This is a genomic window from Marinobacter sediminum, assembly GCF_016820575.1.
Taxonomy (GTDB): Bacteria; Pseudomonadota; Gammaproteobacteria; order Pseudomonadales; family Oleiphilaceae; genus Marinobacter; species Marinobacter sediminum.
This window is the reverse complement of sequence record NZ_JAEMQH010000002.1, coordinates 736,017-793,687: the sequence shown is the minus strand read 5'-3', so window position 1 is coordinate 793,687 and position 57,671 is coordinate 736,017. Positions and strand designations below refer to the sequence as shown.

The 57,671-nt window shown below is 51.4% G+C and carries 49 protein-coding genes (2 of these 49 cut by a window edge); 19 read left to right on the top strand and 30 right to left on the bottom strand.

Annotated features, from left to right (window positions below; all coding sequences use genetic code 11):
• The 7 genes from FGO67_RS10495 to FGO67_RS10465 all read left to right on the top strand — a co-directional run.
• Nucleotides 1–1,339: the final stretch of a non-ribosomal peptide synthetase gene (locus tag FGO67_RS10495; protein WP_203300646.1), read on the top strand. It extends 3,170 nt beyond the left edge of the window; 1,339 of the gene's 4,509 nt are visible here — the last part of the coding sequence; its start codon lies off the left edge, out of view; it ends in the stop codon at nucleotides 1,337–1,339.
• A 21-nt stretch (nucleotides 1,340–1,360) separates the two neighbouring features.
• The gene (locus tag FGO67_RS10490; RefSeq protein WP_203300645.1) at nucleotides 1,361–2,104 is read left to right on the top strand and encodes an alpha/beta hydrolase family protein; all 744 of its coding nucleotides are present in this window, start codon (nucleotides 1,361–1,363) and stop codon (nucleotides 2,102–2,104) included.
• Complete coding sequence (locus FGO67_RS10485) at nucleotides 2,101–2,949, top strand: alpha/beta hydrolase family protein (RefSeq protein ID WP_203300644.1); 849 nt, start codon at nucleotides 2,101–2,103, stop codon at nucleotides 2,947–2,949. The genes FGO67_RS10490 and FGO67_RS10485 overlap by 4 nt, the downstream gene beginning before the upstream one ends.
• Nucleotides 2,946–4,817 carry a CocE/NonD family hydrolase gene (locus FGO67_RS10480; protein WP_203300643.1) on the top strand — a complete coding sequence of 624 codons (1,872 nt, stop codon included), beginning with the start codon at nucleotides 2,946–2,948 and terminating at the stop codon, nucleotides 4,815–4,817. Before FGO67_RS10485 ends, FGO67_RS10480 begins: the two co-directional genes overlap by 4 nt.
• Nucleotides 4,786–5,607: a methyltransferase, TIGR04325 family gene (locus tag FGO67_RS10475; protein ID WP_203300642.1), complete on the top strand. Its 822-nt coding sequence runs from the start codon at nucleotides 4,786–4,788 to the stop codon at nucleotides 5,605–5,607. Before FGO67_RS10480 ends, FGO67_RS10475 begins: the two co-directional genes overlap by 32 nt.
• 110 nt (nucleotides 5,608–5,717) lie before the next feature.
• Nucleotides 5,718–6,659, top strand: coding sequence for a hypothetical protein (locus FGO67_RS10470; protein WP_203300641.1), 942 nt, complete (start codon nucleotides 5,718–5,720; stop codon nucleotides 6,657–6,659).
• 193 nt (nucleotides 6,660–6,852) lie between these two features.
• Nucleotides 6,853–8,400: a golvesin C-terminal-like domain-containing protein gene (locus FGO67_RS10465; RefSeq protein ID WP_203300640.1), complete on the top strand. Its 1,548-nt coding sequence runs from the start codon at nucleotides 6,853–6,855 to the stop codon at nucleotides 8,398–8,400.
• A 55-nt stretch (nucleotides 8,401–8,455) separates the two neighbouring features.
• Here the strand turns inward: FGO67_RS10465 and FGO67_RS10460 are convergent, their stop codons facing one another.
• The gene (locus FGO67_RS10460; RefSeq protein WP_203300639.1) at nucleotides 8,456–9,652 is read right to left on the bottom strand and encodes a DegT/DnrJ/EryC1/StrS family aminotransferase; all 1,197 of its coding nucleotides are present in this window, start codon (nucleotides 9,650–9,652) and stop codon (nucleotides 8,456–8,458) included.
• The gene (locus FGO67_RS10455) at nucleotides 9,631–10,770 is read right to left on the bottom strand and encodes a glycosyltransferase family 2 protein (RefSeq protein ID WP_203300638.1); all 1,140 of its coding nucleotides are present in this window, start codon (nucleotides 10,768–10,770) and stop codon (nucleotides 9,631–9,633) included. Before FGO67_RS10455 ends, FGO67_RS10460 begins: the two co-directional genes overlap by 22 nt.
• A gap of 351 nt (nucleotides 10,771–11,121) precedes the next feature.
• Here FGO67_RS10455 and FGO67_RS10450 point away from each other — a divergent pair, with 351 nt between their 5' ends.
• From FGO67_RS10450 to FGO67_RS10430, 5 genes are all read left to right on the top strand, one after another.
• Nucleotides 11,122–11,919, top strand: a complete 798-nt coding sequence (locus FGO67_RS10450; protein ID WP_238942329.1) for a polysaccharide deacetylase family protein — start codon at nucleotides 11,122–11,124, stop codon at nucleotides 11,917–11,919.
• On the top strand, nucleotides 11,916–13,028 hold the full coding sequence (locus FGO67_RS10445) for a glycosyltransferase (protein WP_203300636.1): 1,113 nt from the start codon (nucleotides 11,916–11,918) through the stop codon (nucleotides 13,026–13,028). Before FGO67_RS10450 ends, FGO67_RS10445 begins: the two co-directional genes overlap by 4 nt.
• A 114-nt stretch (nucleotides 13,029–13,142) precedes the next feature.
• Complete coding sequence (locus FGO67_RS10440; protein ID WP_203300635.1) at nucleotides 13,143–14,345, top strand: polysaccharide pyruvyl transferase family protein; 1,203 nt, start codon at nucleotides 13,143–13,145, stop codon at nucleotides 14,343–14,345.
• A 353-nt stretch (nucleotides 14,346–14,698) separates the two neighbouring features.
• Nucleotides 14,699–15,502, top strand: coding sequence for a glycosyltransferase (locus FGO67_RS10435; RefSeq protein WP_203300634.1), 804 nt, complete (start codon nucleotides 14,699–14,701; stop codon nucleotides 15,500–15,502).
• Nucleotides 15,499–16,956, top strand: a complete 1,458-nt coding sequence (locus FGO67_RS10430) for a lipopolysaccharide biosynthesis protein (RefSeq protein ID WP_203300633.1) — start codon at nucleotides 15,499–15,501, stop codon at nucleotides 16,954–16,956. Before FGO67_RS10435 ends, FGO67_RS10430 begins: the two co-directional genes overlap by 4 nt.
• Nucleotides 16,957–17,301: 345 nt before the next feature.
• Here the strand turns inward: FGO67_RS10430 and FGO67_RS10425 are convergent, their stop codons facing one another.
• The 7 genes from FGO67_RS10425 to FGO67_RS17375 all read right to left on the bottom strand — a co-directional run bounded on the left by FGO67_RS10425 (nucleotide 17,302) and on the right by FGO67_RS17375 (nucleotide 26,066).
• Nucleotides 17,302–18,162: a hypothetical protein gene (locus FGO67_RS10425; RefSeq protein ID WP_203300632.1), complete on the bottom strand. Its 861-nt coding sequence runs from the start codon at nucleotides 18,160–18,162 to the stop codon at nucleotides 17,302–17,304.
• A 27-nt stretch (nucleotides 18,163–18,189) separates the two neighbouring features.
• The gene (locus FGO67_RS10420) at nucleotides 18,190–19,689 is read right to left on the bottom strand and encodes a hypothetical protein (protein ID WP_203300631.1); all 1,500 of its coding nucleotides are present in this window, start codon (nucleotides 19,687–19,689) and stop codon (nucleotides 18,190–18,192) included.
• Between the two features lie 185 nt (nucleotides 19,690–19,874).
• Nucleotides 19,875–21,656: an asparagine synthetase B family protein gene (locus FGO67_RS10415; RefSeq protein WP_203300630.1), complete on the bottom strand. Its 1,782-nt coding sequence runs from the start codon at nucleotides 21,654–21,656 to the stop codon at nucleotides 19,875–19,877.
• A 26-nt stretch (nucleotides 21,657–21,682) separates the two neighbouring features.
• Nucleotides 21,683–22,969 (bottom strand): phenylacetate--CoA ligase family protein, encoded by a 1,287-nt coding sequence (locus FGO67_RS10410; protein ID WP_203300629.1) that lies wholly within the window; start codon nucleotides 22,967–22,969, stop codon nucleotides 21,683–21,685.
• Nucleotides 22,938–24,230, bottom strand: coding sequence for a glycosyltransferase family 4 protein (locus FGO67_RS10405; RefSeq protein WP_203300628.1), 1,293 nt, complete (start codon nucleotides 24,228–24,230; stop codon nucleotides 22,938–22,940). The genes FGO67_RS10410 and FGO67_RS10405 overlap by 32 nt, the downstream gene beginning before the upstream one ends.
• Nucleotides 24,227–25,516 (bottom strand): O-antigen ligase family protein, encoded by a 1,290-nt coding sequence (locus FGO67_RS17275; RefSeq protein ID WP_203300627.1) that lies wholly within the window; start codon nucleotides 25,514–25,516, stop codon nucleotides 24,227–24,229. Before FGO67_RS17275 ends, FGO67_RS10405 begins: the two co-directional genes overlap by 4 nt.
• On the bottom strand, nucleotides 25,509–26,066 hold the full coding sequence (locus tag FGO67_RS17375; RefSeq protein WP_420844507.1) for an arsenate reductase/protein-tyrosine-phosphatase family protein: 558 nt from the start codon (nucleotides 26,064–26,066) through the stop codon (nucleotides 25,509–25,511). The genes FGO67_RS17275 and FGO67_RS17375 overlap by 8 nt, the downstream gene beginning before the upstream one ends.
• Nucleotides 26,067–26,257: 191 nt before the next feature.
• Between FGO67_RS17375 and FGO67_RS10390 the strand changes: the two genes are divergently transcribed.
• On the top strand, nucleotides 26,258–27,445 hold the full coding sequence (locus FGO67_RS10390) for a carboxylate--amine ligase (RefSeq protein WP_203300625.1): 1,188 nt from the start codon (nucleotides 26,258–26,260) through the stop codon (nucleotides 27,443–27,445).
• Nucleotides 27,446–27,481: 36 nt separating this feature from the next.
• On the opposite strand, the gene FGO67_RS10385 is transcribed toward FGO67_RS10390, so the two are convergent.
• The 16 genes from FGO67_RS10385 to FGO67_RS10310 all read right to left on the bottom strand — a co-directional run bounded on the left by FGO67_RS10385 (nucleotide 27,482) and on the right by FGO67_RS10310 (nucleotide 48,057).
• A complete protein-coding gene (locus FGO67_RS10385; protein ID WP_203300624.1) occupies nucleotides 27,482–28,339 on the bottom strand; it encodes a polysaccharide deacetylase family protein in 858 nt (285 codons plus the stop codon).
• Nucleotides 28,340–28,546: 207 nt separating this feature from the next.
• Nucleotides 28,547–29,674 (bottom strand): glycosyltransferase, encoded by a 1,128-nt coding sequence (locus tag FGO67_RS10380; protein ID WP_203300623.1) that lies wholly within the window; start codon nucleotides 29,672–29,674, stop codon nucleotides 28,547–28,549.
• Nucleotides 29,674–30,987: a FemAB family XrtA/PEP-CTERM system-associated protein gene (locus FGO67_RS10375; RefSeq protein WP_203300622.1), complete on the bottom strand. Its 1,314-nt coding sequence runs from the start codon at nucleotides 30,985–30,987 to the stop codon at nucleotides 29,674–29,676. The genes FGO67_RS10380 and FGO67_RS10375 overlap by 1 nt, the downstream gene beginning before the upstream one ends.
• Nucleotides 30,988–31,008: 21 nt before the next feature.
• Nucleotides 31,009–31,878 carry an XrtA system polysaccharide deacetylase gene (locus FGO67_RS10370; RefSeq protein ID WP_203300621.1) on the bottom strand — a complete coding sequence of 290 codons (870 nt, stop codon included), beginning with the start codon at nucleotides 31,876–31,878 and terminating at the stop codon, nucleotides 31,009–31,011.
• 38 nt (nucleotides 31,879–31,916) lie between these two features.
• Complete coding sequence (locus FGO67_RS10365) at nucleotides 31,917–33,206, bottom strand: outer membrane beta-barrel protein (RefSeq protein WP_203300620.1); 1,290 nt, start codon at nucleotides 33,204–33,206, stop codon at nucleotides 31,917–31,919.
• Nucleotides 33,199–34,098, bottom strand: coding sequence for a P-loop NTPase family protein (locus FGO67_RS10360; RefSeq protein WP_238942328.1), 900 nt, complete (start codon nucleotides 34,096–34,098; stop codon nucleotides 33,199–33,201). Before FGO67_RS10360 ends, FGO67_RS10365 begins: the two co-directional genes overlap by 8 nt.
• A complete protein-coding gene (locus FGO67_RS10355; protein WP_203300619.1) occupies nucleotides 34,095–35,624 on the bottom strand; it encodes an XrtA system polysaccharide chain length determinant in 1,530 nt (509 codons plus the stop codon). Before FGO67_RS10355 ends, FGO67_RS10360 begins: the two co-directional genes overlap by 4 nt.
• Before the next feature lie 51 nt (nucleotides 35,625–35,675).
• Nucleotides 35,676–36,317: an XrtA/PEP-CTERM system exopolysaccharide export protein gene (locus FGO67_RS10350; RefSeq protein ID WP_203300618.1), complete on the bottom strand. Its 642-nt coding sequence runs from the start codon at nucleotides 36,315–36,317 to the stop codon at nucleotides 35,676–35,678.
• 62 nt (nucleotides 36,318–36,379) lie between these two features.
• Entirely contained in the window at nucleotides 36,380–37,792 is a 1,413-nt protein-coding gene (locus FGO67_RS10345; RefSeq protein ID WP_203300617.1) for a TIGR03013 family XrtA/PEP-CTERM system glycosyltransferase, read from the bottom strand.
• Between the two features lie 164 nt (nucleotides 37,793–37,956).
• Nucleotides 37,957–39,441, bottom strand: a complete 1,485-nt coding sequence (gene prpD / locus FGO67_RS10340) for a 2-methylcitrate dehydratase (RefSeq protein ID WP_203300616.1) — start codon at nucleotides 39,439–39,441, stop codon at nucleotides 37,957–37,959.
• Between the two features lie 789 nt (nucleotides 39,442–40,230).
• Nucleotides 40,231–41,409, bottom strand: coding sequence for a 2-methylaconitate cis-trans isomerase PrpF (gene prpF / locus FGO67_RS10335; RefSeq protein ID WP_203300615.1), 1,179 nt, complete (start codon nucleotides 41,407–41,409; stop codon nucleotides 40,231–40,233).
• Complete coding sequence (acnD, locus tag FGO67_RS10330; protein ID WP_203300614.1) at nucleotides 41,406–44,003, bottom strand: Fe/S-dependent 2-methylisocitrate dehydratase AcnD; 2,598 nt, start codon at nucleotides 44,001–44,003, stop codon at nucleotides 41,406–41,408. Before acnD ends, prpF begins: the two co-directional genes overlap by 4 nt.
• Before the next feature lie 83 nt (nucleotides 44,004–44,086).
• Nucleotides 44,087–45,217, bottom strand: coding sequence for a bifunctional 2-methylcitrate synthase/citrate synthase (prpC, locus tag FGO67_RS10325; RefSeq protein ID WP_203300613.1), 1,131 nt, complete (start codon nucleotides 45,215–45,217; stop codon nucleotides 44,087–44,089).
• Nucleotides 45,218–45,262: 45 nt separating this feature from the next.
• A complete protein-coding gene (prpB, locus tag FGO67_RS10320; protein WP_041338224.1) occupies nucleotides 45,263–46,150 on the bottom strand; it encodes a methylisocitrate lyase in 888 nt (295 codons plus the stop codon).
• Between the two features lie 42 nt (nucleotides 46,151–46,192).
• The gene (locus FGO67_RS10315; protein ID WP_203300612.1) at nucleotides 46,193–46,873 is read right to left on the bottom strand and encodes a GntR family transcriptional regulator; all 681 of its coding nucleotides are present in this window, start codon (nucleotides 46,871–46,873) and stop codon (nucleotides 46,193–46,195) included.
• A gap of 119 nt (nucleotides 46,874–46,992) precedes the next feature.
• Nucleotides 46,993–48,057, bottom strand: coding sequence for a ShlB/FhaC/HecB family hemolysin secretion/activation protein (locus FGO67_RS10310; RefSeq protein WP_203300611.1), 1,065 nt, complete (start codon nucleotides 48,055–48,057; stop codon nucleotides 46,993–46,995).
• A 415-nt stretch (nucleotides 48,058–48,472) separates the two neighbouring features.
• Here FGO67_RS10310 and galU point away from each other — a divergent pair, with 415 nt between their 5' ends.
• Nucleotides 48,473–49,309, top strand: a complete 837-nt coding sequence (galU, locus tag FGO67_RS10305; protein ID WP_203300610.1) for a UTP--glucose-1-phosphate uridylyltransferase GalU — start codon at nucleotides 48,473–48,475, stop codon at nucleotides 49,307–49,309.
• A 15-nt stretch (nucleotides 49,310–49,324) separates the two neighbouring features.
• Here the strand turns inward: galU and FGO67_RS10300 are convergent, their stop codons facing one another.
• Nucleotides 49,325–49,738: an XRE family transcriptional regulator gene (locus tag FGO67_RS10300; protein WP_203300609.1), complete on the bottom strand. Its 414-nt coding sequence runs from the start codon at nucleotides 49,736–49,738 to the stop codon at nucleotides 49,325–49,327.
• A gap of 159 nt (nucleotides 49,739–49,897) precedes the next feature.
• Here FGO67_RS10300 and FGO67_RS10295 point away from each other — a divergent pair, with 159 nt between their 5' ends.
• Nucleotides 49,898–50,761, top strand: a complete 864-nt coding sequence (locus FGO67_RS10295) for a RibD family protein (protein ID WP_203300608.1) — start codon at nucleotides 49,898–49,900, stop codon at nucleotides 50,759–50,761.
• Here FGO67_RS10295 and FGO67_RS10290 read toward each other — a convergent pair.
• The 4 genes from FGO67_RS10290 to FGO67_RS10275 are packed head-to-tail and all read right to left on the bottom strand — an operon-like array spanning nucleotide 50,718 to nucleotide 55,053.
• Nucleotides 50,718–51,662, bottom strand: a complete 945-nt coding sequence (locus tag FGO67_RS10290; RefSeq protein ID WP_238942327.1) for a lysylphosphatidylglycerol synthase transmembrane domain-containing protein — start codon at nucleotides 51,660–51,662, stop codon at nucleotides 50,718–50,720. The genes FGO67_RS10295 and FGO67_RS10290 overlap by 44 nt on opposite strands.
• Before the next feature lie 29 nt (nucleotides 51,663–51,691).
• Nucleotides 51,692–53,632, bottom strand: a complete 1,941-nt coding sequence (locus FGO67_RS10285) for a glycosyltransferase family 4 protein (protein WP_203300606.1) — start codon at nucleotides 53,630–53,632, stop codon at nucleotides 51,692–51,694.
• Nucleotides 53,619–54,017 carry a 6-pyruvoyl trahydropterin synthase family protein gene (locus FGO67_RS10280; RefSeq protein WP_203300605.1) on the bottom strand — a complete coding sequence of 133 codons (399 nt, stop codon included), beginning with the start codon at nucleotides 54,015–54,017 and terminating at the stop codon, nucleotides 53,619–53,621. Before FGO67_RS10280 ends, FGO67_RS10285 begins: the two co-directional genes overlap by 14 nt.
• Nucleotides 54,018–54,051: 34 nt before the next feature.
• Nucleotides 54,052–55,053 (bottom strand): zinc-dependent alcohol dehydrogenase, encoded by a 1,002-nt coding sequence (locus tag FGO67_RS10275; RefSeq protein ID WP_338039554.1) that lies wholly within the window; start codon nucleotides 55,051–55,053, stop codon nucleotides 54,052–54,054.
• A gap of 144 nt (nucleotides 55,054–55,197) precedes the next feature.
• Here FGO67_RS10275 and FGO67_RS10270 point away from each other — a divergent pair, with 144 nt between their 5' ends.
• From FGO67_RS10270 to FGO67_RS10255, 4 genes are all read left to right on the top strand, one after another.
• Nucleotides 55,198–55,941, top strand: a complete 744-nt coding sequence (locus tag FGO67_RS10270) for a CDP-alcohol phosphatidyltransferase family protein (protein ID WP_203300604.1) — start codon at nucleotides 55,198–55,200, stop codon at nucleotides 55,939–55,941.
• 55 nt (nucleotides 55,942–55,996) lie between these two features.
• Nucleotides 55,997–56,551, top strand: coding sequence for a YceI family protein (locus FGO67_RS10265; protein WP_238942326.1), 555 nt, complete (start codon nucleotides 55,997–55,999; stop codon nucleotides 56,549–56,551).
• A gap of 8 nt (nucleotides 56,552–56,559) precedes the next feature.
• On the top strand, nucleotides 56,560–57,021 hold the full coding sequence (locus FGO67_RS10260) for a hypothetical protein (RefSeq protein ID WP_203300602.1): 462 nt from the start codon (nucleotides 56,560–56,562) through the stop codon (nucleotides 57,019–57,021).
• A gap of 141 nt (nucleotides 57,022–57,162) precedes the next feature.
• Nucleotides 57,163–57,671, top strand: partial view of a DMT family transporter gene (locus FGO67_RS10255; protein WP_203300601.1) — the 5' portion only. 442 nt of this gene lie beyond the right edge of the window; the window shows 509 of its 951 coding nt (coding positions 1–509); the start codon lies at nucleotides 57,163–57,165; the stop codon falls past the right edge of the window.

Genomic DNA, 57,671 nt, shown 5'->3' with positions numbered 1-57,671 from the left:
TGCGGCCCAACGTCGGTTGAGTAATGAACAGAATCGTTTAATACTCAGGCAACTCTCGTACCCGGATAATGTCAGCAACAACCTGCCCGCATCCTGGATGTTTGAAGGCGACCTGAACATCGATACTTTTTCCAGAAGCCTGGAGAAAGTCATGGAGCGGCAAACCGCCCTCAGGACGATCATTACGCGGCGCGATGGTGTGTTTCAGCAAGCGACGCTCCCCATCAAGCAAACCCCCGTTCTGGACGTTATTGACCTGACCAGCAGTGAGGACTCGAAAGAGGCGGCATTAAGCCGGGCCAAGGAGCTCGCCTTTAAGCCCTTCAAAGTACTCGATCGGCCGCTGTTCCGCTCTACCCTTTATGTGCTCGATGAATCCAGTTATTACTATGTCTTCGTGCCGCACCAGTTGATTTTCGACGGCTGGTCTTTCGACATCTTTCTGAAAGAACTCGAAGATACCTATCTGGCTCTCAGCGGCACTGAACGTGAGGCCCCCAGCAGGCTCGCATTCCAGTTCAAGGACTATGCCGAGTGGTCAATTGCAAAAGGAACATCTACTGAAGATGTCGACTACCATAAGGCCAGGCTGGCCGATTTGCTAAAACAGGATTCCTCCCCGGGCGAGAAAGAGTCAGAAGTCAGCAATTGTGAGAGAGAGACCCTGTGTTTCTCAGAAACAAACCTGGAATCTATTGTCCAAAGCGCCGGCGAGCTGAACCTCAAGCTGCACGAAATGCTTTTCTGCCTGTTTGCCGAAGCCGCGACAACCTCCTGGAAAACTGACAGCGTTGTCCTGGGAGTTCCAAGTGCAGGACGGCACCGGGCTGATGTCATCAATTTGATTGGTAGTTTCGTCACCACCATTCCTTGCGTGGTGCAGACACCGCCAACTGGCCCCAGAGAACGGGTGACCAGCATGGCGCGCCAGCTTCGAGAGACGTTGGCCCACCAGCAGGTTACCTACGCGGACATCGTCAAAAATTCGCCTGCCGAACAGACCATGTTTCCCCGTTTTATCCAGGCGAGTTTTGCATTCCAGGACGTTCGCAACAGACCAACAACCATTGCAGATTTAACGGTAGAGCAAATCGATGTCCCCAGGCTCCATACCGAGTCCCCGATCGAATTCTGGATTCGGATTCAGCCAGGCGGCTTCATGGCTGTTTTCGATTACGACGGGACACCGGAAGGCCGAGAGATAGTAAAGCGATTGAAGGATAATTTTTCGCAACTGGTGCTGGACGTGGAAAACCTGGTAACGGAAATGCCGATTCAGGCAGAGGTGCCGGACGACTCTTTCGGAAAGAAGCCTTTCTGGAGAAAGCTTTTTGGCTGAATACAAGGACGTCACTTAGAAATGATCGAACCTTTTTTCTTCGATAACGACCAGCTTTTCGGCTGTTATTTTGCGTCGAGTGATGCCGATTCAGACACCGTGGTCGTTGTATGCCCGCCGCTTTTCGATGAGTATCGGCGAACCTACCGCGCCCTGTCGGAATTGTCGGTCGCCATTGCCGAAAGCGGGGTTCATGCCTTCCGCTTTGATTACTACGGTACCGCCGAATCCCAAGGCCTGCTTCAGCAGGCGACAATAGGCCAATGGCTTTCAGATATTGAGAAAGCGATGGATGAGGCCAAGGCAGTTTCAGGTGCAAGCAAAGTGGTTTTGCTGGGTGTCAGATTTGGGGGCACGCTAGCGGCTCAGGTTCGCGACGACAGCGTGAAGACCTATCTCTTATGGGACCCAGTTACTTCCGGCGCTCACTACCAGAGCTGGCTCGACCAAGTAGACGACATTCTCTTTCAGCGTCACAGGAGCGCCGCACAAGACAACAACGTTCCCTTTGAAAATATCGAGTACAAAAATTTTGATCTCCCTGCCGCCCTCGTATCCGGAATGCGGGAACTCAGCATTCCCGCAAGCATTCTGAACGATCCTGACCAATGCTTCACCGTGTCGTCGGATCCGGATTTTTGCGAAACATCCAAGCTGAGCAACTGTGCATACACTGGCCTGACGTATGACTGGCCCTATTACCACGATGGGGTCATCACGCACAAACCTGTACTCAAGGCTCTGCTGGATCGGTTACTTGTATGATTAAGGAAAGAATCTTCACCTACGGGGAACATCAGCACGGACTGGGAATACTTTCAGAGCCCGCAGACACAAGCAGCAGCCCGATTATCGTGATGTTGAACGCCGGGCTCTCTCACCGAGCGGAACCTTACAGGTTGAACGTGCTGCTCGGTCGAAAACTGGCAGAACTTGGGTACATTGGGCTGAGGGTCGATCTGTCGGGTAAAGGAGACTCTCCGGCCCGGGAAAACATGACCAACCGCGAGTCCGTTGCGCTCGATTGGTCATTCATCAAGGCCGCATTGGAAAAGCTTTACGGAGCCAGGCCCATCCTGATTTTTGGGCTTTGCTCAGGCGCAGACAACGGCATCAAAATTTGCGCGGATGACCCGTCAGTGAAAGGGCTCATACTTTTAGACCCTGTATCTCGACAAGATTCTGGATTCACCAAACGAGATCTATACCGAAAACTTACGAATCCCCGTAAGTGGCTGAAAATGCATAACATTTTAAGTCGAAGGCTGGCCAAAAGAGGGGCGCGGGACGACATCGACAGCAGTTCGACCATTAAACTGAGGGATGAGCCTAACGCATCCGATATGGACCTGTGCTTCAACGGACTGATGAAGAAAAATGGTCGCGTACTGGCAGTCTTCACAAGCCAGGCGCTCTACCACTACAACAGTCAGGGTCAGTTTGCGGTGGCAATGGGCATTCCGGGCCTCGACCAAATTGTCGAGGAGGTTTTCTGGCCAAATGCCAAGCACGTCTACCCTATTGAATGGCACCGCAATCAACTCATGGAGACGGTGGAGTCCTGGGCAAAATCGAATCTCTCTCATTTTCTGAGTCTGGATGCGAAATGAGACGGCCCTACGCGATCGGCATGTTCACGCTGCTCTTTATTACCCTCGCTATTGCGAGCGAACTGGATGAAATCGAAACCTTGCTGGGAGATCTGAATCTCAGGCTTGTCGAAGGCATTCAACGAAGTAGCAATATCATGGTCCCCATGCGCGATGGCGTCCGACTTGCCACGAACCTTTACCTGCCGGTGGATGAGAACGAGCGCTATCCTGTCATTTATATTCGAACCACCTACGGCGGATTCCAGTTCCACCGAATCAAGCACTTCGTAAATCACGGTTACGCCGTGATTGTTCAGCATGTTCGTGGTCGGTTTGCCTCAGAGGGCCGGTACGAAAGCCCCTATTGGACAGCGGGCAGGGACGGCTATGACACGATTGACTGGGTCGTTTCGCAACCCTGGTCGAACGGTAAGGTGGGAACGTTTGGCTGTTCCTATCTCGGTGAGAGCCAGATCATACTCGCGGCAGAAAACCACCCCAATCATATTGCGATGATCGCCTCAGGCGCAGGCGGCGCAATCGGTAAGGCCAAGGAACGCTATGGCTATTTCGGGGTTTTTGAAAATGGTGTCTTGAACCTGGCGTCATCACTGGGATGGTTCACGGCCGAGGGCGCCAAGGATGCCAAGATAACCCAGAGGCCCAATGATTATGAGAACCGAGTGCGAACTCATATCGGTCACCTGCCCGTTTCAGAAGTTGCGAAAAAAATAGTGCCCTACGACACCGGATTCGATGACCTCATCAGTCGCCCCCTGACTGATCCGTGGTGGGACCAGCAGGGCTACATTCATCCAAAGGATCAGTTTTCAGTTGCCACTTTGCATATCAACGACTGGTTTGATCAGACTGCCCACAACACGTTCAAGCTTGCAGAACACATGGCGGAAAACGCCATCCATCCACGGGCTAAGTCCCAACATGTGCTGATCGCACCGGGACTCCACTGCACGGCAGGCAAATTAGATAGCGGACCAGTTAAGATCGGTGAGTTGGAATTCACCTACACCAACAAAAATTTTAGCAGGCTGTACATTGACTGGTTTGATTACTGGCTAAAGGATAAAGACAAGGATTTGCCGCCTCGATACGAGTATTTTTTAATTCACTCCGAGCAGTGGCACGCCTCTGGCGATTGGCCTCCCCCAACAACACAACAGCGACGTTTTTACCTGTTACCCAATCAGCATCTTGGTGATCAGAGCGAAGCTAATAGATCTAACGCCGCGCATGACGTGCCTTCCGATCAATTCGTTTATGACCCACTCAATCCAGTACCAACGGCTGGTGGCCCGATTTGTTGCACCTATCGTCAGGAGGACCGACCGGGGCCTCTCGACCAAACCGCACTGAAATCCCGCCAGGATGTACTGGTCTATACCAGTAACCCACTTGACCAGGATCTGGATGTCGTCGGTAACGCCAGGGTTGTTTTGTTTGTCTCAACGAGTGCGAAGGACACTGACTTTACCGTCAAGATGGTGGATCAATACCCAGACGGTAAGGCTTACAACCTACAGGATGGTGTCGTTCGATTGCGTTATAGAAATGGGATTGCGAGACCGAGCGACGTCGAACCGGGCCGAATCTACCGGATCGAACTGGAAATGAGGCCCATCGCCTACCGCTTTAAACAAGGCCATAAAGTTGAGTTACATATCTCAAGCAGCAATTTCCCCCGCCTGGCACGAAACCTCAATACAGGTAACCACGAGTACAACGACAGCACCGTTGTTATAGCCACGAACCAGGTATACCTGGATGAAGACAGCTCGTCTTACGTTGAGCTCCCTGTGATGACTTCACATCAAGCCTCTTCAAAAGGGAAGCAAAGTGAATCAAGCCCTCAAAAAAAGAATCATTAACAGCCTCGAACTTCTGCCCTACGGTCATGATCTTTACCTTCATTTGGCTCGAAAGCGACTGGGCATTACCTACCGGGGCATCTTTGATTCCTTCGATCAGGCCCAGGCCTCAGCGGCACGCCAGCTACCCAACCAATACGACGTCATCAACGAAAACAAGGGAGACCATCTGGAACAGGAACTTCCAGCCATCGACAAACGAATGCTGGACATCGACTACCCATTGCTGTTTTGGTTATCTCAGCTGATGAAACCATCGCAAACAATTTGGGAGCTGGGGGGAAGCCTCGGGCAGAGTTTTTACAGCTTCGAGCATTATTTTCGGTATCCGGACGACCTGAAGTGGGTGATTGAGGAATTGCCTGCCGCAGTAAAGGGAGGGGAGAAAATCGCTGCCCAAAGGGGCGAACAACGCCTGGCGTTCGTGGAAAGTGACCCAGCAAGTCAGCCCAGCGAAGCGGATATTTTCCTCACAGCAGGAACACTCCAGTACATGGAGCCCAATGTAACCGACATGCTTGATAACTTTAGCGGCTTACCGACGCATGTCTTGATCCACAACCTTCCAGCCCACCCGAGCGAAAGTTTTTGGACCCTGCAGTACCTCGAAGTGTGTGAAGTGCCCTACAAAATTCACTCGATAAGCGCTTTAATCGCCGCCATGAAGGAAAAGGGCTACGAGCTGATAGATCAGTGGAAGAACCCCCGCCAGATCGATATCCCCTATCACCCCGACAAAAAGGTTGAAGGTTATTGTGGCTTCTATTTCCGAAACAGTTCATGTTGCTGAACGACAATTCCAACTTCGTAGTTGGTCGCTGGCAATTACTCTTTTCGTGCCCGTTGACCAAACCAACCATGGAACCTATGTTTTCTTGACCGGCCAAGGAGAGGCGCAGCATGGACAAGCTCAAGCAACCAGAACCGAACTTAGAGCCCCAGCCTAACCCGAGCTACAGAATCTGGGTGGAGGACGCAGGGGACTTCTCGCTGGATAAGATTTCGCTGTTACGGCATAACTATCACGAACATCCGCTGCTTCAAATTGACCAGCTGGAAAAGCTTGCCCAAAAATTGTTACCGCTCAATCAGTGCCGGTTCATATCTCCAGGGGCAACCCAACAATCGGAATTTATTCATAAGCCTAAGAGTCCTGACGGGCGCGATCTTGCAGAGGTTTTCGAACGAATATCGGAACCCGGCTCCTGGATCGCGCTTTACAATGCGGAAACTGACCCGAAGTATGCTCAGTTGGTCCAAGAAGCGCTTGCAACCGTCGAGGGTTTGATCAGCAAGGAACAGCCCGGAATTTTCAGTCCGCAGGCCTTTATCTTCATCTCAGCCCCGCCCTCAGTCACCCCCTTCCACATAGATCGCGAAAACAATTTCTGGCTGCAGATCCGTGGTCAAAAGATCATGAACGTTTGGGATCGTAACGACAGAGACATACTGCCAGCCCCGACCGTGGAGAATTTCATTATCGACAAGTCGCTGAACACCGTGACATTGCGTGACGAATTTATGTCCAAGAAGTTCGAGTGGGACTTGGGAGCAAGCGAAGGCGTTTATTTCCCCAGTACATCGCCTCATTCGACTCGCACAACCGAAGCGTGGGTGTCGCCTGAGAACGGGGTGTCTATATCTATTGGGGTAGTTTTTTATACAGAAACAACCCGAAAGCATGCCTATATTCACTCTCTGAACCGGTTTTTACGAAGGATGAAGCTCGATCCGAAATTTCCCGGGGAGTCCAAATTCGATGACATCAAATTTACCCTAGGGAAAGTTTTGGTAGGCTTTAAAAAACGGTTCCGGAGCTATACACCCCCCACCGGTTTTTGATTATTTGAGCTCTCTTTCCATATCCAGCTGACAAGCCTAAGCAGCGACGGACTGCGTGAAAATACTTTTTGCTTATCAAAACTTCGTTTATAAAAGCATAAAAACTAATCCCCGTTATTTATTTATCACCTCCGTGTGCCATGCTTCAGGGAGCCATCGAGAATTTTCCATTTAGCCTCCTGAGGGTGCTCCCATGGTCAGGAATAACAGAATTTTACTTCTGTCTATCTCGAGCTCATTTTTTGCCGGTTGCGCGTCTCAATCTCCACTGATTGTCGACGACCTTCGCCCCCCTGCCGCCGGAGATCCGTCCGAGCACATCATTGATCGGGAAGACACCGGTTTTTACACGGACGGCGACTGGCGTATTTCAAGTTCAATTCCCGGCTATCAGGGCTCTGACTACCTTATTGTCCCAGCGGGAAGTGGCGCCAATGTGGCCACATGGAACCTGAACATCATTCGAACCTTCGATGTTTACGCCAAGTGGTCTTCGACGCCGCGGCGCGGCTCCAACGTCAAGTTCGTGGTTCACCACCTCGATAACGCCGGCAATCTGGTGACCGAAACGGTAACCATTAACCAGAGGGAAAATGGCGGCGAATGGTTCAAACTTGGAACCTATCGCATGTCCACGCTCACCGGAAGGGTGACCGTAAGTGACGACGCTGACGGTTACGTGGTTGCCGACGCCGTTTTGTTCCGTGAACGGGGTATTTCCGTCGGCGGAGAACAGGCTGAGACGACTGATGATACCGATGGCGACGGGTTGCCTGACGAGTGGGAAGTTACCTATGGCCTCAATCCAGACTCCGCTGACGATGCGAGTCTGGATCTGGATGGTGACGGTTTAACCAATTCCGATGAATTTCTGGCACTTACTGACCCGTCGATTTCGGATACGGACAGCGATGGTATCGACGATGGCTATGAGGTCGCTAACGGCCTCAATCCAACCATCGACGATGCGTCGGGCGATGCGGATAACGACGGTTACACAAACCTGGAAGAGTTCGTTTCTGGAACCAGTGCCAGCGACAGCACCAGCCAACCCACCACCCAATCAGTCCTTGTTACCTGGGATCCTCCCACCCAAAGAACCGATGGCAGCACTTTGACCTCAAATGAGATTGCCCAATACGAGCTGACCTATCAGATGGTGGCCATCGGCGAGGAACAGGTGGTCGACAATGAATCGAGCGCTTTCGTGACATCTGGAGGCGGAAGAACTTCAACCGGTTATGGAGGGTTCATTGGAAGCGACTACTTCATTATGGAGCCGGGTTCCGGCGAGGTGACTGCGAGCTGGCAGGTGACTGGACTGATGCCCGGAACCACCTATGAGCTATTTGGCCACTGGGTGTCGTCTGGCCTAAGGGCGTCCAACGCTACCTATGAATACATCTACACCGATGCCAACGGTAATCAAACCACGGATGCCGCGGTGGTTGATCAACGCAGCAACGGCGGAACCTGGCAAAAACTGGGAACTTTCTCAGCCGGCGACGCACAGGCGGTCGTGCGGATAGATAACGATGCCGATGGTTACGTTGTCGCCGACGCAATCCGGGTGAACGCTCAGGGTTCCGGCGAACAAACCGAGATCATCGAAAATGATGGCTCAAACCGGTATATGGTGAGAGACCTTGATGAGGGCGAATGGCAATTCAAAATAAGAGCTATTGATAACGAAGGTATTGCCGGCGAATACTCCGACGTCAAGACCAGTGTTGTTCAATAGGACGTACCCGAGTGTGAGGGAACCGAAGGGCCCGTGCTTCTATGACACGAGGCCCTTATTCCCGGCTCAATCCAATCAAAATGCGAACAATGAGGGTAATATCATCCGTGGTCACGTCCTCGTGACACGGCAAGGTGAGTAACCTTTCAGCAAAACTTCGGGCATTCGGGTAGTCCGAGGTCCCACTGATACCCCGGATTCCGTCAATCTTAGGAAGAATTCGACGATACAATCCACTGGCACCCACCCCTGCCCGGTTCAGTTTGCGCTCAGCAAGATCGCGGTGATGTCTGCTAGGCGCCAAAAGACCGAAACGGTTTCTCGCAACCCGTTGGAGCTCTCTGGAGATAGGCTCCGTGTCTAAAAAACACCAACCGTTTTTCTGCAACGGGTCTAATTGCTCTAGGTAGTCACGATGCATGGCCGAACGTTGATGAAAGTGATCAATGCCCAGGTGCAACAGTCTCTCGGGCAATGCCAATCTCACTACCTCGTCAAGCGTTTTGAACCTGGTCTCTCCAATATTCAGCCCCGGCAGCTTCTCCGTCAGAAAATAGGGAAAACGCCGCAGCAAAAAGTTGAACACCAGTCGTTTAACCTTCCACCTGAAACCAAGTTTCATCTCGATCAGTGGAAACCGATTGATAATGGGTTTGGCGCCTGAGAGAAGGTCTTTTCTGACCAACAACGCACCGCCCCCCATCAGGTTAACCGGTTTGCCACGGCCAAAACTCAGCACAATAAGATCTGCCCAGCGCTGATGCTCGCTGGCTGGGGGAAAGCATTGCGCCGAATCCTCAATCAAGGCAACACCGTTGCTTTGGCAGAGTTCAGACAACAGCTCCAGGCGCTCAGGCACACCAAGCAAACCCACCCCGACGATTGCCACAGTCGCGCCAGAGAACGCTTCTTTAACTTTCTCCAAATCCATGTGTGGTGAATCAGGAACCAAGTCGACCAATACAGGTTTTGCTTTCTGGGCTAGGACAGCAGCAACGAGATCCGGGCAGCCGTAGGCGGGAAGAATGACTTCGGGAGTATAGGCTAGCTGCCTTTCTCCAATTGCCACTGCGACGGCCAAAGCCAACGCGGTCGTCCCAGAGACGCAGAACTCGGTGTGATAGTTTTCGTCCCAATCGAAGGTAGAGGGCGCCTCACCGTTAGGGGGAATTCGGGGAACCCGGCTGCCAACCGGTCTGAGTTTCGCCAGCCCCCTCAGACCCTGAGATCTCAGCGCTTTGATGGCGTCCATACAGTCATCCGCTTGCCTGCAAGGTAATTCAAGGTTGCATGGGCGATAGCGAGGTTCACCTGAACAAAAAAGAAAGGAATTTTTACCCAACTCCGCCTTCGTGTTTTCGGCAGTAGCCAGGCTGCCAGTACCAAGCCATAAACGCCAATCTGGCATAGCAATACAAACTGATATATCGCTCCTTTGCCCACCAATAGCAGCGAACTTAAAAAGAGTGACAACTGAAACCAAGGCACCGCCCATCGCATGAGTTTGTGGCCAAAAACCTGGAAAGAAAACAAACCGAATTTAAAAGGATTGAGAATTTCGATGTGCCGACCTAAAGCAGTCAGCCCCCGTATGACCGTCCTAATCTTTCTCTGGTACTCCTTCGACGGGTCACTCACATCGTGATAGATGCCAAGCACATCCGGTGCGGTAACGGCTATCAAACCCTTACGGGCGCAATTGAGTGCTGTGTTGAAATCGCTGGGCGAGCAGATATCCCAATGGCTTTCACACACTTCTTTACGCGCAGCGAAGAAAGAGCCACTCAGGCCGACGATGCCGCCTCGTTCAGACTCCAGGCTACGCAACCACATTTCATACCGAACGTAGGCGCCCTCGCCCACAATGTTTCCATCCCGACTTATGAACCGATCCTCGCTGGAAACCGCGCCCACGGATGGGTCCCGGAAGTATCGGACAAGCTTGCGAAGCGCATCGCCTGGAATCGATGTGGCGACGTCCGAAAATACCAGAATTCTCCCGGAGGCTTTGGCTATTGCCTGATATTGAGCGTGCTCTTTACCCTTTCTTTCCTCCGCTCGGGCAAGGATCACGTTGTCGCCCTGATAATCTCTTACGATGGTGTCCGTATCGTCCGTTGAACAATCAGACGCCACGAGTATTTCCAGATCGGGATAGTCAATCGCGAGGCAGTTCTGGATTTTCTCCCGAATTCGCAACTCCTCATTATGAGCGGTCACAATCAGGGACACCCTCGGGAGAGAACAGTCGGATTCTATTTCAATCGGAGTGGGTACTTTTCGCTTAGGAACGAGCAGGAGCAGGATTGGATATAAAAAATAACTGAATCCGACGCCAATCAACGACAACCAGAACAGGAAAACCAGCATAGTTCTCAATCCTTGTGAACCGGTAGTAATGACAAGCCCGCCATCTGCTGCCAGAATCTATATTAAAGACTATACAGGGACGATAAAGCCAAAACTACTAGCGGCTTTCAGGGAGGCATGGTCTTGGCGCACCTAAGATCGGTATTGAAGTACTGTGCCCTCACGGCGCTTGCAGTCTATGGCTGGCTAAGGATCAAGTTTACCTCCACGCCAACACTGATCATTCTGACCTACCACCGGATCCTTCCTGCGCAACACTCTGGCCGTCAGTGTGAACAACCCGGAATGATTACATCCCCAGAAGCCTTACGCCGCCATATTCGGCTAATGAAGTCATTGGGAGCCGTGCCCATGCACCTGGATGACTGGCTGGCCAAGCGCTCAAGTCACGATAAACTACCCAAACTTGTTGTGGCCCTGACCTTCGACGATGGTTGGCAAGATAACTATGAATACGGCTTCCCGATCCTTCGCTCGGAAAGCGTACCAGCTACCGTTTTTTTGGTGACCGGATTACTCGACACCCATCAGGTGTTCTGGCCCGAGCAGGTCTTGAAGCTACTAACGAACACTCCTATCGATACCTCCCGGCCAGAGTTCCATTGGTTAAAGCCATACCTCCCGCCCAAGTCATCTCCAAATTCGCCGCTGACCCTGACCGAGGCCGACTCCGTCATTGATCGACTTAAAGAGTTGGACGACAAAACGATCCTAGCCCATCTCTCAGGTATCCCTGAGTTGGTCGCTGCTGGAATTTCCAGTGGACAATCTCGCTACATCCTGAGCAATGCAGAGCTTGAGGAGATGGCACACAGTGAGCTCGTTCGCTTCGGAGCCCACACTCAGCATCATTTTCGACTGAACCGAATTGAACTTGGCTCAACTCTCCGTGATGAAATCGTCGGCTGCCTGCAGGACTTGCGAAAATTTGGCGGCACGGCGGTACCTATCTTCTGCTACCCGAACGGCGACATTACCCCGGAAGGTCAACACCTGGTCAAAAGTCATTATCAGGCTGCGTGTACAACGAAGACCGGGTGGAACCCCAGCGATCGGGATGCCTTCGACCTACACCGTTTCAATCTTCATGATGGCAATAGCAACTCGGCTTGGAGGCTTTTCGCAACCTTGGGGCGGGGTATTTTATGAATACCCCAACGAAAGTTACCGTTGTCACTCATGTTGTTTCCGGCGACCTTTGGGCTGGAGCCGAAGTACAGGTGTACAGTCTATGCCGGGCTCTGGTGGATTCCCCTCACCTACAGCTAACCGCCGTCGTCTTCAACGAGGGAGTGCTTAGCCAAAACCTGAGAGAGCTTGGGGTTGAGGTCGAGGTTGCGGACGAAGCACGGCATGGCGCCTTGAAAATGGTAAAAATCATTCGCGACCATTGCCGCCGTCACAACACAACCGTTCTGCATACCCACGGTTTCAAGGAAAATATTCTCGGAATCCTAGGCAAGGACCTTGCCGGTGTCCCCTATTCCGTTCGAACCGTCCACGGCAACCCCGAAGTAGAAATCTCTTTTAAGTCGCCTCACAAATGGCTGGTCAGGCAACTAGACTTGTTATTAGGGCGGCTCCGGCAACAAACGATCGTTGCTGTGTCATCCCAGCTTGAAACAACACTTGGTAGGGTCTTTCCAGGCAAGGTTCGAAAAATTTTCAACTTTGTTGACGTTGATGGTATTCGCGAGCAATGGCCCAAGCGCCCATCAACGGGAGGAGAACATTTTCGCATTGGAATCGTTGGCCGCCTGATGCCAGTAAAAAGAATTGATCTGTTCATCCGAACGATCGCTTTGCTCAATGAGCAAGGTTTTAAATGCGTTGGGGTTGTCATTGGCTCTGGCCCGATGGAACAGCGAATGCGAGCACTGGCTCTAAACCTTGGAATCACCGGCAGGATCGAATTTAAGGGCTTCATTAACCCGGCCTTTGGCGAGCTTCGAACACTCGACGCACTGCTGATGACCTCCGACCACGAAGGCCTACCGATGACTTTGTTAGAAGCATTGGCAATGGAAATCCCGGTAATTGCCCACCGGGTAGGCGGGATACCAGAAGTTCTGGCCGACGGCGAGTGCGGCTGGTTGGTTGATGAACAGAGCCCCGAGGCCTACGCGAAAACCACGGCTCAGGCCCTGAGATCCCGAATAGAGCTTGGAAAAAAGACGGAAAAAGGTCTGCTCCATGCACTTACGACCTTTGGTCTGTGCGCGAATACTAAAAAGTACGAGGAGCTGTATATCCAATAAGCCGATAATAGGCGATGTCTCCGCGACATCGATTCGGATTCGATTCTGATCTTGTCGGGCGCTTCATAAGTGACATGGATCGTTAACTGACTTATGACTTACAGAGTGTGCAAAATGCCAAAAATTCTCATGCTGTCGGACATTACGGGGCTCGGGCCAGAGTATCATGTCGGCGACGAAGCCATGGCAGAGGTAGCGATCGAACGCCTCAGCAGACTGATTGGAAAGGAAAACCTTGTCCTCGGTTGCGCCGCCCCGACAGCCATCCCCGAGACATACGGGATAAGGGCTTTTCCGTTCTACCATGTGACAGACGAAAATTTTCGCAGGATGCGATGGAGAAACCCTTTGTCTTACTGGAAGGCCATCCTCATGAACATTGTCCAGGTACTGAGGTGCGACAAGGTGTTGATCTGTGGCGGTGGCAACATGACCAGCGTCTGGCCCCATGTCCTAGAATCCCGTCTTCGCCTCCTTCGCGTTGCCAATTTCTTCCGAAAGGACGTTTACCTTGTTAGCCAAACTATAGGTCCCTACGAACCTCATCACCGAAAAACCGTTGATCAGGTCCTTCGCCGGGCAGCGTGGATTGGCGTCAGGGACGTAAATTTTTCACACACCCAAGTTAGCTCTCCAGTCCATTTTGCCCTCGACGACGCTTGCTACCTGGAGCGTCGACACAGCAGCTATAGCCGATCGATCAGTCAACAAAGTGGCGCTTTCGCCTGCGTTTCCATGCGCAAGTTTGGTGACATGGACAACGATGATGTTTTGAGAGTGGCATCCACTATCGAGAAAACAATTCGGAACCACGATCTTAACACTGTGTTCATCCCGCACCATGCTCCAAGAGGCACAGAGGGGGATATCAAACTAGCGCACAATATCGAGCATCTCTGGCAAGATCACGGTTTCTGCCTGGTGGACCCAATTCCACTCGCCTCGGAGTTAAAAGCACTCACCGCAGACTCCCAGTTCGTAATCTCCATGCGCTACCACCAACTTGTCTTTGCTCTGTCAATTGGAATCCCAGCGGTTGGCATTTATGTTGATGAATACACTCAGGCGAAACTAACTGGATCGTTTGAAGCCCTGGGGCTCAAACCAAGGGTTGTTTCGATTCATGAGGTGGAAACCCACCTAGAGGGTTTGGTTACGGAAGCTTGTGCGTCCAAGGACGAGTTCCTTGCTGCCGCACTCCGAATTCAGCAAGACGCCAGAGAAGATAGCGAACGCCCCTACAAGATGCTGTCAGGCCTCACTAAACCAGGTGCCAATATTCCCCTCAACCAACGCAACGAGGCAAAAACCTCATGAGCGGTATGTTGGTTCTATTTCACTGTGAATCCAATCCAGGGTTTGCCGCCTCAAGTCACGAGCATACTTTTCTAAGCGTCGCGAAGTCTTTAACTAAGGACATTTCAGACATACATTTCGCGTACTCCAGGCTAGACGGAGGAATGACACCAAGTCTCCCTAGTGAGCTTAAGAACGTTCTTCAGTTAAATACAACCTGGACGCATCAAAACAAAATTGACGAAATCGAAGCCTACGTAAGACGGCACAAGATCACCCGACTGCTTGGGTTCGACCAGCCCGTATCCCAACCTATGTACCGTGCATTGAGGCTAGGCGGCATAAAAACCTTTGTGTCCTACTGGGGGGCCCCAATGAGTTCACCAAACAGCGGCGTGAAGCTATTGCTAAAAAAGCTGGAAGTTTCTTTTAGAAAGCATGGACCAGACCATTTCATTTTCCAGTCTGAGGGAATGCGCAATACCGCAGTGACTGGACGCGGTATCCCGAAATCCAGGACCTCCGTTGTAAAAACCGGCATTGACACCGAACAGTTCGCTCCAGACCCGAATAAACGATTCTACGCGCATGATAGCTTTGACATTCCTCGAGACCGAAGGATCATCGTCTTCTCTGGTCACATGGAGAGAAGAAAGGGTGTACACGTAATCCTTCAGGCCGCCAGTTCTCTTATTCATCGGATAAAACGACGGGATGTCCATTTTCTTATACTCGGTAACCGCGCCGGCGAGCTAGAGAGCTTTTCAGAGTACCTGAACGACGACGCGGTGAGCGCCCATGTCACCTTCGGTGGTTATAGAAGTGACGTCGCTGATCTATTGAAAAGTTGCTCTATCGGAATGATTGCCTCGACAGAATGGGATTCGTTTCCCATGTCTTCCTTGGAGATGGCCTCTTCTGCATTGCCACTACTTGTTTCAGACCTGCCCGGCCTCAATGAGGCCGTGACTCCACTGACAGGCATGAAATTTCCGGTAGGCGACCACGAGGCTGCCGCTGACGCAGTCGACAAATTTCTGAGTGCCCCCCACAAGCTTCTTGAATATGGACAAAACGGACGGCAGCGTGTTTTGAAAGAGTATTGCCAAGAATCACAAGCACGCGGAATTTTAAGCGTATTTCGCACACTTGAGCAAAATTTGGAGAAAGTATCGTGAGCCAGGCCCGACAAATGGTCTCTCACTCTACAATTTATGCAGTGGGTAATGTCTCCCGGCAACTCGTTGGGTTCCTGATGCTACCCATATACACCAACTACCTGTCCCCATCAGATTATGGTGTTATCGGACTGCTCGTATTTCTCGTCAGCCTATTCGAAATCCTCCTTGGCGGGCATATGTTCCAGGCTATCCCTAAGTTCTATCATGAACAAGACAACATCCAACAGAAAAATTCGGTAATAAACACCGCGTTTTTGGTGACTTCAGTCTTTAGTGGCTCGGCATGCCTGGTTATGGCTGGCTTCTCTACGCCTCTTTCAAATATCGTGTTTGGTAATGCCGACTACAGCATTTACGTAACAATATTTTCGGCTTTGATACTTACCCATGCTTTAGAGCAATACAGCCTTACTTATATAAGAATCATAAAAAAACCGTGGACATTTTTTAATTTCAATATGGCCAAGCTGGCTTTACAACTTTCTTTGAACGTAATCACCATAGTTGTTTTGGAGTGGGGATTGATGGGGCTCGCTCTGAGCAGCCTTGTTTCCTCCGTAACAATAGCACTAATACTAATGTTCTATACCCTCTATCACACGGGAATACATACGAACAAATTTTTAGCCATCAAAATCCTAAAATTCAGCTGGCCTCTATGGCTCTCAGGGATGATTGGTCTTTATATCGGCTCATCTAATCGCTATTTTATTCGAATTTTTTCTTCGCTGGATGAGGTTGGGCTATTCGAATTGGCGGCGAAATTTGGAGCCATTGTCGGGGTTCTGGTTTGGAGCCCATTCGCCCAATACTGGCAGACAGAGCGGTATTCGATTGCAAAAAATGATAATCCGTACCCGGCGTACTCTCTTGCCTTTCGTATGATTACCGCATTGCTTCTCATTTCGGGAGTCTGGGTCAGTGCGTTTTCTCCAATCCTGATCGAGCTGATGTCTGCGCCCGAATTCCATTCGGCTATTAATGCGGTACCCTTTCTAATATTAGCCAGCGTATTTCAATGTTTAACAATCTTTAACAACTTCAGTTTTTTGATAACGAACAAGACGCTTGAGTTGACGAAAAATAATATTTTTACAGCGGCTATAATAACCTTTTTTTATGCGACGTTAATTCCAAAATTTGGCTTTGTTGGTGCGGCTGCTGGATTAGCGCTAGGATCCTTAGCTCAATACTGTTATGCGCTCCACACCGGAAAGAAATTTTATCCCCTCAGAATCAATCAGACAGGATTAATCACTGCGTGTTTGGTTTTTTCAAGCTATGCCGCAATCGATTACATTTTTATTCCCCAGAATATCTGTGGGCTAACTATATTTGCCAAAACCGTGTCAGCGTCTATCTTATCCTTCGTTATCGCAATAATTTTATTCCGTAAGGAGGAACTTCTGGAATCAAAGTGTTATCTGACGGCTTTCATGAAAAGGCATTAACAAAAATCTAAAACAAAAACAATAAGCTGATGATCTAATGCTCCTCGATAAAATCGCTCTTGGTTTAAAGATACTCGACCTGCTGATTCCAAGAGGTAGATCATTACTGTAGCTCTATGCAATTTGATAATAATCAAGATTTAGAAAATTGATGGTCTCCGGAGGAATACTCCATAGAATATTTTCGGTCAGGAAATACGACTGAACGCAAAAATAAAAATTCCATGAAACGAAATTTAGAGGTTTAAACCAAAAAAATTCAGTTCCATGGAATAGTCAGCCCCCCACTGGAAAAACGCCTAAAGAGCTAACCAAAAGCCTTAGCCTGATTCCATCTCAAGGGAGTCAATTATCGATTTTTATATTGGAGGGTGGCTTTGGCCGAGCACTCGTTCCCGCAGCTCCTCCGCTTGGCTGTGATGTATAAACTGTAAAATCATCGACGTAGATATCAGTGGCTTGTGAAAAGCCAGAGTTGGACCAGCCCAGTATATAGCCACCGTTAATGCTGCCTCCGTTATCTCTTTCCCAAAATGGCCACTCCAGGGAGTGAAATAACTCATCATTGATCCAAATTTCTGCTAACCCATCATTTGAACGACCATCGCTTCCGCTTTTGTAGTGAATCATTACTTTAGTCCATTGACCAAGCTGAATTGCAAAATTACTTCCGGAGCCAATGAAGTTGGGCGTGTCTGAGTCACTTACTGGCCAATTGTTTGACCCGTCGGGGTTTTGAGTGGTAGACAGATAACGACGCATCAACGACGCCCCGCCGCCTTGGACCGCCGATTCTATCGTTAACATCTGTTTGGGGGCAGCATTGTAATTAAACTGAAAAAATTTATTATTCGAAGAGCTTGACTGTGACCTGTGGTTGTAATTACTAGGGTACAGAATCCAGTATTCAACCCATATTTCGGAAAAAGCCCTATCAAATCGGAAACCAAGCTCTCGCCAAGAATCCTCACCATTAGCATCTGGACCAAATACGAATTTTGCTGAATAGGTACCTGAGTGCGAAAAGGAAGATGATATAGAAACATTTGACGGACTCCAGCGAAGACTGCCGGCGCCCGTGGAAGATTCTGTAGAGAAATCCCCAGATTCAAAGCCATCTTTAAACCATGACTCCAAAGCGCTTACATCCGCGGCAGAGCATAGTCCGACGCTCAAGAGCGCCAGAAAAGCAATTGATTTTTTCATTTTGGCCACCTATGCACGGTTGACAGTTTAGGTTCTACTCAATTCCTCGCTAACGTCCGTTTCGACGGCAAAATCCGTCTTTAGCTTCTGATTTGCCCAAGGAAAAAGGAAATTTTCCCAAGCAAATGTTTTTGATCGATCTTTAAAAAAATGCTTGCTCCTCAGAAAATCAATCAACCTTTGTCGAACAATTCCTCGCCATAAATCAACAAAAAAACGAACTATGGAGAGCGTATAAATTCTAAGAGGTGGTAAATAGTTCATTGAAAGAAATTTTTGGTACTCATTCCTTAACTGGCGTGTGATCGGCAACAAAATCAACTCATCGACAGTGGTAGCGCTTTTCCGCTGGCCAAAGCATTCTCTTGGGATTCCTGCAGCTTCGGCAATCCTGCGAGGTACAGGTCTATCGTACTCTCCTCCGAGCGCCCAGGGAGCCATCATTTTGTTATTACTAATTCGTTTGATAGATTCAATCTGCCTGATTCCCCAAAACGGCACCGGACAGTGTATTACCCCTTTCAATAGCCGATGCTCACAAAACCCAAGCCCTGTCGAGTCCTTCCGTTTTAAATAATTTCCGTCGGATGCCTCCCCCCTAGACCAAACCATGTCTCCGTTAAAGCCAGTGAACATTGCAGAGGGTCCGTTAGGGTAATCAAAGACCGAAAAATTCATGTCTTGTAAACTGCCATTTGCAGCCCAATACCAAAGCTCATCACGAAAACGAGTACGGTTGTTAGTAAACTCCTTGCACTCCAGCCCCAAATACTTACAAATTTCAAGCCCGGAGTCTTCTCGGGGCAAGAGACTTCTTGCCGACTTTATCGTAAATGCAGTCTTTGATCCCGCGGCTTTAGCTAAGACAGAAGCTACAGGACTGTCGTATCCACGGGAAATAGTGCTGAAAATTTTTACAGGATATTCTCTAGATGAATCTGCTGCGTTAGCGCCAATAGCTATAGCTGTATCGTATAAAAATGCAGAATATTCATCGAAGTTTTCGAAAGGAGAGATCTCTGTCGGCTTCACTTCTATATTTATACCTTCTTTTGTTACTCGAACATTCTCAAAATAGTGAACATGGAGCCGTCCGTGATCTACCGGAAATTCACTCTTGTATTCGTTCCCATTGACGATACTCTCAACTAACTTGGCATACTTATCTTCTGAGCAAAGAAGATTGATGTCCGCTACGCTAAGCAGGCAAGGCAAAGAATTAGAGAGGGTAATAATGCGATCTTTTTGATGGCACCAAATTCGATCGACCGTCGAACAAGACGATACGAAACACAGCTCATCTTTGGAAAGAATTCGAAAGCCGCTACCGAAAAAGCGTTCAGAAACTGAGAAGCCCAGTTCAGCAAACGGACCAGGCCACACTCCCTCAACTAGGTAATTTGAACCTGCCTCGACTAACAGTCCACAATGGGCTCTAACCGACCCCCAATGATCTAAGTCGACTTTCACAACCCAACCCAGAGAAGGAAACGAACTGTCGTCCAAACGCGTAACAGATAGCTTCATGACTAAACATCCTGTGTTTATCTACCGCTTCCTTAGTAACAGATTAGCTTATTTTTCGAACATTTTAAAAAAAGAAACTTACCAACTGAACACTCGAAAAACCTGATGAGTTTAGGCTCTAACTCAACTACACAAAGCCCAAAATTTGCCAGACACTCACGAAAGACACGATTAGCAGGAAAAATTTATTCAATCGGACGTTGCGGTGTGATAGAAAAGTCCAAAGTTAACGCCTTCGACAGCATATCGAACAATGGGTATTTCATTCCTGAATCTTTAGAGTTCGAAGCTCCTACGATCGCATCTCGATCCCAAAGATCACTTTGGAAGTTCGCAAGCATTCCATTAGCTAGCTCCGGGCTTACAATCGCTTCAAAATCGTTCCAACCAAACTTTCTTCCTCCATAAACAGACATCTTGGAATAAAGTGTCATCCCTAAATTATTTTTTTCTATGAACTTTCTGGTTGCCCGGGATATTTCCTGAACAAGTAGGGGCCGCCCAGCATTTGCTAAAGTTGCCGCCAGCGGAAACTTTAAAAGTTCCGGGCAAATCTTGCGGACTACTTTTTTGTTAAGTTTATTATGAGCCCGATCTTCAAATTTGATGCTAGACACGACTGCAATGAGATCCCGGTTGGTGAAAGCATTTCGAAACCGCCCCGCCACCGCTGCGTTTTTCATTTGAAGGTTAATATATTGTCCACCTCTGTGTTCAGTATAAAACCTTTCATAAATCGCCTGTGCGTTATCTGTGCCCTGTTCCCGATATGACGTCAAAACGGAATTTAATCTATCATTTGAGTCCTCCATAAGCTGAAGCGTTTTCAAACGTTCGGAGATTTCATCTCTAACCATCCAAAACACGTTGTAATTCGAAACTTTCAAAAGTTCATACACCTGCTCTATATCTTCAAGGTGCAGGTACCTGTCCACGAACCCTCCGAGCCCTAGCATGTGGGCAGCCAACGAAAGATATTTCTTCTTGGGCGGCAAAGAATTCAGAGTGCCGTAGTGACCACCGAGTACTTCACCAAAGGTTCCTGCCGTCATTACAAGGGACCTTGTGCTGGCGAGCCTGCCAGCTTCGGCCCAGTGGCTGAACATCATAGATTCATTCTTTTCTAAATATCCCTGGAAAAGAGAATCATCAAAATTGTCGCACGAAAAGTCGTGCTCAATTAACTCTAGGCGCAAGAGATTCGCAATATCCCGAACAATCGCTATCTCCCTGCTCGCCAGATTTCCATGGGTGTATAGCACGGGGCTAACGTCCTTCATTGCCGATAGCAGCAACCTCGAATCCCAGCCACCCGACATCATCAACAAAGAACGGTCTATCTTCCCAGCCTCAAACCTGAGAATATCGATAATCGAGTCGACTTTATCCTCTGTAACCTCTCCGCCCATAAGCCAGAAGTTCTCTAACCGATTGACTTTTATATTTATCTCATTACTATTTCCTGAGACCGCCAACATACTATTAGCCATCAACCGAGATACGTTATTAAAGATCGAAAATTCACCAATTATATAGCCAAAAGAAAGAAACTGATAAAAAGAAGTCCAATCTATTTTAATTTGATTAAAAGCCTTGATTGAGTTAGAGGCTATGACGTCAGAATCGATCGGCGATTTAGAGAAAAAAATCGGAAACGAGCCATAGCTATCATTTATTATCTTTAATTCTGCTTTTATTTTATTGATAGCGATGCAAACTCCTCTACCACCCCATGTTTCGGCCGCTCTATCTGAATCAAGTCTATCGGCCAAGAGGCTTAAATCCGGCTTAGCATCGAACTCGCCGTACCACAGGAAAAACCAATTTCCATAATCTTCTCCCTCTACAAGGTCTTTCCTGTAGGACAAATACAAACCTTTCGCTATGTCGATTTTCTCCAAGTGATCCCATGGGATTTTCGATGTACTTGGATTCGAGATATTTCTATGAACGATAAATAATTCCATTCCAAGCACCCTGAGAAATAAAAATCTTATATGGTCGTTTCAAAATATTGAGTCTTTTTGGTCTCTACTGAAAACTGCCTCAAGAACTTAATATTGAAAACTATATCTTTACCAAAATATTTATATAACTCCGATTTCACATCTTCTATATGACGCCGATTACTTTCACCCTCAATATAAATATCGACACATCCTTGTTCCGACTGAGAAGCTTTATAATTTAAAAGAATATCTTTTTTAAGCGCCAGATTCTTAAAAACATAATAAAAAGTAAGAGCAGGATAGGTTTGAGAATGGCCAAACACTGTAGCTCCGCGTCTTCCAGCGATGTCTTTTATGACCATATGCTTTCGGCCGCACCCACACTCGGAATGGCTTAATGAGACACAGTCACCCAGTCGGTAGCGAATAATAGGAAAAGAAAATGAGGATAAGTTAGTAACAAGTAAGTCGCCATTCTCGTCGACCTCAAGAACAACGTTCTCAACATTGACGTGCATGCTCCCTCTTGGACACTCGAATGCGATCAGGCCAGATTCGGCGGCCCCATATTCGCTGATAATCCGCCCGCCGAAGGCTTGTTCAGCGCTGGGCTGATAAGCATCGAGGATCATCTCTGACGTACCCTTCACCATCCGCAAGGGGAGCGGTTCCAGGTCAAGCTCTATCAGCGCCTTGGCTACTTCATAGATCATGGAGGAGTATCCGGAAATGAAAGAGGCGCCGTTCAACTTTTTGGCAAAGCTTCTTATCTCCTCTTCGGAGTATCGAAAAATACGAAATCGATTCTGCAGTTTATCGAGAAGTTGGGTTTTCTTTGAATCGAGGTATCGTGTGTTGTATCCCCAAAGGTATCCGTTAGGGTCCCAGGGCTTGACTCCGTACCAGTCGTACGACCTCATCATGAGGGCCCGATTTGCCGAATCCCACTCTTCATTTCTCAAAAACGCAAGCGCCTCTCCTGAGGTACCCGAAGTTTCAGCAAGACGACATTTCGCCCGTTCCATTCCGGTGTGGATTTCCGAATTGAATTGAATCAAATCTGACTTACTTACTGGCTCAATAACCTTCAGGTCACTCAGAGATGATAGTTTTTCAACATCAAAACCAGAAGCCTTGAATCGGCGCTTGAAAAAGGGTGAGCTTTCGGCAGCATATTTAAGCAACTTCCGCGTTCTTTCTAATTGCAGCTGCTCGAGAGCGGGTAGGTTCCACCATTCTGTGTCTTTAAACGACTCGTACTGGCGAAAAAGGCTTGGATTTCGGAGCCTGGCGCCAGACTCAAACAGAGCTTTTGCCAACGACGAATTCATCAAATTTCACTCCCTGATTTTTTGCTTTGGTTGCAGCTTCCGTTACTGCTGACGAGTAGGTTCTCCCAATGCCCTCGTAACTATAACTAGATTCGATCAGTTTTGGCCCCCGCTCTCTCAATCTAGCACGGAGTTCCGGATCGGAATTCAACAGCTCGATCTTATCCACGTACTCCGCGCCTGATTCTGCGAACAAGACATGCTCGCCCTCTCGGACCTCGATTCCTTTACAGGCAAAAGGGTGAGCAATAATGCAACATCCGGAGGCTAGCGCATCCAGAATCTTTAGTTTGGTCCCACCGCCTATTCGAATCGGACAAAGGTAAAACTCGGATCGCCAAAGATAGGGCCGGACGTCGTCAACGAAGCCTTGCACGTGAACACGGGGCTCCTGCTCTGCAAACTTGGTCATACTCTCTGTGGGACTTCTCCCGATAATATCCACTTCAGCTGTAGGCACGCGTTCTTTCAGTAAAGGCCATACTTCCTGCAAAAAGTACTCAACAGCGTCCCTATTCGGGTACCAGGAGAGTCCTCCGACCAACACTATTCTATTGGCGATTGGCAAAACCGATCTATTGGTCGAGAAATACGAAAGATCAACACCATTTGGTATCGTCATAACATTATCGACACCAACCTCTGCTCTAATATCATTTGCATCGTCGTCAGAACAGGTAATGTTCAACTGCACCTTTCTTATATAATTTTTTTCGCTATCAAGAAGTCGGCGGGCTTCGTGAGCGTAAAAAATCCGCTTTAATTTATTTTTTTCTTTTCGCGAACGCTCCATAAGCATTTTGCTTTCAAAGTTATGATGATTAAGTATTAGCGGCGCCTCATGAATCACATCAAAATAGGCACATAAACTAATGGTATCAACATGGACCACGTCGAATTCATCTGATTTAATTTTGTTAATTAATTCTTTTCTGAATGGATCAGACTTTAACCATTCCATGTTGTATGAACTTCCCTTAAGTATTGCCTTAGTTACGACCCAAAGCTTTCCTCCAAGAAGTTTATCCTCTGGAATTTCAAAAACTTTTATGTGCTGAACATAGTTCAGAAGTTCAGAGCAAGCGAGTTCAAGCGGATCAGTCACTTCAGGAAGGGTGCTCTCAAGGAAAGCTCGCTGATTAAAACACAACAGGGTAATTTCATGCTCCCTAGCCGCCTCTTTAATTAGGTTAAAGGAGCGCTGCAGGACCCCGCCTTTGGGCGGGTATGGCACCAAATGCGAAAGCCATAGTATTTTCATGCCCGTGCCGCCCTGAATAGTTTTTTCACCTTTACCTCTTTAAAACTATTTTCCATTGAAACTATGAGTGCGAGGTGTATCCATAGAAACGGATAATAAGTAACGGTTACAAATTGACCAGCCACCAAGAATCCGATTAAAGAAAGGTTTGCACACCGCCCCATAACATTGTTGCCGTTTTGGCAGGATGGTGTTGAAAACCTGTTACCGATTCTGAATGCAGTAACAATTATTAGGATAAACGTAAAAAGTCCTAACAGGCCGGTATCGGTGCCGACCTGAATGAAAATATTATGTGGCAGTTCTGCTCGCCCTAATATTACGTCATCGCGAAAATACTTTTCATAGTACGGTGCAAAATTAAAATAGCCAACTCCCAAAACAGGATTATCATTGATCATCTTTACACCATTTTCAAAGTAAAGTATTCGCTGTTTTGAGGTCCCATCATGACCAATTGTTTCGAATCTCTCTTTTTGTGCATCCGGTAAAAAAAACCAAAAAGCTGACAAAAAAATCAACAATGATGCAGCAACCCTTAACTTGAATATGTATTTATAATTCATGATCATTAGTTGTATTACTAGAGCAAGTTGAGCCCCCCTGGAACTTGCACCTAGAATTACCATTATTCCAGTTATCGGCATCAACAAACAAAGCAAATACATTTTTTCCGATATATTTTTTCTTATCGATTGTGCGAAGGCTAACGCAATTGGCCAATAGACCAGCATCTGTATTGCCAGCTCTCCTGAGTTCTGGAAAAAACCCGGCGGTCCCATTAACCCCCAATCGGCAAATGAAAACCCCCTTCTTGCCCATGTAATGGAGAGGGAAAGGGAAAGCTTGAAAGATGCAAGTAAAAATATTCCTATGAAAATATAGAACCTTCTTTTTGTATTTACTATATTAATTATAAGAAAATAAATTATAACCCAGAGATAGTACTTACTCAGGTTTTCAAAAGATACTCTAGGGAAATATGCCAGAAAGCTAGAAAGGATAATAAGAACTAGAAATAGTATTAGCAGAAAATTAATTGACGAAGAAACCCAGCGAACGCTTTTGTCCGTAAAACAACCCAATATCGCCCCACAAACGACTAGCTTGGTCCAAGGCAAGACGTCTATCGAAGGGTATATTGATTGAGGTCGAAAATATTCTAGAAAGAGATACGCACATATCATCCAAAATGCAAAGCTCTCGGTCTTAAAATATCTCCACAGGACACCTGGCTTCAGTGCGAAAAAATCCTGGTCAGCAATGCCTGTCTTCCTTTTAAGCACAGACCCCCCGAACAGCTTCGAGTACCTGGCGTTCGCAATTTTCAAAAAATCCTGTGCAACAATTGTAAGGATCGTGGATATACGGCCTTGGTCGTTGACAGAAACTTCCAGCGAGTACGATGTGGTGGTGGTCGCCCACGATTCTCTGAAACGAAGCGATGTGGGATGGCTCCATCACTACGACCAGGTCGTCCGGCCGAAAAGAAAAGCTCTTTGCGTTAGTTGTCCGATGATGCTCAAGATCCAGTTGATATTGTTTGGCGAAGTCCTTCGCTCGGGGATCGGCAGGGTTTCCGTCCCCGCAATTCAATCCACAAGATGCAGCCTCTCTGCCCAAACTTCTTGCGTACACCTCAGCTAGTGGGCTTCGACAGATATTCCCATTACAAACGAACACCAAACGCTGATTTTGTTGTGGGCGAACTGGAGGGAATTGCCTGAAACCTCCGATATTTGCGAGAAACCAATACCCGAGAAACAAAACAAAACCGCTCCTCGAGCCAAACCGCTCATACACCAACCGGTTCAACCTGGAACCTCCTTTTCTCATAGATAATCCATTTGCAACACGAACCTGGCAAAACCCGTTCGGACGAACCGAGTCTCAGCGAATTGAACCGTTCTGAGCACATTTCGAAGAGAACGGAGTACAGACTGCAATACTGGTATCCACAACCCCATAGAAAACGCCATTTCCTTATCTGATAATATAGCTCGTTTTCCATCAGAGGTGTCGGCAGGATGTCGCAATTCCCGGATTCCAAAATTCTAGTACTGGACGGAAATCAACGGGCCTCGCTTGCAGCAGTGAGGTCACTTGGAACACGGGGTTTGTGGATTGCTGTCGGAGAAAGCTCTGCTCCCTCCTTGGCTGGCTCTTCCCGATTCAACAAAAAAACTTGCATCTACCCAGACCCGCACGCCGCTCCACGAGCCTTTTTCGAGACGTTATTGAGACTCATCAATGAATTAGAGATCACCTTTCTGCTACCCATCACGGAGACAACAACCTACGTTGTTCTAAGGTATCAGGATGAACTTCCCTCCTTCGTTACTTTCCCCTTCCCCTCTGAAGCGGAGGTAGAGAAATTAGCCAACAAGAACAACCTCTTCGAGTACGCCGACCGCCAAGGAACCCCGATTCCCGCCACGGTATGGTGTCAGAACCGCCAGGATGGTCTAAAAGCACTTCCCTTAGTAAAAGACTTCCCAATCGTGCTAAAGCCCTTCAAGTCGAAAATACTGCAAGCGGATCGCATACTTTCGACAAGGGTTTTGATTGCCAATGATTCCAACGAAGCCGAGTCCCAGCTCCAAGCGAATGCCTTTTTTGACTACCCTTTCACTATCCAATCTTATGTCCAAGGCACCGGTCAGGGTATCTTCGCGCTGTTCAACAAAGGTGAGCCTGTTTGCTATTTTTCACATCGCAGATTGAGGGAAAAACCTCCGGGTGGCGGGGTCAGTGTTCTGAGTGAATCGGCACAACTAGATCCCCAACTCAAGATGTACGCCGAAAAGCTTCTCATTGGGGCTAACTGGCATGGCGTTGCGATGGTGGAATTCAGGGTTTCTCCGACTGGCACCGGATACCTGATGGAGGTAAACCCCAGATTCTGGGGTTCGCTCCAATTGGCAATAGACTCCGGAATAGACTTTCCCTGGTGGCTTTATCTCGTGAGCACCGGACAGGAGGTGCCGGAGATCAAATGGCGTCAGCGCCGAGTTAGATGGATTCTCGGAGACATTGACCGACTCTTCATCGTTTTGAAATCACCGACGTCAACCTACTCGTGGAGGAAAAAACTGCTCGAAGTCCTTCGATTTCTTCGACCGGGGTTGCGAACTCGCCATGAAGTCAATCGCTGGGACGATCCCCTTCCTTTCTGGTTCGAAATTAAGCAGTACATCCGTGCTTTAAAAAGTTAATAGGATCCGTCTGGTACCAAGCGGTCGCCAGTCTTACTAATGAGTTGCATCCCTCGACATCAGTCCCGATAAAGAGGCTTTGTGATTGGCGTTAAGGAAAAACGTTTTAAAGGCCTCGAAGCGGTTCATAATCTGCCTGAAATCTTCTGCGTTCTCAGGGACAGAGAAGCGAGGAAGTTTGAGAAGGCTTTGGCCCTTGCTCACGTAGTCGGTAACAGTCGTAAAAGCCATTTCAACCCCGCACTTTGCTAACTCTTCAATGTCCGATTGATCGAAATCCATTTGGCGTCCGGTCGGATAGGCAAATACCTTCGGCTTATTACCCAACTCAGCCTGCACTCGTTTTAACGATTCTTCGATTTCTACCTGTTTTTCTCCAATAGGGAGCGATGAAAGAATTCTATGGCTATATGTGTGGGGATAAATGCCATGACCGTTCGCTTGCAGCGTTCTCGCATTGTCCCAGGACATGGCGGTAAATTCAGCCGGAACATCAGTAGGGTAACCGACAGCCAAAGCGGTGAATAACTCAAATTTCAGCCAGTCGTAAATGTTTGTTTGGCGGCAGGATTTTAGCTTGTTTCGGAGCTTTCTGATCGAATGGATAGCACCGTCCTTCGCCATATTCAACTGATATTTCTCGCCCGTTGGTAGAGTCAGTGCAACCTCATTAAGGGCACAATGATGAACGGCGTAAGTAATTTGATAGTCCCAGGGCCAGAGCTTTCCATCGAGAAAACCGGTAATTACGAAGCAATTAAGCACAAACCCGAATTCGTCAAAGGCTCGCGCAGCAACCTCGAAATGATCAGAAAAACCGTCATCAATGGTGAAAATGACCGACTTCGGGTCGATACGACCGCCCTCACCTAGCATCTCGAAGAGCTCGTCCATCGTGAGGACTCTATACCCGTGTCTGGATAAATAGCGAAGATGGTCACGAAGGATGTCCACGGATAGACCGCCAGCAATGGTACGTTCACCCGAATACACCCGATGCAACATAAAAACCGGCACAGTCTCTGGAGACAGGAACCGAAAACAACCAGTTTCACCTACAAGGTTGGCAATCCTTAACGCAGCGTTTTTGAACATCCTGTTTCAACCAATCAGTTGTTGATAAAGCCCTCGATATTCGTTCAGCATAGACGGCAAGCTGAATTTTTCCTCAGCTACCTGCCTGGCCTGCTCCACTACACGGTTTCTTGTATCTGCAGTCCCTAATGCGCGAATAGCGTTAACGATGGCAGATGAATCCTGCGTCGGAATGAGAAACCCGGTTTCCTCATTGGAGATGATCTCTTCCGGTCCTCCGCTTCGCGTCGCAATGACTGGAATGCCTGCCATCATGGCCTCGACCGTGGAGATCGAGAAGCCTTCTGAGGTCGAAGGCAGCAAAAAAACATTCGCCTGCCTGAGAATATCAGCAACGTCTTCTCTGAAACCCAGCCAATGGATTTTGGGCGGTTTGGGTGCTTTGCTCATCTGATGCAGCAGCTCTCGAAAGAGCGCCTCACGCTGATGACCTACCACTACAAAATGGGTGTTGTCCTCTAATTCAAGCATCTTCACTGCGGCGTCCACCAGAAATTCATACCCCTTGGCGGGACGGATGTTGCCGATCGACACCACCAGATTGGCATCCGGAGAAAGGCCCAGTTCTGCGCGCAGATCGGTGGGCCCACTGCCCTGAAAATGCGCAGGGTCCACACCGTTGTAGATCAACTTGAGCTTTTTTTCTGGCAGGTTGCTTCTGGCAATCAATTCTTTTTCGAGTCTCTTAGAAACACACACGATCCTTGATGCACCCCAGCCAACAAGCATGAACTTAGCTCTAAGGAAACGCTCTTTCGCAGCCACATCAACTGCACCATGAAACGTTGCAATCATCGGTTTCCGTGAAAGCAAAGCCAGTAATGCGCCGTAAACGTTAGACCCAAGTAAATGGGCATGAATAAGATCCACCTGCTCGTCTACCAGAAGCTTCCTCAAGGCTTTGATGTATTGCAGATTAAAGCTGCCCTTGGAATCGATGAAACGAGGTGTAAGGCCTATGGCGCGAACCCTCTCAGCCACCCAACCTTCCCCCCTCAGAACCACAACATTCCGAATGTTAGTTTTGGCCAGTTCCTTCAGTAGGCTAGTGAATACTGTTTCCGCCCCTCCAGGCCCCGTCGTATCAATCAGATGCAAAACCGTCTTTTGCCGGGCACTCTCTTGACCGTTCACTATGGCAACACTCTGACAATTTTAGGACCCAGAATATTCGCAATCCATACGGGCAATTTCTTCCAGACAGCGATCAGAAACCGGAACTTCGGATTGTCCGGGTTGAGACCGGGCAACGGCACCCCCGGTGCCAGCAGGTAGTCCCAGTGCAGTTTAATTGGCTGCGCCCCCCATTGTTTTTTGAAATGGTAGGTTCCCGCATCTTCGGTGCACCGGCCAAAATCGAACACTGTGTAACCCTGGGCAACGGCAAATTTTAGGATGTTCCAGTACATCGCCATGTTTATTGCTGTATGGCTTACGGTTCGTAATGTAGAGGCCCAAGGTATCTCCAATCTGCCCCGATATCCCACCAGAAAGGCGCAACCGACTGGCCTGTCCTGAACGCTCAAGATCACCAGCCAGGACTGGCCCGGTAAGCTTTGGAGTAAACCACGGAAGAAGTCACGACCGTACACTGGTGTACCCAAGTCGCGCATATTTCTGGAGAAGACGCGATAGAAAGCATCGAGTTGTTCCACACCCCCGAAAATAACTTCGGGCCTCTCTCGTTCACCCCGGCGAATCTGGGCCCTTAGCTTAGGTTTGAAGCTCGTCCAGAGGGCATCTGGTGTTTCGGGTAAAGGCAACCAAAATGCGAACTTGCTGCTGCGCTGGGGAAGGTTCTGCTCCAAATCCAGAACATGGCGGAGCTCAACATGGCTGGCGAATTCCTTCTCACGCCAAGAATCAGCAGCAGAAATCAATGCCTCAGCAACCTTCTGGTTGTCGGCGAGAATCCCTCCGTAATTGAAATAGGGCAGCGACACCAGATAGGTGCCAAATAGGCGGCTCTTAAGCTTTACCAAGGCGATTGTTCCGACTACTTTTCCGTCGCTTGAGAGGGCCGTGAACAGTCGGATGGGATGACCATAGAGCGTGTTGATAAAAGCGGAAATGACAGGTCTATGCCAGAGAGACGCTGCCGGATGCGCTGCAACATAATTATCAACAGCCTGCGTTAATTCGCTATCACATTCGCGAACAGTTACCGGCCCTTCGACGGTCCGACCAAGAATGGCCGCCTGTGGATTAATCTCGGGCGGATTCCACTTATTCACCGTATGCCCAGCATTTTTCTGATGTTTAAGACCTTTTTGCAGAGTCTTTATTTCAGCACTGACGGACTGAAGTTCAGAAACCAGATTTGCTGGCGAAGTACCTGCAATACGCGCCTCGCTTACAAGCCGGCCCAACCTTCCTTTTTTTCTTTTAAGGTGTTCGATTCGGCTTTTAAAGCCTTCAATTTTGACCGCGGAGAGATCCATTCCCATCCAAACACCCTTATACTGCGATTAGACTGCAACAGCCAACTTCGAGATGGCCGCACCAGAAAGCACTTGGGAAACCGGCGCAAAACTGAAATCATCAAGCAGGGATTCCAGCCTGTTCATACACTTGTCGAGATTGTTGTAGTGCCTGAACCGGGACAACGCCTTCACCTTTAATCGAGGCTGTTCTTCATCTATCTCCCAAGGGTGGAGGTAGAAAATAAAGGGCTGTCCGGCACGATTGATTCGCCCCAGCCCCCATCGACTGAACCAGTACGGATACAGACGGAAGTAGCCACCTCCCGCAATCGGCAACCGATAGTTGCCCAGTGGGCAGGTAGATAGTGGGAATTCAGTCAGTATGCCGCCGTTCGGGGTCTTGAGTTGGTAGGGTTGGAAGGGTGTTCCAGGCATGCCATATCGGTCGTGATGAACCGGAAAAATGGACGAATCCCAAGTAAAGCCTTCCTCACAGAGCACATCAAGAGCCCACCGTGACTCAGCCGTAATCGAATAGCTGGCTGCCCGATAACCTGTCACGGGTTCGCCAATAATCCCCTCAAGTATAGACTTCGATCGCCTGGTCTCTTCTCGAAACACACTTGGAGTTTGTGTGTAGACAAGCTGGTGGCTGTATCCGTGACTGGCTATTTCATGGCCAGCCTCGTGAATACGACGAATCAGTGAAGGGGAGCGCTCCGCAACCCATCCGAGGATGAAGAAGGTTGCCTTGGTATCGAACCTATCGAAAGTCTCAAGCAGGCGATCGGTGTTGGCTTCCACCCGGTATTCCATCCGCGGCCAATCTTCCGTGGAGACGGCTTCCGCCAATGCTGCAACCTGGAAATAATCTTCCACATCGATCGTTAATGCGTTCTGAATTGGAACTTGCATAACACCTTCCCTGTCCAGCTGTTCCTTTATTTCAAAGGCTAACGAAACTGGTAAACCAATCCGGCCAAAATCCAGGCTTCGTCGAATTCCCGACTAGGCACATCGCTGGTTCGTCTCTCAAACCCGACGCTGCTCACAAAATTCAACTGTCGATTCAATTGAAACTCGATCCCAGCATTTACCTGCGCTATCTGGTCTTGAGTATCATCCGATGAATAGTCAAACCACACATAGCGCGCACCCAACAGTCCAGTAAGCTGGCCCGTGACAGGTCTACGAAAGCTTGCATCAACACCCAGGTTATCCTCTTGGATTCCTATATCCAGGTAATCAGAGCGACTAGCAAAAAAATCAATGTCCAGCTCTGCCCCGTTACTGAGATCGTTATTGATACCCAGCCGTAAGGCGGTGACTTCAACCGCACTGGTCTGTTCCAGATCAAAAACGAATTCATCAAACCGGCTATCAAAATCTGCGGTCTGATCAGTCAATTCCCGGCTGCTTTCGAGTTCCAGTTCAGTGGAGGCATTGATCTGCCGCACCAGGAGCAGGTTGCTCACGAAGGCTTCGTATTCGCGCGTTGGCTGATTGATCAATTTTGTTTCGATCTGGCCGTAACCAAAACTGCCACTCAACACTGTTGCAGCCCAGGCTTTGGTGAAAGGAAGGCTGTATGTAACGCGGTCAATCTCCTCCCCCGTGTCCAGCTCCGACTGATCAATGCTGGCACTCAGACCAGCCGTGAACGAGGGGCTGAATAAGTGATTCCAACCCACTGTACCTATGTGGCGCTCACCATCTTTTTGTTCGGGTTCCCGGAATTCCGTGTTTTCATAGGCCGCTGAGAGCAAGAGTTCGTCAACCGCCCCCATTCTGAGGGTAACCACAGGCCCGGTACGAAAAACGTTTTTCTGGGTGCGACTATCCGGCGTGTCGTTAGATCTACTACTTTGGGCGACATCGCGCAGGTAATCAGAGACTTCCCAAACGACATTTGGCCCTAACCGGCAGTCGCCCAGAAAATCGGCATCAGCCGTTGTTTCGGGATCAAAGCTGTCATCCCACCAGTACCTGTAGGCAGTCCTTGCTGACAAACCCGAATTACAAGTGTCCGGGTCGGAAATATGCTGAATACCAATCGACAATCTCGACTCTAAGTCGGACTCCTCATTCGAGGGTGCCCGGCGAATGTTGTCAGAAAATCGAGAATCCAACCCCAGTGTCACTACCGCGGGTTCGGCCCGAACAATGCCGGCAGATAACGCGAGAAACACGAGAACATTCAGGCTTTGCCGGAACCAAAAGATAAGAAATTGCTGTCTATCCATTAATAACCGTCCCCACAAACTTTTGTGGATTGAAAGCAATAGCCGCCTGGTCTATTTGATTCGGTGTTACCCGACCATGGGGGACCACTAACATGGCGTAGTCACACAACTCGGAAAGGATGCGCGCGTCCGGGGATTCAGTAATGGGCGCCGTATCGAGCACGATAAACCGGTCAGGGTAACGACGCCTGACAGCCTGAAGAAACTGTCGCATTCTGAACGAGGTAAAAAATTCGCTGGGCGTTTCCCGGCGACTACCCGCCGGGATCAGCCGCAATCGTGGAATGCCCGTTGGGTATAGGATTCTCGCGATGTCAAAGTCGGGATCATCGAGAAAATCCGTTAATCCCGTTTCGGGCAGGATATCGAGCGTTGAGTGCAGGGACGGATCCCGAAGGTTGCAGTCGATGACAACGGCGGTTTTCGATTGGTCAAAAGCGAAGGCCGCTGCCAGGTTGAGCGAAACAAAAGACGCGCCCGCACCTCGATTGGTCGCACTCACCACAATTGTGAAGTTGTTGCCCCCTGATGCTTCCAGCAGCTTCGTGCGCAAGTCACGGAAACGATTGACCAAGGTCCTGTTTTTTGACTCTGGATAGACGATTCTTCGCTCGTCCATGTCGTCCGGAGTGAGCCGTCTCGGCTCCTGCATGCGTACGATCTGCTTGCTGATCACGTACTTATCGACGGAACCCGTGCCCAATTCCAAAGAACTGGGCACCAGCATGCGCGAATCATCCCATTCAGACGTAGATGCACCGGTTGAATTCGAGCCATTTCGGCTCTTCATCCAGTGACCCTGCTCCCGATCGTTTTCGACATCGTCTCCGATCACTGATTGGTCGTCCTTTGTATTTTTTTCGGGGTCAGTGTTGTTTTTTTGCTTATTCATTCCAAAACCCCTATGAGCGCTGCGCCGGATACCGCCAGATAGGTCAGGGTCGCTGCAACGGCAAATACACAGATCACCACAGACACTTTGCGATCTCGACGCTGCTCGAAAGGTGTACGAACCTTTGGCAACTCAACCAGCACCGGCAAATCAGTGGTTTCCTCCAGCTGCTCCCGAGCCCGCACTCGCGGGTCCACCTGGAGGAGACCGGCTGCCAGGCCGAAAGGCGCCGCTATACCCAGGAACAGCCCCGCCGCCGCAAAAATTTCAAACCCAGGCCCTGAGGCTGATAAAGGAAATTGCGCTTTTTCATTTATGCGGTAATTCAAACCCTGCCCTTCGACATCCAAGTGCATGGAAACCCGAGCTTTCTCACGTCTCTTGAGAAGGTCATCGTAGATTTCCTTGTTGACCTCCATATCGCGAGTCAGCTCGAGATACTGGGCTCTTTTTTCCTGGATCCGCTCCATGCGGGCGGCTTGGTCTGCCAGCAGTTGCTGAAAACTGTTAATGCGGGAGTTGATGGTCTGGAGGTTTGCTCGTGTTGCGGTGAGTTCAGTCTGGATGTCCTGAAACACCGGATTGGAAACGGACTCCTCTCCGATTGGCGCAGCTTCAGGTACCCGACTGGCGAGCTCCCGAGTCCGTTGACGCCTCAGTTCCTGCAGCTGTTCCCGCAGAATAACGATGTCCGGATAAGTGTCGTGGTATTTTAATCGGAGGGTATCCAGCTGCTCTTCCATGGCACTTATGCGAGTCTGGTAGGCGTCTTGAGTCCGTCCCTGACGGATTGTAGGATCAACCCTCGTGAGCTCAAACTCGAGCGACCGTTGTCTGGCCTGGAGCTCAGACTTTTCCAGTTGGGCAAGCTCAAGCTGACTTCTCAGGCTATCCAGACGACTGTTGGCCGCGCTCTCTGTACCGTCAACGTTCTCCGACAGGAAGGCCTGCAAACGCGTTTCTGCGGCCGCCAATTGATTCTCGTAGCTGCGAACCTGATTATTGATGAACTCATAAGCATTGCGACTCTCAGACCGTTTGCGCCTATTGGTTTCTTCAATGAATAATTGCCCCATGCGCTGGGCAATTTGAAATGCCTTCATGGGCGAGCCTGCTTGATACACAATCGCAAAATAACTGTCGCCCCGCGGAACAACGGTAAGGTTTGATCTTAAATCAGCGATTCGGGCTTCGAATTTCTCACGGTTACCATCAACCAGTTCCTCACCGTAAATCTCGTCATCGGTGACCACCTTTTCCAGGATACTCCGGCTCCAGAGCAACTCCTGCGCGGCAGACGTTGTATCGTTGATCTGTGTCGCAACCGCACTGCCCTCCATCAATGGCCGGATGATGTTCTGGTCATCAATAAAGATGACGGTTTCCGATTCATACTTGTAAGGCCAGAGAAAGCCAGCGGCGAGAACACCAAAACTCACCGCAACGAACAGAAGCAAAGCCAGCCACTTTCTGGCCCTGACTTCCTGCGCAATCTCAAATGGTAACCGGGACAAAGGCAGTGCCATGGCGTTTAACTCACGAAAAAGTTGGTAAAATTCCTTTTCTACAACGGATGCTCAAAAATTTCGCTCAGGAACACTGAGAATGTCACCCGGCCTAATCGCGTAGTTTGTTGTGACATCCCCATTGTTCAGAATATCGTCCAGCCGAATCGGAATAGCGATGATCTCGCCATTAATCGTGCGATAGAGCATGGATTTATTCAGGGCCGCAAACGGAGTGGCGCCTCCTGCTCCCAAAACCACATCAAGTACGGTCATGCCAGAGCGGTGTGGCACGGAAACCGGTTGCGTGACGGCTCCGGTGACTCTCACCCGGTCAGTAAATTCATGACTGCCCATGGACGTGACCACAATGCTCACCTGCGGCTGGCGTATGTACTGACCAAGAGAGCTTTCGATATCGTCTGCCAGGGCTTGAGGAGTTCGGCCACTGGCCTGAACATCGCCAACCAACGGTACTGAAATCTTCCCATCTGGACGGACAGGAACCTCAATACTCAGGTCCTCATTGCGCCAGACAGAGACTCGAACAACATCGGTCACGCCGAGCAAATATTCGTCGACGCTGTTGGTCGTGCTGACACTGAGTGCTTGCTGGATTTTGTCCCTCGAGGAGGCGGAAGGCCCGGCGCAGCCGGAAATCAGGGTAACGGTCAACAACAGGGCGAGCCCTGGCAGGGTGTACATCCGTGACATTGTGAATCCTCTCTACAAGTCCTTGCTTCATTCCATGTTCCGGGAACAGCATAACCCCGAAACTACCTTGATCCTTTTTTAAACAATACCACTTCGACTGTTTGAATTATAATCAACAAATCGAGCAGCAGGCTTTGATTCTTTATGTAGTAAAGGTCATATCTCAACTTCTCGCGCGTGTCCTCTTCATTATCAGCATAGGCGAAGCACAACTGGGCCCAACCGGTGACGCCAGGTTTCACCCGGTGTCTTTCACTGTATAACGGTATTTTTTTCGCGAGTTGCTCAACAAACACGGGTCTTTCCGGGCGTGGGCCGACAAAGGCCATCGAACCATTGAACACATTGAAAATCTGAGGCAACTCATCAATTCTGACCTTGCGGATGAACTCGCCAACACGGGTAACACGGGTATCGTTTTTCTTCGCCCACACCGCGCCATTCTTTTCCGCATCGATGGCCATTGATCGAAACTTGTGAACCCTGAACACCCTGCCGTTAAGCCCCACCCGTTCCTGACTGTAGAGCACAGGTGCTTTCAGACCATCCTCAATTTTGATCGCGATGGCGGTCAGGATTATGACCGGCAGGCCAAGGACCAGCAGCGTAGTTGCGGCCAGGACATCCAGGGATCGTTTGCCAATCCCGAAGACTGACGACACGGTGAAACCGTCTGAGAAGACAAGCCAACCATGTGAAATCATCTCCAGGGCGACTTTCCGGGATTCGCGCTCATAAAAAGTGGCACCGTCAACAATTTTGACACCCTCCATTTTGCACTCGAGAAGGTCCTCCATCGGCAGACCTTTCCGGCGGTCGTCCACAGCAACCACGATTTCCCTGACCGGGTGCCTGTGGATGTATTGCTGAAGCGTTAAGGGAGGATGAATCAGGTACTCTTCCGGTACTTTCTGCTGCTCCCCAGGCAGGGGCACAAAACCAATCAGCGTGAAACCTTTCCGGTTAAAAGGTGTTTTCAGATCTTCAAGTAGCCGATTTGCCCGGGATCCTGAGCCCAGCACCAGTACCTTGCGTTTAAAGGTGTCCTTGCCCGCTACGGCAAAGAACACCGAGCGGACAATACCTAACAGGAAAAAACCGAACACGGATGCAGAGGTTAGAACGCCACTGGAGCTCAGGTACCACAACCACTCTTTGGCTAGCAGGTAGGTGAAAGCAGCGATCGGAACACCAGCAATTAAAGCCAGAATGGTCCTGAGCATCATCCCCGACATGCCCTCTTCCAGCCGGGCCTGATGGACACCGATCGCAATCATGATCAGAAGATTGACCAGCGAAAAAACAATGGCCGAGGGAATCAGAAAAACAAGATGGTCGAGGAAATAGCTGAGGTCGCCGAAGTAGCGAAAAAAGGTGGCCAGCAGGAAGCTGAAGACCAACACCAATAAATCAATCAGGCCAAGTATGACAAAGGGAAGGTGTATGTAATGCCTGAACAATCTGACGTGAGCCACGCCAACTCCTTGTGTTGTTCATCCGAGCCTGATGCCGCACATCCGATGCAGCGGTAACTCCGGTCTTCCTTGAGTCTAATGTAATTCTATGTATCTTCAACAAAACACATAATTTTTGAGAACCGCCGCAACACAGCGGCAGCTCTGCATCTCTTGGCGGCAAGTCAAATCATCAATTGATCCATCAAGACCTGTACAGGCGTGCTTTCAAGGGCGGTCTGATCGGCAAACAGATCAACGATTTTCTGACACCTGTGGGCAGGAAAACGTGTCGAAAGATTGCTCCGGAATTTCTGTTCGAGCAGGGGGATGCTCTCTTCTCGCCGACGTCGATGGCCAATCGGGTACTCAACCAAGACCTGCTCTGTGCAGGTACCGTCCTTGAAAAACACTTGCACGGCATTAGCGATCGACCGTTTATCCGCCTCAAGATACTCCGCCGTGTATCGGGGATCTTCAACAACCTCCATTTTTTCACGAAGCTCATCGATGATCGGATGTGCAGCGTGGAACCCATCCTCATAATGCTCGGCCGTCAGTGCCCCAAAGATCAGGGGAACTGCCGTCATATACTGCAAACAATGATCACGATCTGCCGGATTGGCCAAAGCTCCCTGCTTTGAAATGATTCGAATTGCCGACTCGTGCGTGGTGATCACGACTTTATCTATATCGGAAATCCGACCCCGAACTTCGGAATGCAAAGTGATCGCGGCCTCAGCCGCTGTTTGGGCATGGAATTCCGCCGGGAACGACACTTTAAACAGCACGTTTTCCATCACATAGGAGCCGAAAGCCTGGGGTAATGAAAACTCCCTTTCATTTTCAGGCTTGAGTTTCAGGTCCTTGTTAGTGGTACTGAAAGAGACGTCGTAAAATCCCCATTGTGGCGCCGTTAACGCACCAGGGATCCCCATCTCTCCCCGCATCGCGATATCAGCCAAGCGGACTCCCCGAGAGGTTGCGTCACCTGCCGCCCAGGACTTCCGGGATCCCGCGTTGGGGGCGTGGCGATAGGTACGCAAGGCCTGCCCATCAACCCAGGCATGCGAAAGTGCGGAGAGTATCTGCTCACGGTTAGCGCCCATCAGCTTCGCTGTCACTGCAGTTGACGCAACTTTGACCAGTACCACGTGATCCAGGCCAACACGATTGAAAGAGTTTTCCAGCGCCAGAACACCCTGAATTTCGTGCGCCATGATCATGGCCTCAAGCACCGTACGAACGGTTAATGGCGCCTGGCCCGAAGCGACCCTTTGCTGGGACAGATGATCCGCCACCGCCAGTATCCCGCCCAGATTGTCCGAAGGGTGCCCCCACTCCGCCGCCAGCCAAGTGTCGTTGTAGTCCAGCCAGCGAATTGTGCAGCCAATGTCCCAGGCTGCCTTGACTGGATCCAGGCGGAACGAGGTTCCTGGCACTCGGGCCCCATGAGGTACGACCGTTCCCTCAACGATGGGTCCCAGATGCTTCGTGCATTCCGGGAAGCGCAATGCGAGCAAACCACAGCCAAGCGTATCCATCAGACAATAACGTGCTGTCCGCCAGGCTTCGTCATTGTTTACTTGGAAGGTGAGCACGTAGTCGGCAATGTCCTTTAGAACTTCATCGTAGTCCGGACGCAGATTCTGGTTCGTATTTTGGGCCATAATCGGGATCCCCAATTGTCGTTGTGATCGTTCGCTCTAAAAAGCCTAGCTCACTGAGGCGAAATCTGGAGACTTGCGCCGTGAACTCGCTGGCACGTACCTTCCGTCGTTCGCAGATGTCACTTTTTTTTACAGTCGGTACTACCCCGTTTTCCTCAGGCAATCTGAACACGCATGTTTTGGTTTAGTTAAACCCTTTCTGGTATTCCGCTTGCGTGATTTTTCAAAGGCGGCCGTGGCTTGAGTTCAGGCCTCGTGAAGCCAAATCGAGAACGGAAACCATCATGAAAGTTCATGTCATTGCTCTCTTGTTTTGGAGTTCAGTCATTTTCAGCGGATATTCAGCTGCCGCACCCATCGGATTGAATGATGTGAGTGCAGACGCAAAGGTCCTGTTGTTCGCGGATCAAGCCGATAGGATTAGAGCAGTGGACATTGAGGAAGGCGTGGAGCTTGGAGACAACAGAGTCACATCTGTCTGGAGTAATTACAGAGCAGCGCCCCGTTCAATCGGCCAGAGAAGGTACGATGCCGACTTCCGCAGATTCTCTTACAACACCGAACTGGCCGGTGACTTATGGTCTAGAACGCGATCGACTAAATCCCTGCTATCCGGAGTGTTGGGATCAGGGGTCCTAAAAGTGACAGAGCCCTCTTCTTTAGCCTTGATCGTGCTCTGTGTGATGGGGCTTATCTCAAGAAGAGTTCTCAAGAAATAGATTAAGGCCGAACTCCGAACTGTTTCGGTGGCGGCCGCCATAGCACCCGCCACCCAAACAACACCATTTGTCAGAACGATCCGCCTGGTACTCTAACCCACCCCTCCATGAGGATTCGGGCACTGCGGCTCATGATTGCTTTGGTCGCCGTCCACTGACCATTCACCTGGCTGGCCTCTGCCCCCACACGCAAGGTGCCCGAGGGGTGACCAAAGGTGACGTCAGTACGATCACCGCCACCGGCAGCCAGGTTCACCAGTGTGCCCGGCACGGCAGAAGCCGTTGCAATCGCTACAGCAGCCGTTCCCATCATGGCGTGGTGCAGCTTGCCCATAGACAAAGCGCGCACCAGGACATCAATGTCTCCGGCCCTGATCTGCTTGCCACTGGAAGACACGTAGTCGGCTGGAGCCGCTACAAACGCCACTTTCGGGGTGTGCTGTCGGCTGGCTGCTTCGTCCACATGACCAATCAGCCCCATCTTGACCGCTCCATGAGACCGAATGGTCTCGAACATGGACAGAGCCTTGGGGTCGCCATTAATGGCGTCCTGCAATTCGGTACCGGTGTACCCAATATCTTCGGCATTAATAAAGATGGTGGGGATACCGGCATTGATCATGGTAGCGCGCAAGGTTCCAACACCCGGAACCTCCAGATCATCGACCACGTTGCCCGTAGGGAACATGGCTCCGTCGCCATCGGCGGGGTCCATGAATTCCACCTGGACTTCGGCTGCGGGAAAGGTGACCCCGTCCAGCTCAAAATCGCCGGTTTCCTGCACTTCTCCATTAGTGATCGGAACCTGGGCAACAATGGTTTTCCGAATGTTCGCCTGCCAGATACGAACGGTGCAAAAGCCATTTTCGGGAATCCGGTCCTGGGACACGAAGCCGCTGTTGATGGCAAAGGCACCGACGGCAGCGGTCAAGTTTCCACAATTACCGCTCCAGTCCACAAACGGCTTGTCGATAGACACCTGCCCGAACAGGTAGTCGACGTCGTGGTCGGGCTGGGTCGGCTCGGCCAAGATCACCGTTTTGCTGGTGCTCGAGGTGGCACCGCCCATACCGTCGGTCTGTTTCTGATAAGGATCCGGGCTGCCGATAACCCGTAGCAGCAGCTTGTCCCGGGCTTCACCCGGGACTTGGGCGACTTCAGGCAGATCTTGAAGCCGGAAGAACACGCCCTTGCTGGTACCGCCACGCATGTAGGTGGCGGGAACTCTTACCTGCGCTGGATGGCTCATGCGGCGCCCTCCGCCTCCAGGAAGTCCTGGGCAAACCGCTGCAAAACGCCACCCGCGGTATAGATGGAGACCTCCTCGGCGGTATCCAGGCGACAGATCACCGGAACATGCTCGGTACTGCCGTTCTTTCGATGGATAACCAGCGTCATTTCCGCTCTCGGCGCGGCAACACCTTCCACGTCGTAAGTCTCGGTGCCATCAAGTGCCAGGGTCTGACGGGTTGTGCCGTCCTCAAACTGAAGGGGCATAACGCCCATACCCACCAGGTTGGTGCGGTGGATTCGCTCAAACCCTTCCGCAACAATGGCTTCAACGCCCGCCAGGGCAACGCCTTTGGCCGCCCAATCACGGGAGGAGCCCTGACCGTAATCCGCACCGGCAATGATGATCAGCGGCTGTTTACGCTCCATGTAGGTTTCAATTGCTTCCCACATGCGTGTCACTTTGCCTTCGGGCTCAACTCGCGCCAGCGAACCTTGCTTCACATTGCCATTTTCATCCCGCACCATTTCATTAAACAGTTTCGGGTTGGCAAAGGTCGCGCGCTGTGCCGTCAGGTGATCACCACGGTGGGTCGCGTAGGAGTTGAAGTCTTCCTCCGGCACGCCCATTTTGTGCAGGTATTCACCAGCCGCACTGTTCATAAGAATGGCGTTGGAGGGCGACAGGTGGTCGGTGGTGATGTTGTCTGGCAGGATCGCCAACGGCCGCATTCCCTTGAGCGCCTTCTCCCCGGCCAATCCACCTTCCCAATAAGGCGGGCGGCGGATGTACGTGCTCTGCGGACGCCACTCGTAGTTCGGGTTAGTGTTGGCGTTAGCATCACGCGTAATGTCGAACATCGGAATGTAGGTGCTACGGAACTGTTCCGGCTTAACACTGGTTTTCACGATGGAATCGATTTCTTCATCGCTCGGCCAGATGTCTTTCAGAGTGACGGCATTGCCTTCCTGATCGTAACCCAGGACATCCTTTTCAATATCGAAGCGGATAGTGCCTGCAATCGCATACGCCACAACCAGCGGTGGTGATGCCAGGAACGCCTGCTTGGCGTAGGGATGAATCCTGCCGTCGAAGTTACGGTTGCCGGACAGAACAGCCGTTGAGTAGAGATCCCGGTCAACGATTTCCTTCTGGATTTTCGGATCCAGCGCACCACTCATGCCATTGCAGGTGGTACAGGCAAAGGCGACAACACCAAAGCCAAGATTCTCCAGCTCAGGCAGCAGATCGGCTTCTTCCAGATACATCTTGACCGTTTTGGAGCCCGGTGCCAGCGAGGACTTAACCCATGGCTTTCGGGTAAGGCCCAGCTTGTTAGCATTACGGGCGATCAAGCCAGCGGCCACCATGTTCCGCGGGTTAGAGGTGTTTGTGCAGCTGGTGATCGCAGCAATGATGACCGCACCATCCGGCATCTTGCCCTCTTCCTGCTCCCATTCACCGGCAATTCCGCGCTTGGCGAGCTCGGAGGTGGGCAGATGCGCGTGGGGATTGGAAGGGCCGGCAAGGGTCCGCTCAACTTTCGAGAGATCAAAGGTCAGAATCCGCTCGTATTCCGCGGACTTCAGGCTATCGGCCCACAGGCCTGTGTGCTTGGCGTAGTTCTCAACCAGCGCAACCTGCTCGTCTTCGCGCCCGGTCAGTTTCAAATAATCAATGGTCTGGCCATCGATGTAGAACATGGCGGCAGTTGCACCATACTCCGGCGTCATGTTCGAGATCGTTGCGCGATCGCCAACCGTCAGGCTGTCGGCGCCCTCGCCAAAGAACTCAAGATAAGCACCGACCACCCGTTCCTTACGCAGGAATTCTGTCAGGGCCAGTACCATATCGGTACTGGTTATGCCCGGGCGCAGTTTGCCCGTCAACGCAACACCAACAATGTCCGGAAGCCGCATCATGGATGCTCGGCCTAGCATGACGCTCTCAGCTTCCAGGCCGCCAACACCCACAGAAATAACGCCCAGCGCATCGACCATCGGGGTGTGGCTATCGGTACCCACACAGGTATCCGGAAACGCCACGCCGCCACGTGATTGCACTACCGGAGACATCTTCTCCAGGTTGATCTGGTGCATGATGCCGTTGCCCGGTGGAATCACATCCACGTTCTCGAACGCGGTCTTGGTCCAGTTGATGAAATGGAACCGGTCGTCGTTTCGACGGTCTTCGACCGCCCGGTTCTTTTCGAACGCGTCTTTCTCGAAGCCCGCGTGCTCAACTGCCAGTGAGTGATCGACAATCAATTGCGTTGGCACGACCGGGTTAACCTTGGCCGGGTCACCGCCCTTCTCCGCAATCGCATCTCGGAGACCAGCCAGGTCAACAAGGGCGGTTTGGCCAAGAATGTCGTGACACACCACACGGGCGGGATACCACGGGAAGTCCAGATCCCGCTTGCGCTCGATCAGCTGTTTCAGGGAATCAGTCAGCATCTCGGGATCGCAACGGCGAACCAACTGCTCTGCCAGAATCCGCGAGGTGTAAGGAAGCTTTTCGTAGGCGCCAGGCTGAATGTCTTCAACAGCCTGGCGAGTATCGAAATAATCCAGGTCGGTGCCCGGTAGCGGTTTGCGGTAGTCAGTATTCATGGCCAGAAACTCATATCGGAAAATCGAAGGTGTGGGCGAAAACCGGCGCTCTCCTCAACTCGCTCGAGAGCGCCATGCCAGTTTTATGGACGCTCGTCGATGGGCACCCACTTCGAGTCCGCCGGGCCGGTGTATTCGGCACTGGGGCGGATGATGCGGTTGTTTTCCCGCTGCTCTTTCACGTGTGCGGTCCAACCGGAAACCCGAGACATCACAAAAATAGGCGTGAACAGCTCGGTCGGAATACCCATGAAGTGGTACGCCGACGCGTGGAAGAAATCGGCGTTGCAGAACAGCTTTTTCTCGCGCCACATCACCTCTTCACAACGGACCGACACCGGGTAAAGCACGGTATCGCCGACTTCATCCGCCAGCTTCTTGGACCATTCCTTGATGATCGCATTACGCGGGTCAGATTCCTTGTAGATGGCATGGCCAAAGCCCATGATCTTCTCTTTCCGAGCCAGCATGCCCATCAGGCCTTCTTCCGCCTCGTCCGCTGTCTGGAACTTCTGAATAAGCTCCATGGCGGCTTCGTTAGCGCCACCGTGCAACGGCCCACGGAGGGTACCGATGGCGCCCGTCACGCAGCTATGAATGTCCGACAGAGTGGAGGCACAAACGCGGGCGTTGAAAGTGGAAGCATTGAATTCGTGCTCGGCGTAGAGGATCAGGGACACGTTCATCACCTTCTCATGCAGCTCGCTGGGCTTTTTGCCGTGCAGCAGCTCGAGGAAGTGGCCACCGATGGAATCTACATCACTGTCGGTTTCGATTCGAACACCCTCGTGGGCGAAGCGATACCAGTAAGTGATGATGGATGGGAAGACCGCCAGCATACGGTCGATCTTGTCATCCTGCTCGGAAAAGTCCGCTTCGGTTTCCAGATTCCCCAGCATAGAACAACCGGTCCGCATGACGTCCATGGGATGGGCGTCTTTCGGGATTTGTTCCAGTACAGTCTTCAGCGCATCCGGCAAACCACGCAGGCTATGTAGCTTCTGCTTGTAGGCGTCGAGCTCCTGACGGTTTGGCAGCTTGCCCCTTAAAAGCAGGTAAGCGATTTCTTCAAACTGCGCCTTTTCGGCCAGATCGGCGATTTCATAACCTCGATACGTCAGGCCTGCTCCGGATTGACCGACAGTACACAGCGCCGTTTGACCAGCTACCTGTCCGCGCAGACCAGCGCCTTCGAGTTTCTTCGCTTCAGCCATTGTTCCTCTCCCTCATCTCAGGATGATCATCAGTCAGGTATCAATTTAGTTTTTTTGTTGCTGGAAGAGCTGATCCAGCTTCTGTTCAAATTCGTGGTAGTTCAGGAAATCGTAGAGCTCCATCCGCGTCTGCATGAGATCAACGACGTCTTTCTGATCGCCCTTATCCAGAATGTTCTGGTAAACGGTCAGGGCCGCCTTGTTCATGGCACGGAAAGCGCTCAGCGGATACAGCACCATGTCAGCGCCGGCTTCGCCCAGTTCTTTGCGGTTATAAAGAGGTGTTGCGCCAAACTCGGTGATGTTGGCCAGAATCGGTACATCCAGCGCCTCGGAAAAGGCTTTGTAGTGCTCGAGTTCGGTAACCGCTTCCGCAAAGATACCGTCTGCCCCGGCCTCGATACAGGCCTTCGCGCGCTCGATGGCGGCGTCCAGGCCTTCCTTTTGGAACGCATCGGTGCGAGCCATAATGAAGAAATCATCGTTTTCCCGGGCGTCTACGGCCGCCTTGATACGATCGACCATTTCTTCCTGGGAGACGATCTCCTTGTTAGGCCGGTGTCCGCAGCGCTTCTGGGCAACCTGGTCCTCGATGTGGACAGCAGCAGCACCGGCACGTTCCATTTCCCGAATGGTTCGGCCGATATTGAAGGCACCACCCCAACCGGTGTCAATATCCACCAGCAGCGGCAGATCACTGGCTGCAGTAATCCGACGAACGTCCTCAACCACGTCGTTCATCGTGGTCATTCCGAGATCTGGTAAACCGTAAGAGGCGTTGGCCACACCGCCACCGGACAGATAGATTGCCTGATGCCCTACTTTCTGAGCCATCATTGCACTGTAGGCATTGACGGTCCCAACAATCTGGAGCGGTTTATTTTCGTTCAGGGCTTTCCGGAAACGTGCGCCCGGTGATAGTTTGCTGGACATAGTGCATTTCCTCTTCGTTCGAATTAGTTGGTTCGAATTAACTCAAATAGTTAACACGCCATCTTGAATCTGTTTTTCGATATTTCGGCGAGCAGCGTTGATGTGCCTTTTCATCAGAAATTCTGCGAGTTCGCCGTCGCGCTGAGCGATGGCTTCGACGATACGGCGGTGTTCCCCGAGCGCACGATGGGGGCGCCCGGCTGAGGTGCTTAACCGGTATCGGTACATTCGCACCATGTAATACAGATCGCCCAGTAGCATCTGGGCCAGTTTGGTATTGCGGCTACCCGTGGCGATCCGGTGATGGAAATCGTAATCCCCTTCGGCTTGATAGTAGGCTTGTCCCTGGGCTTCGTCGATCATTTGCTCGTGAGCATCCAGGGTGGCCTGCAGATCAGCGATTTCGCTGTCGGTCATCCGTTCGGCCGCCTGCCGAGCGGCCAACCCCTCCATTACCTCACGAATCCGATAAAGCTCTACAAGCTCCGATGCACTCACCGACACGACTTTCACACCGGCGTGGGGGCGTCTAACCAGCAAACCTCGGGATTCGAGGCGCCCCAATGCTTCTCGCAAAGGCCCTCGGGTCAGATTGAACCGGGTGCACAACTCCAGCTCGCCAATTTTTTCCCCCGGGGCGAGCTCGCCTTTGACAATCGACGTCTGTATACAATCGAAAGCTTCGTCTGCTCGAGTGTAGGTTTTTTCGGCTTCTTCAGGCATTGTTTGTCAACAATCTGGATTATTTTCAAACAAAAGTACGCCCGAAGCCTTATATTGTCAACAATCCAAAACGTGCGAGGGATTAATTGTTAACACTTTCAGCTGGAGGCTAAGGGAATTTACAAGGTAAGGAATAAAGAGAGAGACACATTGGGCCGACTAACCCGGGTCATGGAGGGGGCGGACGCGGTCAGCATCTTGCCCACGCTCATTGCAGCAACGAAATCGTCCGCATCCAGCTGCAAAGACAGCTCACCGACGCTGGCCCCGCCGTCTGACTGTGCTTCAGCCTTAACGCCTGGCGCCCAGCTTCGCAACAGGGAAATTTGAAGATAGGAGTGCGCACCATAAAGGGTGGGCACCGGCAAGCCAGGGCTTCCTGCCTGAAGGCGTAACCAACCTCCTTCATCCACAGTTCGGTATTGACCATGAAAGCCGCTCGACAGTGCCTCCCCCGCTATCTGCAGTCGCTCTGAGGACGGCAAATTGGTCGGCGCAAATTGGTACCTGCCATCGATGCCGAGGTTCCACGCCAAGACCTTTTTGCTAAGCGATGCCGACAAAGCGATCTTCCGAAACTGATCGGTAATGTAATCACTGCCCAGATTGTCGGCCTCTTGCCTGGAATCAACGCCGCTGATTGCCCGAAGATTTGCAGATGACCAAAGGCCCGTTGGCCACTCGTGGCTTTTTTCTATTTCCACGCCGAATGTCGAAACCTGATATTGGGACTGCTCCATCCGCCCCGTCGCATCGGCCACACGGGACCGCCCTGTGGAATGACTGAACACACCGCTCATCGAAACCCCGCGCCAGGAGAATACGGCTCTCCGGCCATCGATAGTGAGAGCGTTTCGCTCACTCTGAGTATCAAACCTGCCAACGTCGCCCTCTTTGACGCCCCTGGAATCCCGGTTTCGAAATTCAATCCCCAGATTGATGTCTGCCACGGTGAGGCCATAACTCAGCGTCCAGGCACTGAACTCCTGTTCGTCACGATGAGACGATCGATCCCGATAATGTAATCCGAGACGGTGCGCTGACCAGCCCAAGTCGTCACTGACCAGACCCAGGGTATTGGAGGCTTGGCCATCGTCGCGGTTTGAGGCGCCCGAGATGCTCACCTTCGACGCAACGTATCGAGCTACCGAGTGCAAAAGATCACCGGGGAACAAGCCTGGCATGTGTGCACCCGCAGGGTAGTTGGTCGCGGCGGAAGCGCTCGCAGAAAAAGCGCACAGTATTAGTGCAAAAAGAGGCGCAAGGTGCACAGGACAACCTTTAAAGATGACCAAAACATGAACAACACTGTAACGGGGAAGTGAATAACCAAGCCAGTGCCGCTCACCAAAAACAACATCTTTTATAATGCGGAAATACAGTTCCTTACCAAAGGAATTAAAAGCTCTTTACTAACTGTATCAACCTGTATCCGAATAAACATTTGGCAACAAAATAGCTGCTTTTTCTTGCCAGAATCGGCTAGCACTCCATTTCCGGTGGCAACTTCGTTACACTCGGCACGGTTTGTGATTACCTAGACTAAGTCGACTGCAAACCCACCCTGGGAACTCGTTTGCGCTAAAAAGGAAAAGCTCAATGATCAAAAAATGCCTGTTTCCCGTTGCCGGTTATGGCACGCGATTTCTCCCCGCCACCAAGGCCATGCCCAAAGAGATTCTGCCGATCGTAAACAAGCCTCTGGTCCAGTACGGCGTGGAAGAAGCCGCCGAGGCGGGCATCCACGAGTTCGGGTTTGTTACCGGTCGGGGCAAGCGGGCAATCGAGGATCATTTCGACATCAGCTATGAGCTGGAACATCAGATTGCAGGGTCCGGCAAGGAAGACCTGCTAGCGTCCATCCGCGACCTTATCGACAACAACACCTTTGCCTTTACCCGGCAAAATGAGATGAAGGGGCTGGGCCACGCTATCCTGACCGGTAGAAACCTGGTTGGTGACAACCCCTTCGCGGTGGTTCTGGCCGATGACTTCTGTCTGGGCCCGGACGGTGATGACGGCGTACTGGCGCAAATGGTGAAGCTGTATAACCAATTCCGTTGCTCCATCGTCGCGATCGAAGAGGTTCCAGAGGATGAGACTCACAAGTACGGCGTGATCGCAGGCGAGTCAATGAAGGACGGTCTGTACCGCATCACCGACATGGTTGAAAAACCGGCACCGGAAGATGCGCCCAGCAATCTTGCCATCATTGGCCGGTACATCCTCACTCCGGATATCTTCGACATTATCGAGCGGACGCCAGCAGGCAAGAATGGCGAGGTGCAGATCACCGATGCCCTGATGGAACAGGCTAAAAATGGCTGTGTTCTGGCCTACCAGTTCAAAGGTCGTCGGTTCGATTGCGGCAGCATCGATGGCTTTGTCGAAGCCACCAACTACGTTTATGAGAACATTTACAAGAAGGGCAACTGATTCATTCGGCGGAGCCTAGCCGCCGAGAATCTGTAGGATCATACGCCGGTTTTCTGCTGTAGCATTGCGGAACCGGCGCAACAGCTCCACCTCATCGTCTGACAGCTGAACTCTGTTAATTTCCCGCTCCAGCTCTTTCAGCGCCGTCGTCAAATCATCACTTTGGCTGAACGAAAGCCCCGGAAGTTCCAGCTGGCCATCAGAAGTCTCCTCAATATCGATCAGCTGCTCTAAGGGCGTCTCTGACCTGAAACAGAAATCCAGTAACTGGCCAATATTGGGATAGCTACGCTGCCGAGCATCTACTGCTTCCCAACTCTCAACCTGAGCCTCCTCCACACCGCACATGTGGGCGACGTCCCATAGGGACAGCCGACTCTGGTCTCGAACCTGGCGCAGCCGACGATTGAACGATTGCAGGTACCGCATGCTGGTTGCCTCTACCCTCTGCCGGGACGCCAGGAAATCTGGAATCCACACTATTCCGGAACTTACCCGTAAAGTGAATCAAACTGGAAATGTAACGTACATATAGCTTTCCAGACAAACTGCCTATACTAAATTCAACGGCTACAGAACGAGATCTTTATGACCGCTCTACCCATGGACTGCGATGCCGCCTGGCAGCTGGTTTTGGATGCAATAGATTGCAGCAATGTGACACTGGCATTGCCGGAAAGTGATCAACCAGCGGTGCGCCTAAACGGCACAGGTGCCTGGCATCTTCTGCATCCAGCCACTCCCCAAGCCCACGATCTTCTCTCGACATTCCTGCCATTGTGCCGCCCGATATCAGCTGATTCGGCACCTCGTGTTATCGGTCAGCTGGGCCAGAGCCTGGACGGCAGAATAGCGACAGTCACGGGCCGATCACGGTTCATAAACGGCGATGACGGCATCACTCATCTTCATCGAATTCGAGCGGTTTCAGACGCTGTGGTAGTTGGCGCGGGAACGGCAGCCACTGACAATCCGATGCTGACGGTCCGTCGCACTACTGGCCCAAATCCAGTTCGCGTTGTGATCGACCGGCATCGCCGCGTACCCCAAAGCCATCACCTGTTTACCGATGGAAAATCCCGGACAATCAGGCTGGTTGCTGGTCAGTACGACTCGCAGTCAGTGGCAAGGGAGTATGGTCAGGTCACCGAAGTCGCTTGTCTGGGCGATAGAGAACAAACCGAGCCTGTTGACCCTCGAGTGATTCTGCAGGTGCTGAGTGATTTTGGCCTGCGAAAAATCTTTATCGAAGGCGGTGGCCTGACAGTGTCGTCTTTCCTTAACGCTGGCCTGCTGGACCGCCTGCATGTCATGGTGGCGCCAATGATCATTGGCAGTGGGCGGCCCGCTTTCTCGCTGCCGGAGATCGATCAACTCGATGGCGCCCTGCGCCCTAAATCCCAGCTGATCAATCTGGGCAGCGATATGTTGTTTGACCTGGAGTTTTCGTAAGCCGGTTCCCGTTTTTCACCCCTACCGGGGACTGCCTCCTAAGCAACACAGCCAGCCCCGGGAAGGACGAGATCAACACCAAAACTCCATAAGCCACACTCAGGGCCACGCCCTGCTCAGCGGGCAACCCGGCTAATGGCCACAAAACGGCTGCCGCCCCTTCTCGCACGCCCCAGCCAGCTACTGTCAGTGGGATCACCATGCTTAATAGCAACAAACTGCAAAGTGCCAGCATTAAAAACCCGGAGCCCTCCCGTTCTATATATCCGGCCTGCTGGGCAAGTAAAAAAAAGACGGCGAGGTAACTCCCGAGCACCAGTAAAGAGGTCCCCAACTGAATCGGCAAGACCTGCCAGCCAAACAGCGTCTGTGACAGGTCCTTGCACAGGCGGCGTATATAGCGCCCAGCCCGATTTTTGCTGCGCATCCCCCAAAGGCCGACAGCCAGGCTGCCAATGGCTACGACGGGAAGTAGCCAACCGACTGACAAGTTCGGGCTGAAGCGACCAGACTCACTCAGCCACGCCACTGCCCAGGCCACCACCAAAAACAGTGCAAACTGTCCGGACAAACGCTCAATAATTACAGCATGCACGGCCCCGAGTTTCTTATCCGTTTCCCGGCTGTGCCGCCAAGCTCGACCAGCATCCCCCATTACCCCACCCGGGAGCACCTGATTGAGGAAGCTCGCCAGGTAATACTCGCGAAAAGCCCGGGAGTAGGACATCTGAAGACCCAGACGCTTGGCGGTGTATCGCCAGCGCCAGGCCGACAACCCTACCTGAAAGACCGTCAGAGCTAAGACCGGTAGCAGCAAAGATGCTGGTAAACGCTGAAGCTCCAGCCACAGTCGATCCAGGTCCAGAAACAAAGCCAGACCGGCCAGCAACAGGAATGCCATGAGCCAGCGCCAAAGCGCAGCAACCTGCCTCATGAGATTTGATCCGGAGGAAGCGCCATCAGATCCAAGTGGTGGACGCTGACCGACAGACGGCCCTCGGCCAGCCAACGCTTTCGATCCGACAACCAATCCGACAGCCATTCTGAACCGTCGCCGTTGATATCAGGAGCCAGCTCAGCCGCTGCTGCCACCCAACCTTCCAGCAACTGGCTGATCAGTGCTCGATCACGGGCATTGAGCCGCCAAGGGGTTTCAGAGATTTCAACGGAGTGGCCCGCCTGTTTCAGTTTTTTTGCCAGTACGCGAGGTGCATCTGGCCCCAACGCCCGGCCGGTTCCCTTCTCGCCTCTCTGATGCTGATTGACCAGCGTCTGCACTCGCTCGTCGCATGGGTGTTCGGGTTCCAAACGGAATTGGCCGGAGTAACTCAGGGTCACAAGCAGCGCGGCTCTCTGCGACCCAGCCGACGCCACCAGCGCATCCAGCCATTCCTCTGAGACAAGGTCGATCAGTGCAGAAGCGGTGATCAGCCTTGCCTCAGAGGGAATCTGTGCGGCCAGCGAGTCAGCTGTCAGCCATGCCTCAGCCACCGAACTCGATTCCCCCAGTTGCGTCAACCGATCCTTCGCCACCGTCAGCAATGAGGCATCGTGATCCAGCAGCAGCCACTGCTTCGGCACAAGGAGCCTCGGCGCCAGAAACACAGCGTTGGATCCACGCCCCGTACCCAGGTCGACAATCGTCACTGGCTCCCGGGAACCGGCATCAACTTGCCCGGCAACATCCCGATGAAGCCAACGATCCACGGCTTCGGTCAGCGCCATCGATCTCGCTTGGTGGTCCGCACTTTCACGGAGTTCCAGCCAACTATTCTCAAACACACTGCCCGCCGCGACGCAGCCCAACCCTGCCACCTTCAAAAAAACCTGCGCAGCATTCTCCCAGGTGCGAAGGGGGCTCGACAGGCATTGTGCCTGCGTTGTTTGCTGTGCCAGTCCTTCAGGATCACTCAGCCAGGCTCGCAGCGCCGATTCCAAAGCCTCAACGTCGCCAGCCGGGTACTGAAGAACACCTGGCTGGTCGCCAGTGTTGGCTAAAGCGCCACCGTCCGAGGTTATGACAGGCAAGCCAGACGCAATGGCCTCGTCAATCACCATCCCATAGCCCTCATAGAGGGAGGGAAACACGAACACATCAGCCTGTTGGTACAGCTCCAATAACCGTCTTTCGGCTACTTCTCCGGTGAGCTCTACCCGCCCTTCCAGCCCGGCCTTTCGGATCTGATTGGCAACTTCCTGACTGTAGGCAGAATCTCGATCCAGGGAACCTGCGAGAGTGCAATGCCACGGTAGGGATTGAAGGTTCTGTAAGGCTTTAACTAACTGATGTTGCGCTTTGCGCTGAGAGAGATGGCCAACACAGAGTAACTGGGGAACAGGTGCACGGCGGACGTCATTGTTCGTTTGAAGCCTGGCTTTGATTGCAACGCCTGGATGCGCAGTATCAATTCGGTCAGCAGAAACACCGAAAGCCGCAAGGCGCCCAACAGTGAACGCGCTGGTAGTCACCACATGGGCCACGGCTGCCAGGGCGCGGCGTTCCTGCTCGAAGAACCACTGGCGTTCTTCCTCCGACAACCCCGTTTCATCGGCAAGTGGGTGATGGATTAACGCTATTAGCTTCAAACGCTGCGCATGCTCCTCTATAACCTGCGGCATGGCACCTATAGCCAGACCATCGAGCACCACCACCGCTGAGTCCGGGCACTGTTCCAGGCAATGATTCATCGCCGCCAGTGCCCGCTGGTCGGGACGCGGAAACTGCCCAGCCAGCCCGGTGACAACAGCCCGGGTACCGAGTTCGTTTATTGCATCGACAGCACGACGAACATAGCGGTAGCCACCGGTGTTCTGACCGGGATCACCAGGCACTACAAATCGAAGGACCGGGCTGAAATCAGAGCTTGCCATGGAAACTGGCCCAGGCAATGTGGGATTCAGACAGGGTCACTTTCAGGCTGTTCATACCTTGGGCGGACTCGCCCAGACGCCCTGTCCTGATCGCAGCTGCCATGCGCTCAAACACCTGCCTGGCCATGAACTCGGTAGTGGTATTCTGACTCTGCAGTTGCTCAAGGTCGTCCAGATTCTTCATGTTGAATTCTGCGAGAACGTCTTTAAGCACTGACGCCGCCAGGCCAATATCGACCACCAGGTTGTCCGCATCCAACTCCTGCCGCTCAAAGGCTACATCCACAACGTAAGTTGCCCCGTGGACCTGCTGTGCAGGTCCGAAAATCTCGCCCCGAAAACTATGGGCAATCATCATGTGGTCTCGGACGGTCAAGCTGAACATAGATCGTTCTCCGGAAGGTAACGGTGGGTGGAAACTAGTAAATAATTCGATGGCACAGGGTGTGCCCGTCATTCGCTAATATATCGCCCATAACCTCTGGCAAATCGGCAAACCGGGTCTCCCCAGTAATCAGGCAGTCGAGTCGGTCATCGGCCAGTAACTCCAGCGCCAGCCTCATGCGCCGGCCATAGTTCCATCGAGGTTGTTGGTAGGAGGGAATCTGGCCGACTTGGCTGGATCTGAGCGTCAACCGGCGGGAATGGAAAGCTTCGCCAAGAGGCACTTCCACTCTCCGGCTTCCGTACCAGCTCATTTCAACAACCTTGGACTCCTGACCCGCGACTGACAATGCCGTGGTTAGGCCCGATGGGTGGCCACTGGTGTGAAACACCAGGTCATAGTCGTTTTCGTCAGGGCACTCTGCAAACTTGAGCCCCAAGGCCTCCGCCTGGGCGCGTCTTGCCGGGTTGAGGTCAATAGCGGTGACGTGAGCCCCCGGTATCTGCCTGGCCAGCCACGCGACCAGCAACCCGACCACGCCCAGCCCAACTACCAGGATTCGATCGCCAACGGTCGGCAAGGCATCCCACAGGCCGTTGATCGCGGTTTCCAGGTTGGCCGCCAGCACCGCACGTTCAGCCGGAACATTGTCAGGAATCAATTGCACGGCTTCCTGAGGCACCTGAAAGCGTTGTTGATGAGGAAACAGGCAAAAGACAAGTCGGCCTTCCAAATGTTTTGGCCCGGAAACCACCCGTCCAACATTGGCATAGCCGTATTTTACCGGAAACGGAAATTCACCCTGCTGGAACGGAGCACGCATACGCTGAAATTCGCTCTCTGGGACCTGCCCCCGGAAAACCAATGCTTCAGTACCTCGGCTGATACCGGAATAAAGAGCTTCAACGGTTACCCACCCACAATTGGTATTGGTCTTCTCGGAGCGCACCGGCGCATGCGACAGCATCCCTTCGCCCGGCCCGGTCACCCACCATGCCAGGCTATCCCCCATTTCCTGCCTGTTATCCAGCTGCACCGCCCTCTCCCTGTTTTTTTCCAATGAAAACTGGGTCCGAACACCACGCTTGTGCGTAAGCACCCTTAGCTCTTCACAACTATAGTCAGTCTGTGAGTGTTTCACTGTCTGCACCGTGTAGTAGCTATACGCTAGGGCTCAGCTATGGATTCTCGAGACAACACGGCTCCGCCAGGCTTATCCATCCATCAGGACCTGGTTTGGGGCTTTGCATTAACCGCTACAGCCTGCCTGGCCGCGGCCTGGTTCTGGCAGCTCACGCCGGCTGCACCGGCGATTGCTGTCGGTTTATTTGCATTCATTGGGTGGTGCGTTTTCAGGCACTGGCCTGCGGACCAGGACTTCAACCCCGCCAACCGGGCGACCCTGGCTCGAAGCTCACTGGTTGTGACGCTCGTGGCCAGTGCTCCCTTTATCGGGCATCTGACCAAAGGGCACCTTGATGCCCAGCTTTGGACTTACGCCATCGTTGCCCTGACCGCCCTGCTAATGGACGGCGTGGACGGCGCGCTGGCACGGGCCAATCGATGTCAGAGCCGGTTTGGCGCACGCTTTGATATGGAGCTGGACGCCGCTCTTATCCTCGGTTTGTGCATAGCGGTTATGACTCTGGACAAAGCTGGAGCGTGGGTGCTCTGTTTAGGTCTGATGCGCTATGCTTTTATCTCTGGGAGCACAATCTGGCATTGGCTTAAGCACCCGCTTCCCGACAGTTTCCGGCGCAAAACTGTCTGCGTGTGGCAACTCGTTACCCTGATGGTGGCATTGCTGCCGCCCGTATCGCCTGCGTTTGCCGGTACCACACTGGCCACGGCTCTGGCCCTGTTGGCATGGTCATTTGGACTGGATATTCGCTGGCTTCATCGAAGGAGGTTCTCCCATGATTAACGGAAATCCCATTGGCAAAGCCGCATGCTGTGCTCTAATTCTAGGTACTTGCGCTATGCCCGCCACGACATTTGCCGAACCTGCTACGTTTGAAGTGGACTCCGATCACTTTTCCATGTCCTTTGAAATCATGCATATCGGTTACGCCCCGGTGATCGGCATGTTCCGGGACGTGGAAGGACAGTTTGTATACGACGACGCCACCGGCGAGCTGGAATCAGGCACCCTGGTGTTCGAAAGTCGTAGCGTGTTCACCAACCATAAAAAGCGGGATGAGCATCTTCGAGGTTCAGATTTTCTGCATAGCAGCAAATACCCGGAAATCACCTTCAACCTCACTGGATTTGAAGCAACCGGTGAAAAGACCGGCAAAGTGACCGGAGATCTGACTATGTTGGGACAATCCAACCCGGTCATCTTGGATGTGACGCTTAATAAATCCGCTGACTACCCGATCGGGCATGAGGACTTCACCCTGGGGATCAGCGCCGAGACTACGCTGCGCCGAAGTGACTGGGGAATGACCTACGGACTGGATCCAGCATTGGTCGGGGATGAGGTTCGCTTACGATTTGGCTTTGAGGCCAACCAGAAGTCAGGCTGGTTCTGAATGTGGTCTTGGCTGTAGCTCCTTCGCTTTTTGCAGGAACAGCCTATTGGTTAGCCTCAAGCAGCCACGCCAGTTTTAGTTGGCTGAGTCCCGACCCACGAGCCGAGGGCTATCGCGGCAATCGCTACGAACCGGTCAGCCTTCCGCTGGGCAATAACGGCCAATTTAACTTTATTCTCGAGCAATACCGCTTCACCCGCGGAGAGCCGATTTTGGTCGCCGCCTCGATTCAGGGCCCGCAGGTGGTGGCAGATCGCCTGGAACTCTCACTAAAAAATTCCCTGAACCGGTACTCTGTGGTGTCTGCCCGATTGATAACCACAGACGGCGATGGGATCTACGAAGTGACCATCGCCGGGAGCCTGGTGGCAGTGTTGGGGCTCCGGCGACCGCTACATCGAGGCGCCTGGATCCAAAGACACCGACATGTCGACTTTGGTCTACTCAACACTCAACAACTAACTTTCTAACCATCTGTTATTAAGACAAAAATAAGGCCCAAGGACGGGCCTGCCCAGGTTGCAAAATAACTGGCCACCTTTCCTTTTTAGTTCGCAAACTATACATTGATCCGTTTGCCATTCTACTGATCGACGCTCAAGCGGTTATTCATGTCCGATACTCAAAAATCCGATGCTTTGTTGTTCGCCGTTACTTTGATAGCGGCGGTCAGTTGGATCTTCTCCAAGGAGGCGATATTGCTGATGCCGCCTCTTCTTTTCATGGCAGAGCGTTTCCTCCTCGCCGGTTTCGTTCTGGCGATTGTCGCGTGGCGCCCCCTATCCCGTCTCAGCGCAGATCAGATTCGCCGAAGCCTTGGCGTTGGCCTGGTATTTGGAGTCGCCATGACCTTCTGGATCATGGGCCTGTTCCATGGCGAGAGCATGGGTGAAGGTGCATTCCTGACGAGTCTGGGTGTGGTGATCGTTCCGATCCTTGCCAGACTTTTGTTCAAAGAGGAGCAACCTAAAAGCACCTGGATCGCCATTCCCATTGCAGTTGCCGGGCTTGCCCTGCTGTCACTTAAGAATGGCTTCAGGCCGGAACCGGCCCAACTATTCTTTGTCGGCGCAGCTTTTATCCTGGCGCTGTACTTCACCATGAACACCCGGGCTGCGAA

Excerpts from the sequence above, each read along its gene's own strand:
- FGO67_RS10490 (WP_203300645.1), top strand. The coding sequence starts at position 1,361 with ATGATCGAACCTTTTTTCTTCGATAACGACCAGCTTTTCGGCTGTTAT.
- FGO67_RS10465 (WP_203300640.1), top strand. The coding sequence starts at position 6,853 with ATGGTCAGGAATAACAGAATTTTACTTCTGTCTATCTCGAGCTCATTT.
- galU (WP_203300610.1), top strand. The coding sequence starts at position 48,473 with ATGATCAAAAAATGCCTGTTTCCCGTTGCCGGTTATGGCACGCGATTT.
- FGO67_RS10295 (WP_203300608.1), top strand. The coding sequence starts at position 49,898 with ATGACCGCTCTACCCATGGACTGCGATGCCGCCTGGCAGCTGGTTTTG.
- FGO67_RS10285 (WP_203300606.1), bottom strand. The coding sequence starts at position 53,632 with ATGGCAAGCTCTGATTTCAGCCCGGTCCTTCGATTTGTAGTGCCTGGT.
- FGO67_RS10365 (WP_203300620.1), bottom strand. The coding sequence starts at position 33,206 with ATGGATAGACAGCAATTTCTTATCTTTTGGTTCCGGCAAAGCCTGAAT.
- prpC (WP_203300613.1), bottom strand. The coding sequence starts at position 45,217 with ATGGCTGAAGCGAAGAAACTCGAAGGCGCTGGTCTGCGCGGACAGGTA.
- FGO67_RS10390 (WP_203300625.1), top strand. The coding sequence starts at position 26,258 with ATGTCGCAATTCCCGGATTCCAAAATTCTAGTACTGGACGGAAATCAA.
- FGO67_RS10480 (WP_203300643.1), top strand. The coding sequence starts at position 2,946 with ATGAGACGGCCCTACGCGATCGGCATGTTCACGCTGCTCTTTATTACC.
- FGO67_RS10485 (WP_203300644.1), top strand. The coding sequence starts at position 2,101 with ATGATTAAGGAAAGAATCTTCACCTACGGGGAACATCAGCACGGACTG.
- FGO67_RS10435 (WP_203300634.1), top strand. The coding sequence starts at position 14,699 with ATGAGTTCACCAAACAGCGGCGTGAAGCTATTGCTAAAAAAGCTGGAA.
- FGO67_RS10445 (WP_203300636.1), top strand. The coding sequence starts at position 11,916 with ATGAATACCCCAACGAAAGTTACCGTTGTCACTCATGTTGTTTCCGGC.
- prpD (WP_203300616.1), bottom strand. The coding sequence starts at position 39,441 with ATGGCCCAAAATACGAACCAGAATCTGCGTCCGGACTACGATGAAGTT.
- FGO67_RS10375 (WP_203300622.1), bottom strand. The coding sequence starts at position 30,987 with ATGGGAATGGATCTCTCCGCGGTCAAAATTGAAGGCTTTAAAAGCCGA.
- FGO67_RS10360 (WP_238942328.1), bottom strand. The coding sequence starts at position 34,098 with ATGAATAAGCAAAAAAACAACACTGACCCCGAAAAAAATACAAAGGAC.
- FGO67_RS10310 (WP_203300611.1), bottom strand. The coding sequence starts at position 48,057 with ATGCCAGGCTTGTTCCCCGGTGATCTTTTGCACTCGGTAGCTCGATAC.
- FGO67_RS17375 (WP_420844507.1), bottom strand. The coding sequence starts at position 26,066 with ATGAGAAAAGGAGGTTCCAGGTTGAACCGGTTGGTGTATGAGCGGTTT.
- FGO67_RS10270 (WP_203300604.1), top strand. The coding sequence starts at position 55,198 with ATGGATTCTCGAGACAACACGGCTCCGCCAGGCTTATCCATCCATCAG.
- FGO67_RS10425 (WP_203300632.1), bottom strand. The coding sequence starts at position 18,162 with ATGAAAAAATCAATTGCTTTTCTGGCGCTCTTGAGCGTCGGACTATGC.
- prpB (WP_041338224.1), bottom strand. The coding sequence starts at position 46,150 with ATGTCCAGCAAACTATCACCGGGCGCACGTTTCCGGAAAGCCCTGAAC.
- FGO67_RS10415 (WP_203300630.1), bottom strand. The coding sequence starts at position 21,656 with ATGGAATTATTTATCGTTCATAGAAATATCTCGAATCCAAGTACATCG.
- FGO67_RS10385 (WP_203300624.1), bottom strand. The coding sequence starts at position 28,339 with ATGGACGAGCTCTTCGAGATGCTAGGTGAGGGCGGTCGTATCGACCCG.
- FGO67_RS10460 (WP_203300639.1), bottom strand. The coding sequence starts at position 9,652 with ATGGACGCCATCAAAGCGCTGAGATCTCAGGGTCTGAGGGGGCTGGCG.
- acnD (WP_203300614.1), bottom strand. The coding sequence starts at position 44,003 with ATGAATACTGACTACCGCAAACCGCTACCGGGCACCGACCTGGATTAT.
- FGO67_RS10420 (WP_203300631.1), bottom strand. The coding sequence starts at position 19,689 with ATGAAGCTATCTGTTACGCGTTTGGACGACAGTTCGTTTCCTTCTCTG.
- FGO67_RS10350 (WP_203300618.1), bottom strand. The coding sequence starts at position 36,317 with ATGTCACGGATGTACACCCTGCCAGGGCTCGCCCTGTTGTTGACCGTT.
- FGO67_RS10440 (WP_203300635.1), top strand. The coding sequence starts at position 13,143 with ATGCCAAAAATTCTCATGCTGTCGGACATTACGGGGCTCGGGCCAGAG.
- FGO67_RS10265 (WP_238942326.1), top strand. The coding sequence starts at position 55,997 with ATGCCCGCCACGACATTTGCCGAACCTGCTACGTTTGAAGTGGACTCC.
- FGO67_RS10315 (WP_203300612.1), bottom strand. The coding sequence starts at position 46,873 with ATGCCTGAAGAAGCCGAAAAAACCTACACTCGAGCAGACGAAGCTTTC.
- FGO67_RS10455 (WP_203300638.1), bottom strand. The coding sequence starts at position 10,770 with ATGCTGGTTTTCCTGTTCTGGTTGTCGTTGATTGGCGTCGGATTCAGT.
- FGO67_RS10410 (WP_203300629.1), bottom strand. The coding sequence starts at position 22,969 with ATGAATTCGTCGTTGGCAAAAGCTCTGTTTGAGTCTGGCGCCAGGCTC.
- FGO67_RS10290 (WP_238942327.1), bottom strand. The coding sequence starts at position 51,662 with ATGGCATTCCTGTTGCTGGCCGGTCTGGCTTTGTTTCTGGACCTGGAT.
- FGO67_RS10300 (WP_203300609.1), bottom strand. The coding sequence starts at position 49,738 with ATGCGGTACCTGCAATCGTTCAATCGTCGGCTGCGCCAGGTTCGAGAC.
- FGO67_RS10470 (WP_203300641.1), top strand. The coding sequence starts at position 5,718 with ATGGACAAGCTCAAGCAACCAGAACCGAACTTAGAGCCCCAGCCTAAC.
- prpF (WP_203300615.1), bottom strand. The coding sequence starts at position 41,409 with ATGAGCCATCCAGCGCAGGTAAGAGTTCCCGCCACCTACATGCGTGGC.
- FGO67_RS10280 (WP_203300605.1), bottom strand. The coding sequence starts at position 54,017 with ATGTTCAGCTTGACCGTCCGAGACCACATGATGATTGCCCATAGTTTT.
- FGO67_RS10355 (WP_203300619.1), bottom strand. The coding sequence starts at position 35,624 with ATGGCACTGCCTTTGTCCCGGTTACCATTTGAGATTGCGCAGGAAGTC.
- FGO67_RS10450 (WP_238942329.1), top strand. The coding sequence starts at position 11,122 with ATGCACCTGGATGACTGGCTGGCCAAGCGCTCAAGTCACGATAAACTA.
- FGO67_RS10370 (WP_203300621.1), bottom strand. The coding sequence starts at position 31,878 with ATGCAAGTTCCAATTCAGAACGCATTAACGATCGATGTGGAAGATTAT.
- FGO67_RS10405 (WP_203300628.1), bottom strand. The coding sequence starts at position 24,230 with ATGAAAATACTATGGCTTTCGCATTTGGTGCCATACCCGCCCAAAGGC.